The sequence below is a fragment of the Chitinivorax sp. B genome (assembly GCF_005503445.1).
In the GTDB taxonomy this organism is placed as follows: Bacteria; Pseudomonadota; Gammaproteobacteria; order Burkholderiales; family SCOH01; genus Chitinivorax.
This window is the reverse complement of record NZ_SCOH01000010.1, coordinates 1-57,671: the sequence shown is the minus strand read 5'-3', so window position 1 is coordinate 57,671 and position 57,671 is coordinate 1. Positions and strand designations below refer to the sequence as shown.

The following is a 57,671-nucleotide window of genomic DNA, read 5'->3' as shown; positions in this document are numbered from 1 at the left end:
ACCTTGATGGTCGGATTCCAGCGATCAAGCCAGATGGTGCCAAGGCTGGCGAATATTTTGGTAAAGCGGCAACACTAGGTGATGCTGAGGCTCAATACCAATTGAGCAAACTGATCTTGGGTGCTGGTCAGCTGGATTCTGCCTTGAAGCTGTTGAACCGTGCCGCTGAAGGCGGGCATCGTGGTGCCATGTTGGCCCTTGCGCAAATCCATGAGCAAGGGAAAATGGTGAGCAAGGATATGGCACTGGCTGAAAAATGGTATGCCAAAGCAGGGGGTAAGCCGAAGGAGTTGGCCACCAAAGCCCAGTAATGAATCATGGCGATTCATGATGCTGCGACGGGCCAAGTCGGCCCGTTCGTCGTTCTTGCATAGGTACGAATCTGCTAGACTTCTGGTCTTTTCCTTCCTTGTATTTACCGAGGCAGCACATGACCGTCATTCGTCAGCAAGATTTCATCGACAGCATTTACGATAGCCTGCAGTTCATCTCCTACTATCATCCGATAGATTACATCCAGGCTTTGGGCGAGGCTTACGAGCGTGAAGCTTCACCGGCAGCGAAGGATGCCATCGCACAGATTCTGACCAATTCCCGCATGTGTGCGGAGGGCCATCGCCCAATCTGTCAGGATACTGGTATCGTCTGTGCCTTCATCAAGGTAGGCATGGATGTGAAGTGGGAGTCCTGTACCATGTCCATTCAGGAGATGGTCAATGAAGGTGTACGTCGTGCCTATAATGACCCAGATAACAAGCTGCGCGCATCAGTACTGATGGACCCGGCTGGCAGCCGTAAGAATACTCGAGACAATACCCCTGCCGTCGTGCATTTTGATCTGGTTCCTGGCGACAAGATCGAAGTCAAGATCGCCGCCAAGGGTGGTGGTTCCGAGAACAAATCCAAGTTTGCCATGCTCAACCCGTCCGACAGTATTGTGGACTGGGTATTGAAGACTGTGCCACTGATGGGTGCAGGCTGGTGTCCACCGGGAATGCTTGGCATTGGTATCGGTGGCACGGCAGAGAAGGCCATGTTGCTGGCCAAGGAATCATTGATGGATCACATCGATATTCAGGATCTGATCGCACGCGGCCCACAGAACCGGGTGGAAGCGCTGCGCATCGAGTTGTATGAAAAGGTCAATGCGCTGGGTATCGGTGCACAGGGCCTGGGTGGCCTGACCACAGTGCTGGATGTCAAGATTCTGGATTATCCGACTCACGCTGCATCGTTGCCGATTGCGATGATTCCCAACTGCGCAGCGACCCGTCACGTGGATTTCGTATTGGATGGATCGGGTCCTGCTAAGTTGACACCTCCTAAACTGGAAGACTGGCCGGCCGTATCCTGGTCACCTTCTGAACAAGCACGCCGAGTTGATCTGAATAAGGTTACACCGGCTGAGGTGGCAAGCTGGCAGCCAGGCGAAATTCTGTTGTTGAACGGCAAGTTATTGACTGGCCGCGACGCTGCGCACAAGCGTATGGTCGACATGCTGAACCAAGGCGAAAAACTACCTGTCGATTTCACCAACCGGTTCATCTATTACGTTGGCCCAGTTGATCCGGTACGAGAGGAAGTTGTCGGCCCAGCAGGCCCGACGACTGCTACCCGCATGGACAAGTTTACTCGCCAGATGCTGGAACAAACAGGTTTACTGGGGATGGTGGGCAAGGCTGAGCGTGGCCCGGTTGCCATTGATGCAATTCGTGATAACAAGGCGGTTTACCTGATGGCAGTGGGTGGCGCAGCATACTTGGTTTCAAAGGCGATCAAGGGTTCACGTGTAGTTGCATTTGACGACTTGGGGATGGAAGCGATTTATGAGTTTGACGTTGTCGACATGCCCGTTACGGTGGCTGTTGATAGTGCAGGTACGTCGGTACACAAGACTGGCCCGGCGGAATGGCAAGCCAAAATCGGCAAAATCCCGGTCACCACTGTGTGATGATGTAATTTCACTCTAATTCTTCAGCTTGGGGGGATGCCTCAGGCTGAGTAGGTAATAAAAAAGGCAGCCTGATGGTTGCCTTTTTTCTTGGGGGGGTGAAAAGCAATAGGACATTCGGTTTTGAATCATTTCAATTCGAACGTCCGGATGTGGAATTTAATATTTAGTCAGTGATGAACAAGGCTGCGCGGATCAATTCGCAATCTGTGATCGTGGCATGCCAGGGTCTGATCATACAAGTTCAAGGTTCGAAGCAAGCATGAAGGTAATGTACCCCAGAGGTATATGTGGATTTCGCATTTGCGAACAATGTTAACTTTATATAAAACAATAACTTGAGTTTAATTCTTCATGGGGTGATCTGCATGCATGTCGAAGTACGTATTTTTTTTATTGAACGATGTTGACACTAAAGAGTGAAAGCTCTAATCTAGAGTTTGTGCACTAAACGATGATCGCAAATCATAAAAAAATCAATTGCAAAGACCACTGGTGCACCGTTAGAGGGGTAGAAATCCAAGAGCGGTTTAAGCAGTCTCTACTAGTCTGATAAACGAGGAGTGAACTATGAAGAAGTCTCTGATCGCCGCAGCACTTGCGCTGGCTTCCGTGCCTGCATTTGCTGGCATGACAGCCGTTGATGATGAAGTGCTCAGCGCTCAAACCGGTCAGGAAGGTGTTAGCGTCGCCTTGACCATCCGCGCCCATATCGATGAAGTGAGTTGGATCGATGATGGTAACCAGTTGACCTTTGGCGATATCGCCATCGGTAGTGGTGACACTCAGGTGCGTAGCAGCTATGTTGGCCCTTTGGCTGCATTTGCAACCACAGGTGGTGTTGAATACAAGAACCCGGTGATCTTCCTGTCCCCCTTGCGTATTGACGTAAAAGAGCTACAACAAGCAACCTTCCAAGCTACGCCGCTGGGAGGTTCTGCAGCGCAAACCATTACTTACTCGGACTTCCTGGGCGCAGCCGCAGCCGCTAACGGCACCGTCAACGCCGACGTATCTGCTACTACTCAGGCAATCGTGATTGAAATGCCGCGCACCATTGCAAACGTTCGCGTTGGCTCGATCAAGGTTGGCGGTGGTGCATCCATGGGTGGCCTGGAAATGAAGGGCATCGATATGGCGGGTACCAAAGTTGCCATCTGGGGCCATAACTAATCTGAAATCAGTTCAGATCTGTTGATCAAATCCATCGCAGTACGTCTGCGATGGATTTTTTTTGATCGCAGATTGTATGTATCTAAAATAGAATTAAAAAATTATATATTTTATATGTTTTTATGAAAAACATACATTATGTAATGTTTTTATATTTATGCTGTAATTTTAGGTGAAATATGTTGAAAAAAAGCTGAAAATCGGTAATATCTGGCCTGAGATGCAGGCAATTAAAGAGGTGAAAATGTTCATGACATTGGTAATGGCCATGTTTGCTGCAGCTAATATAGGGCTCACCGAAATCAAGGATTCTCCTGCAGGAGTCATTGAAGTCAGAACGCTTACTGGGAAAAACAATACAGAATTGCTTGAAATCAAACCATTGTCAGAATTCAAATATGGTGGCTTGGTGCATCAGGCTTATGACTATAGCTGCGGTTCGGCAGCACTGACTACCGTATTGAATTATTTCCTTAGTGAAAATCTGCAGGAAGTCGATGTCATGGAAGGCATGCTGAAGCATGGTGAAAAGGACAAGATCGTGCAGCGGCGTGGTTTTTCATTGTTGGATATGAAGCGCTATGTTGCATCACTTGGCTATAAAAGTGCTGGTTTCAAGGCTGAACTGACAGATTTGATGGATTTACGTCAACCTGCGATTGTTGGTATTCAATATGCAGGTTTCAAGCATTTTGTCGTATTCCGTGAAGTGAGAGATGGGCATGTTTTCCTTGCCGACCCAGCTATGGGTAAGATCAGCTTTACAGCTAGGGAATTTTCCAATCTGTGGGATGGAAATGTTTTGTTTTTGATTTATTCCAAAGATGGAGCAGAGATAGAAAACCGACTGGAATTAACAGACAACGATTTGCGCTATATGGATGAAGACCGTGTACGTGGCGCAGTGCTGGCGAGATTGCCAGCTTTCAATGTACCCATGGATCAGAAGTTGGATAAGGCAGCGGGTGGCACCACTTATTACAAATCAAAATAAGCTGGATATAAGGTAATATGGAAAAATAATTTGTCATATCGCCAAACTATTTATATTTAATCTTTTTTTAATTGATTGTTATTGAAACATAATTATTTTCAGCCAATGTCGCTGAGAAACCAAAGAAGAGAGGAGTGGGCCATGGCAAGCTGCAATTTGCGGCTTGATCATGACAATCCACATGTTCACGGCGTATGAAGACGACCGGGGTGTGCCGCTATGTGCGGTCACCGAAATGACAAGATGTGGGGCGTTATCAGTGAAAAAGAATGGCATTGCGCTGATTGTGGCGCTGTTGGGGGGAATGCAAGGGGTGGTCATGGCTGCCGATCTGGTTGAATCGGTAACGGTCAAGCGGATGCCACTTGGTGTCAATGCGGTACAGGAACCTGGTGGGAGCAAAAAAGCCAAGCCAGTTCATGAGTTACCGGCAGCTCAAGTGGCAGCTACCGTGGCTAAAGGTGGTGAAGCAGTGTCCGTCGTGGCAGAACCTCTGCCTGCACCGGTATCTGCGCCACAGGCCGTGGTAACCGAGGTGAAACCAGTAGTGCCGACGGTTACCCCCAAAGTTGGTTCGGCGGCACCTGCCAAGGATTCATCGGATGCAGCCAGACAAGCTCTGGCCAAGCAGGAAGGTGATGTCGACAACAAGCAATTGGCCGAAGAGGTTTTGCAGAAAACCGAGAAGAATTACACCCTGCTGAAAAAGGGTGCTTTTGACTTCAGCTATGACGTGAATTACAGCTACATCAGCGCTGATCGTATCGACTACGCCTTGGGTAGCAATGCACAGAATCAGGTTACGTTGACTCGTTTCCAGATCGAACGGGATGCCACGCATACCGTCACCAACACCATCACCATGGATTATGGCCTGCGGAACAATCTGACCGTGGGTACCTCGCTGCCATTGGTATACAAATATGACTCTTCACAAGGCTTGAAGCGTTGGGCATTTGGGCTGGGTGACATGAGCGCCAGTGTGCGTTGGCAGCCGCTGGAGGTGTCCAGGCGCTGGCCATCGTTGACCCTGAATGGCTCACTGCGTATGCCGACCGGGATCAGTCCATATGAAATTGTGGCGGGTAAGGAACTGTCCACCGGTAGTGGCACCTGGGGGGCCTCATTCAGCGGCAATGTGTCGAAAGTTATCGACCCTGTGGTGCTGTATGGTTCGTTTGGTTATGGCATGAGTTTCAAGAAGACTGGGCTGAATCAGGTTCGCGGGAATGAAAACCGTCGTATCACCGCGGTCAAGCCGGGCAATTCAATCTCTTTTGGTGCAGGCTTTGGTTACGCACTGTCTTACGATGTGGCCTTGAATGTGTCTACTTCCTTGTCGTGGAACAAGGAATCCGTGCTGACTTTCAATGATGGCACCTCGATCAAGCTGGATATGGAAACCTCTGGCACGCTTAATTTTGGTTTGTCCTGGCGGCTGGATCCAAAATATACGCTGGGTTTCAACGTAGGGATTGGGATGACCAACGAGTCACCCGATTTCCAGATGGGTCTCAATCTGCCACTCAGCTTCTGATCGGGGCATCAGCTCATGTCTCTGTGCTCGATTGCATCGCGATGGCGACATGCCCGTGCTGGGCTGGAAAAAATGGCTGGCCAGGATTGTGTCAGACAGCGGGCAATACTCGGGCCTGCCTGCCTGTCTTGGGCGGCATCTGCACTGTTGGCCATGCCCAGTCTATCCTGGGCGGCGCTTAGCGAAAATGTTGGTGTCAGCATTCGTGCGATGTCGTTGGGTAATGCGGTGACGGCGGATCCTGGCGGCATTGAGGCGGTGCATTACAACCCGGCAGCGCTCACCAAGCTGAAAGGCAAACACCATGATCTGACCATTCTACTGGCGCGCATCCGTAACTCTGCTGAATTTGAAGCACCGGAAAACTGGGAAGGGATCTTTGGCTTCAAGGAAGACCCGGTATTGGGTACGCGCAGTACGTCAGATCAGCATGCGATTTATATTCCGGGTCGTGGCTTGTCGCGCCCCAATCTACCGCTCATTCCTGCACCACTGAGCGGATATTCCTACAATGATCCGGAATCGCGCTTTACCTATGCTTTCATGCCATACGCGTCTCAATTCATCACCTTTGATCGTTCGCGGCGCGGTGATGATGAACCGGCGAGATTTGGTGGTCGAACTGTTGTACTGCAGCGATTCAATTACTTCGTGCCATCGATGGGTTATAAGGTCAACGATGCTTGGTCGTTTGGTTTGACGACTTCGTTGGCACATCATGCAGTGGCTATTGATACGGATTTTCGTGCGCCCAATCAGCTGATTGCTCTGGTTGGCCAACTGCAAAAAGCCCTATGCCCCGAAGGGGGCAACCCGATCGATACGGTGCTGTTCGGGTTATGTAACAAAGGGCGGATGGACCCATTTCGCAAGATTGCCAATCTGAACTTTCAGGTGACTGTACCGGCAGATCCGACCATTACCATCGGTACGCTTTGGGAACCGACAGACTGGTTCTCACTGGGGATGGTGTATTCGACGGAAAGTCGGATGCGTATGACGGGTACCTATAAGATTACCTATGATCCGAACATTCGAGAATTCATCCGTGGTGTCAGCAATTCGGCGCTTGGACCGATCATCCTGACTTCTTTGGCGCAGCCAACATCAATTCCGGAGAAAGAGGAAGGTAACGTTACGCTGTCATTGACCAACCCGGCCCATTTCCAGATCGGGACCAAGTTCAAGCTTGGACGCATTCAACTGAATGCAGATGCCAGCTGGACTGACTGGGGGAAATGGGACAAGTTGACCTTCGATTTCGATACCGAGCTGGCAGCCTTGCAAATGGCCCGGTTATTTGGTTATCCAGATGCCAGCAAGTTGGAGATGCCTTTCAAGGCCAAAAGTGTCTGGAGTGGTGGATTGGGCTTACAGGTTGATGTGACACGCCGCCTCCAGTTGAGACTGGGTGGAGAATATCGCCGTAGCTCGATCGGGCCGGAAGCCTTCGATACCATTGGCCCGTTGACTGATGCGATGTTGTGGGGAATCGGCGTGGGTTTCATGGTGGATAAAGACACGGTGATCGATGCGACCATGTCGATGATGAAAACCCGTCACACCGCTGAACCGAATACCAGTTGCAAACTCAATTGCACCAATCTGTTGAATGTGGTCTACAACCCTTATGCTGGCGAACGGGTCACTGCAGGGTTGAAGATTGATGCAGCTGGTGTGACCGTGCGAAAACGATTCTGACAAGGCAATCGGCGGTATCCAAATCATGGTTTCCGTTCAATGGCCCGTTGCCCATTGTGGTGGTAGCTGTCGTGGCAAGCGAGCCAGAGTATTTTGCTTATAGAACTGCTGCAACTGGTCATAAACAGCAGGATAGGTATCCGCAATGACGTCTGGTGTTTCAAAGAACACTTCGGTCAGTACTGCGAAAAATTCCGCAGGATTCGTGGCGGCGTAATCGTCGATCGCAGGGGCATCATCGGTGTTCAGGCGGCCGCAGAAATCCAGGTAAGCGCATTTCCAATGTCGTGTCCAGGCTGATTCGCTCATTCCTTTGTGCAGCGGAGGAAAACCGTTTGCGCGACCATTGCGCATATCCAGCTTATGGGCAAATTCATGGATCACGACATTACGGCCGTCCAGTTCCGGTGCTGCCCGACTGTCTGGCCAGGAGAGCAGTACCGGCCCATCATGGCGTGCCTGACCTGCAAGCACCTGGGCATCTTCATGTACCAGCCCGATGGCGTCTGGTACCGGGTCACGGGTAACAAATGCAGTAGGGTAAACCACCACGGTTTTCCAATCGTGATAGCTGTCGATATCCAGATTCATGATGGGTAAGCACGCTTGGGCGGCAATGGTCAATTTCTGATGATCGGACAATTGATAATCGCCGACACCAAATACCGCTTTTTCATGCAAGAACCAGATCACCCTTTCTTTCAAGTGCTGCCGTTCGTCAGGCTGCAGCCCGGTGAACAATGGGCGCATCAACACCGACTGCCACAGGCTTTCCGGTAGCACGGATTCGTTGATGATCTTGTTACGCCGATATTGGCGAATTCGTTCCCACATGACATTGGCCTTACTGACTGGATATCTTCAAGCTGGGGCCACTTAGGCGGAATTCAAGGGTATGCTATTGACATTTTGTACCGGCTTGCGCAAGTATTGTCGTTAATTCTGATTATACGAAATCCAGTTTGCTGCACAATTATTAAGCAATAATGACTTTTACTGTGCAGCATGATTGCGTGAATAGGCCGAAATTTTTGTTATTTTCATTTTTTCTCTAATTGTGCATATCCGCTATTTCGCCATTTGCGACATCCGCTACAGCAAACGCATTGCAGGCAATGAACAGGCGCGAATTGTGAAAAATGGCATATGTCATTTAATGTATATTATTGGTTTACCCACTTAGCGTATTTTTCCGCTTGCGGACTGATGAATGGCCGGCTACCGTGAAGTTCTCGTGACGGCGTTATGTGTTGTTACTAAGTAATGCCCACGGGATTTTTGCAGTGAGAGAGAGCAGTTCATATCAACGCTAAAACTGGAGAAAACCAATGAAGCGATCCTTCAATTGGGCAGTACGTCCCGCAGCAGTTGCCGTGTTGTTCGCATTATCTGCAACAGCCTCGGCAGCTGATCGGGTCGATGTAAGCAAATTGATCGAGGCTAAGAAAACAACAGGTGTTGCTGGTGGGATGCAGCAAATGCTGGGTGCCGCAGGCACCGACCTGAAAGCAGTCAGAACTGCTGTACTGCCGAATGGCAAAGTGGTGACCCGTTATGAGCAACGTTACCAAGGTTTGCCAATTTGGGGCCAATCGGTAGTAGAGCGTAAATCGGCGACTAATTCGCTGGTAGCGGAAGAAATGAGCGGTGAGTTGATCCAGAACATCGAGCTGGATATACCGACCATTAAACCAACTCTGACACCGGAACAAGCGTTGGCTCAGCTCAAGTTGAAGGCAGCGACTGCTGTTGTCAGCAAACTGGAGAATGAGCAATCCGAGCTGATGATTCGCCTAGACAAAAACAACAATGCACGTCTGGTTTATCTGGTCTCGTATTTTGAGGCTTCAAGTAACCCGCGTCGACCTCATGCTTTTGTGGATGCGCTGAATGGCAACATTGTTGAGTTCTGGGAAGGTTTGGCTCACAAGGATGCAACGGGCCCTGGCGGCAATGCGAAGATCGGCAAATATGAGTACGGCGATAAGTATGGCTTTTTGAAGGTGACTGATAATTGCGCAATGGATAGCGGCAACGTGGTGACAGTCAACCTCAATCATGGCTCCAGCACCTCGTCCAAAACGCCGTATCAGTTTGCGTGCCCACGCAATACTGTGAAAGAAATCAACGGTGCTTACTCGCCACTGAATGACGCTCACTATTTCGGTAATGTGGTATTCGATCTGTACAAGGCGTGGTTCAACAAGAGCCCACTGACCAGTAAGCTTTATCTGTGGGTGCATTATGGCAATGGCTATGAGAACGCCTTCTGGAATGGTACCGGTATGGCCTTTGGCGATGGTAAGAATACCTTCCATCCGCTGGTATCGCTGGATGTCGTTGCGCATGAAGTGAGCCATGGCTTCACACAGCAGAACTCGAATCTGCAGTATTCCGGCCAATCAGGTGGTATCAACGAAGCGTTCTCCGATATCGCCGGCGAAGCAGCTGAGTTCTTCTCGCGAGGCAATAACGATTTCCTGGTAGGGGCAGATATCTACAAGGGTAGCGGCGCGTTGCGTTACATGGATGACCCCACCAAGGACGGCAACTCCATCGGCCATGCCAAGGACTACTACGATGGCCTGGATGTGCATTATTCCAGTGGTGTCTACAACAAGGCGTTCTACACCTTGGCCAAGACGACCGGATGGGGCGTGCGCAAAGCTTTTGAAGTCTTCGTGGATGCCAACATGCTGTACTGGAACAGCACTTCTGATTACAGCAATGGCGCATGCGGTGTTCAAAAAGCTGCAACAGGGCGCGGTTACAGCGTGGATGACGTGAAGAACGCATTCAAGGTGGTCGGCGTGTCATGCGAAGGTGTGCCACCGACCGACGACAAAGAGCTGAAGAACGGCGTACCAGTCACGGGCTTGGCTGCCGCTCGCGGCAAGATGGATTATTACAAATTTGACTTCAAGCAAGGCATGACCGCACTGACCTTCAAAATCTCCGGTGGTACCGGCGATGCGGATATCTATGTCCGTTATGGTCAGCGTCCGACAACAACTGCGTATGACTACCGCCCATACCTGAACGGTAACAATGAAACCGTCAAAGTGGCATCACCCAAGGTGGGAACGTACTACGTCATGATTCGTGCCTATACAGCCTACAGCGGTGTATCGCTCGTGGCTCAGGCACAGTAATCAGAACGTAGCGTAAAAACACGGCGGACTGATCCGCCAGGAGAAAGATGGCGCGGCCTGACAGGTCGCGCCATTGTGATTTTATGGAGAACGATAAATGAAACTAAGTTGCATTAGTGCTGCGTTGCTTGGCTTGAGTCTAGTTGGGGTGAGCTATGCTGCCGACCCGGCACCGGCCTCCAAAAAGGTATTCGTTACCGTGGGTAGTGATGGCTATCAACTCTTCCAGCGCTTCGTGGACAGCGACATCAAACTGATCGAGAAAAGTACTGTTCCTACCAGCCTTCAACCGATGGCCGGTATGAAGACGATCCCGCACGAAACCGTACATGTCATCGAAGTGGATGAAGAGAAGCTGGGTGCGATGGGTGGCATGGTGCACATGTTCATGCGCCGTTGTGGTGGCTTCATTACACATAACACACTGGAAGAGGCCCGCGCTTCATTGAGCACGCCAGTGATGGCTTTGACGGCTCGTCCCAGCTACAAGATCGACAATCAAGCCATTGTGACGCCCATGCTGAATCAGATGCAGGATGCGCCGATCTACACCACGATCAGCGACCTGTCAGCCATTGTGAATCGTTACTACCAGACCCAGGGCGGCGTAAAGGGCTCGAACTACATCCTCAACAAATGGAAGCAACTGGCGGGCTCACGTACGGACGTGACGGTGGAAACCTTCAGCCATAGCTGGCTGCAGAAGTCGGTGATCATGACCATCAAGGGTTCCGACCCGCAAATGGCGAGTGAAGTGGTGGTGCTGGGTGGCCACCAGGACTCCATCAACTTGAATGGCACAGGTGAAAATACCCGCGCCCCAGGTGCGGATGACGATGCATCCGGTATCGCCAGCATGACGGAAGTGATTCGTGTGATGATGGCCAATAACTACAAACCGAAACGCACCATCTCTTTCATGGCTTATGCCGCAGAAGAAGTCGGCCTGCGTGGTTCGAAAGACATTGCGGCCAGGTACAAGGCAGATGGTGTGAATGTAGTCGGTGTCATGCAACTTGATATGACCAACTTCAAGGGGTCGGACGCAGACATCTACATCTTCACCGATTATACCGATGCCCAGCAGAACACTTTCCTTGAAAACCTGATCAAGGCCTACCTGCCTACCTTGCGTATCGGTTCCGATCGTTGTGGTTACGGGTGCTCGGATCATGCATCCTGGTACAACCAGGGTTTCCCTGCATCGCTGCCGTTCGAGTCATCGTTCAGTGGTAGTAACAAGAACATCCACACGACTAACGATACGCTGGCCAATATGGGTGATCAGGCGTTGCATGCGCTGAAGTTTGCCAAACTGGGGTTGGCCTATGCGGTTGAATTAGGTAGCGATGGGGATGGCGGTGGTGGCGGTGAAGTTAAAACCATTTCAGACCAGAATGTCAGCCTGACCAAAGGCGCTATCAAATCTTATGGCCCGTTCAAGACACTGGGTGGCAGCACCTTCAAATCCAGTATTACTGGTACAGGTGATGCAGATCTCTACGTCCGGATCGGTGCAGCGCCCACCACCACGCAATACAACTGCCGTCCGTACAAGACAGGTAGTACCGAGACATGCAATGTGAATGTACCGACCACCAGTGATGTTTACCTCATGGTGCGTGGCTACGAAGCATCGGTCTACAATCTGTCTGGTACTTACACCACACCCAAGCCTTGATGTGAATCGCTTGATTCCTTAACGGCACAATATGGCAACCCGGTGATACGGGTTGCTATTTTTTTGTGGATATTGTGCTGTTGTGGCTGTCCCTTATGGCCTGACCAAGAGATGGTTAACCTCTGCCAGATCCGTATCAGACAATTGGCCTGCTTGGAACGCCAGATTCAGCTTGGCCAGCAAATAGCCATATCGAGCTTGCAGCAAATTGGAATAGATTTGGTAATACTGTTGCTGAGCGTTCAACACATCCACGTTGGTCCGCACCCCAATCTGTTGCCCAGTCCTGGTTGCATCCAATTGGCTCTGTGCCGATACCAGGGCTTGCTCCAGTGCTTGAACTTGCGCCGCACCACTGGTGACCCCCAGGAAAGCAGACTTGGTGTCCTGTTCCACACTACGACGCGTGGTCAATACATCCTGCTTGGTCTTTTCATAATTGGCAGCGGCTTCGCGCACTTTTGAATCCAATACACCACCGGCATAGATCGGCACATTCAGCTGCAAACCGACTGACGCTACGCGGGTTTGATCAGTACCACCGTTACGCGCACCGACCTGATCCCAGGTTTTGCCAACCCGGCCAACCAAGTCCAGCGTTGGCAAATGGGCCTGACGATTTTTTTGTACTTCGTACTTTGCCACTTGCTCGTTCAATTGCTGAGCCCGCAATACCAAGTTGCCACTGGTTGCCATGTCCTGCCAAACATTCAGATCCTTTGGTTCAGGCTGGCTTGGCTTCATTTTGCTGTTCAGCGACGCAATCCAATCCTGATTGGTGCCCGTCAGTTGGCGCAGGGCATTGGTCTTCACTTCCAGATCGTTACGGGCAGCAATTTCCTGTGCGTTGGTGGCATCAAAACGGGATTGTGCTTCATAGGTATCGGTAATCGTCGCGACACCAACTTGGAAACGCTTCTTCGCTTGTGCCAACTGCTCGAAGAACGCTTCTTTTTGGGATGCAGCAACAGTGACAGCATCGCGAGCTTGCAATACATCAAAATAAGCTTTGGCAACACGCAGCATCAATTGCTGTTCGGCGATATGGTATTGCAGCTCCGAAGCTTGCGCGCCCAACTTGCCTTGTTCATAGGTCGTCAGGTTTTGTGCACGGAAAATAGGCTGCTGGGCACTGATTGCACCATCATATTTATTGCCGTTACTGTCCTTGGTTTCAAGCTGACCAGGAACATTATTTCCCGGAACATAATGTATCCAACTGCGACTACCCTCAGCTGATGCTTCCACCTGTGGCAACAATTGCGAACGCCCTTGCACAGCTCCTTCTTTGCCAGCTTCCATACTGTAACGGGCGGCAGCCAGCTGTGAATCGTATTTCAGAGCGTCGCGGTAGGCGGACAACAGGTCGCCAGACCAGGCAGTTGTGGTGGCCAGTAAGCAACATAGGCTGCAAAGTGCTTGATTGTGTCGCGTAGCGGTTGTTTTCATCGTTGTTGCCTGTCCCGATGAACGAGTGCGCCATTGGTGTGCCACAACGCGGCACCTGTCCCGCCAATGCCATTGGCCAAATGTGTAAGGTTATGCTCTGGCGCTGTATACGTCGCCAGGCGAGTAGAATGGGATAAACACCGCATGACTTTTTCTTGGTAAGGGATGAATGAGCGTTGCAAGCGATTGAGTAGCCTGCTCGGGTGAATCAGTATTGAGTTGTCATTCCGCATGTGTGAATATGATTTGCCCGTGCCGCGATGCTATGCGAGGCCGATAGGTTGTTGTATGTGGGGTGAATTATTGGCGACCAAGAGTTGCGGCTACATCAGGTGATAACCTGAAATTTCCAAGTGAATGACTTATGAATCCGCACAGACCATCCATGCGTGTATTAATTGTCGAAGATCATGCCTTGCTGATTGAAGGCATCAAAAACCTGTTGCGCCCCTTTTCGCAGTACGAAGTAGTTGGGCAGGTGGAGGATGGCTTGCAAGTCTACAAGGCTTGTCAGGATTATTTGCCAGACTTGATTCTGTTGGATCTTGGTCTGCCAGGAATGGATGGTATCGATATCATCACCCAGTTGAAAAAACGTTGGCCGGCATTGCTGATCGTGGTCATCACGGCCAATTCGGCGGAACATAAAGCACAGGAAGCCTTACAGGCAGGGGCCAATGGGTATGTACTGAAGAAGAGCCCTCAGCAGACCTTACTGGCTGCCTTGCAGACAGTACAGATCGGACGGTCGTTTATCGACCCATCACTGGCTGTTGATCAACTGCAGAAAGAACGGGGCAGTCGCGAAGCGGATACCTTGACCTTGCGTGAGCGACAGGTCTTGAAACTGGTGGCCGAAGGCAATCGCAATAAAGACATTGCCGAGTGCCTGTCAATCAGTCTGAAAACAGTCGAAACCCACCGATTGAACCTAATGCGTAAATTGGATGTACACAATGCGACTGAGCTGGTCGGCTGGGCACAGCGCTTGGGTTTGTTGTGAGGGCGTGCCATCAACGAGCTTGCTGTTCGATCAAGCTACCCAGATCATTGATCCGATGGTCGTTTGGTAAACCAGACTCATCCAGATCATACTCAAGCCGAGCAGTGGTTTGCCAAATTTCATCCAGACCAGCCTGTCCGGCGCATCCTTTAAGTGCATGCAGCGCATCTGCCAATCGGGCTGTATCCTGCGCTTCAAAACACTGAATTACCGATGCGTACAGTATCCGTAGCTCGTCAATGATTCGATGATGTGTCGCTGCATTTGCTACTGAGAGCATGGGCTGATTTAGGCGCTGACTGGCTGAGGGTGTGATCCCTCGGCGCAGCTGCATGGTCGCTGCCTGATCCAGGGCTTGAGCCAGCTGTAGCATGGTAACCGGCTTGGCCAGATATTCGTCCATACCTGCACTGCGTACTCGTTCCCGCTCTCCCGGTTGGGCATTTGCGCTCAGTGCAAAGATTGGGCATTGGCTGTCGAACTGATCGGAAGCCGGGTCGCGCCAGCGTCTAGTGGTTTCCAAGCCATCCATGTCTGGCATCCGCACATCCATCAACACCAGGTCGAATGCTTGTGTTGTACCCGCTGCGAGTGCAGCAAGGCCACTATCGACTGCGATTACCTCATGCCCCAAGTACTGCAACATCTTGCCAACGATATCGCGGTTGGTGGCAACGTCATCCACTAGCAGTATTTTTAGTGCCCAAGGAGAGGGTGGTGCCAGATTGGTATCACCATCGCTGGTGTCATCGACTGACAGACCGATCAATCTATGCCAAAGGCGGCCTGGTAGGAACACCAGCTCCGGTGCAGCCAGCGGGCCTGTTGCGGAAAGGGAGGGGGCGAGCCCCCATTTTTTCAGCTGTGGGTGCAAGTTGGCAGGGGCTGCCACAGGGCCAGCAAAAGGTAATGGGGCCGCTGTCAAATGACGCAACGGCAAACTGAAGGTGAAGCGGGCGCCATGGCCTGGCTGAGAATCCAGGGTAATGGCGCCATCCATCAGTTGGGCCAGGCTGGTGGCAATGGCCAGTCCCAGACCCGATCCATTCTGATGTGGCGCAACCTGTACAAACGGCTCGAAGATCCGAGCATGGTGTGATACAGGGATCCCTGGGCCGGAATCCTCTACAACAATGTAAAGGTTGTCGCTGTCTGCCGATACCCGCAGATAGATATGACCTGCTTCGGTGAATTTGACTGCATTGCCTAGCAGATTGATCAGGATTTGCCGCACTCGAAGCGCATCCAATGGTACATCCAGTGGCACATTAGCATCGACAAGCGTTTTGAGTGTCAATCCTTGATCTCTGGCTCGCAGGTGGATGGTCAACATGGCCTGGTCCAGCAGTGGTAACAGTGGTGTCGGTTCAATTGACAAGGCCATCTGCCCAGCTTCGATTCGAGAAAAATCAAGCAAGTTATTGATGATGCCCAATAAATAACCTGAGCACTTCATAGCCGTATCTACCAGATCGTGCTGGTCGGTAGTCAGTGCAGCATGTTGTAACAGACCCAATGCACCTACGATGCCATTCAGTGGTGTACGGATTTCATGACTGATACTGGTGATGTGTTCGCTCTTGCGTTGGTTGGCAACTTCTGCCCGTTGCTTAGCTTGATCCAACTCCCGGGTACGTTCGTTGACTCTGTTTTCCAGCGTTTCATAGTGAGCGGTAATGGTGGACAGTAAGCCGTTGTAGGCACGTGCAATACGGCCCAACTCGTCGTCGCGCCCCTCTGGCAGACGCGGCTTGAGATTAGTGGGTGCCATGCCATCAATCACCGTGACAAAATGCTTTAGCGGACGTGACAGATAACGACGCAAAATGGCATACATCAAACCCACCAGACCCAGGGTAACAGCCAGTGTGATCGGTAGCCAGCCGGTCATCGGTTGCAGGATTTCCTGGCGAAGTCGATCTACGGAATACACCATCAGCAGTTGGCTTTGCTGACGATGGATGGGAGCGCATACCACAATGTGTTGACCAATCTCTGTCAAGGCGGGTTGGGTACAATCTGGTAAAGCAGGCTTCAGTTGTGTCACCACATCCCGTGGCAAGATTTGCGAAGAATATGGCCACCAAGCACCGGAACTGTTTTGAATCAGCATGGCCTCCGGTTCCACATACATCAGCTTGGTCGCCACCAGGTCATCCATGCGGTAGGTCAGCCCTACTATGGCACCACTTTGGGCATCGACAGCAGCCACCGATCGGTGCCAACCGACTTGTGGGTCGAATTCGGGCGGTCCCCAGCGTAGGCTGTTGCTTTCCGGTATCTGCAATAAGGTCTGTAGCGTTGCCTGCCGTTGGTCCGGATAACGACTACCTGCCGTGGTAGGTGGGTGCAGGATTACACCTTGCCCGGGCAAGATGACGAAACTGTCCAGATACTCGCCAAACCCTCCTAAGCTATATTGTTCCAGTAAGGCGTAAGCAGCACTGACCGACTGATTGGGTGTGTCCACTTGACCGGGGGCGAGCAGCCGTTTGCTTTGCGGATTCGATGGCGCACCCTGTGGTACAGCAAGGATCTGCTGCCACCGGGTCAACAAGGTTTGGACGTTGGATTCAGCTTGTCGATCACGGCGGTTTTCAGCATCAGCAATCGCTTTCGCCTGTTGTATTAGCTTGTCGGTACCGTATTGGTAGGCTTCACGATAGTAATAGTAATAGGCGGCGGTTTCGTTGAGGCTCCATACCAACCCAATGGCACCGCAAAGCAACAGCAACAGCTTGGCAACAAGCGAATGGCGATAGCGTGGTAGCGGCAAACGGGCAGGAAGCATGGGAGTGGCAACCTTTTGCGGAAGCAGTGAACGTAAAACACCATCCCACTGTCCGTAGGATGGTGTGCGCTTGGATGACGAACAGAATCAAGGTTGCCGGTCATCGGGCTCAACAACTCGATACCAAGCCGCGTACATCGCAGGCAGTGACAGCAGTGTCAAGGCCGTGGCGACCAGTAAACCACCCATGATGGCTACCGCCATGGGCCCCCAGAAAGCAGATCGGGTCAAGGGGATCATCCCCAGCATTGCCGCAGCAGCAGTCAGCATGATCGGACGAAAGCGCAACAAGGCAGAATCGATGATGGCTTGCCACGCGTTTTGGCCGCTTGCAATCTGTTTTTCTATTTGATCGATCAGGATCACCGAATTTCGCATGATCATACCGGCCAGTGCGATGACCCCTAACTGTGCAACAAACCCCATTGGTTGATTGAACAGGATCAGGAAGGTATTGACCCCAATCATGCCCAACGGCGCGGTCAGCAATACCAGCATTGTTCTGCCGATACTTTGCAGTTGCAGCATTAGCAGGATCATGATCGCGACCAACATGGCCGGTAGCTGCGCCACCAATTGTTCCGCAGATTTGGCACTTTCTTCCGCATCACCCGCTATTTCAATATGGTAGCTTGCGGGTAATTTGGCACGTAGCCCGGCCAGATTGTCATAGATTGCCAGTGTCACATCGTTACCCTTGGCATTCCCCAACACACTGGCCTGTACCGTAATATTGGGCTGTCGATTGCGGCGCCAGATCAGGCCATGTTCCATGTCCAGGCTGACCTTGGCCACTTGGGCCAATGGGACAAAGCGGCCATTACCCAGATGAATGGGTAGTGCTTCGATGTGTGCCAAGTTGGTTCGGTCCGCATGATCAAGCCGAACGATGACATCAATCAGTTTATCCGCTTCCCGAAACTGGGAAATAGGCAGACCGGTGATTAGTGCCCGGATGCCTGTCGCCAGTTCTTCTGGATCTATACCCAGGGCCCGTGCTTTATCCTGATCCACCTCAAGCCGGAGTGCCTTGCTTTTCTGATGCCAGTCCAAATGAACCTCACCAGCATCCGGGTGGCGACGCATCACCTGTGCGACTTGCTCTGCGATCTTCACCACTTGTTCATGCTGTGGCCCGTGAACCCGCAGCATGACTGGATAGGGTGAGGGTGGCCCATTGGGTAGAATACGTGCGCGAGCGCGGACATTTTCGAACTGTCGTGCAAAGATCTGCTCAACCGATTGCCGTAATGCATCGCGAGCGACGGCATCTTTGGCCAGGATAATAAATTGAGCAAAATTGCTGGCGCCCAGATTCTGATCCATCACCAGTACAAAACGCGGAGAGCTGGCGCCAACGTAACTGACGAAATTGACGATGCGTGGATCACCCTGCAAGGTATGGGAGAAACGGTCGACAACCGCCTGGGTTTGCAGCAACGATGCGCCTTCTGGTAAGGTCAAGTCCACGATCAGCTCAGGCCGGGTGGAGGCAGGGAAAAACTCCTTCTTTACCCATGGGTCTAACGCCAATGCGCCCAGGAAGGCTACTAGTGTGATCGTCAACGTCATCCATTTATGGCGCAAACACCAAGATAGCAATTGGGTAAACAGCCGGTTGAAACGTGATGGTTTGATGGCGTTGTCAGCGACATGGCCAGAATGATTCTGCAGCAAATGAAAACCCAATAGCGGGGTTGCTGTGACCGCAATGACCCACGAAACAAGCAATGCTATCGTGACTACCCAGAAAATGGCGCCGGTGTACTCGGAGGCCCCACCCACAGACAAGCCAACTGGTAGAAACCCGGCAGCAGTGATCAAGGTGCCGGTCAACATGGGAAAGGCCGTGGCGGAATAGGCATAACTGGCTGCTTTCAGTTTGTCCCAGCCTTGGCTAAGTTTCAGCTCCATCATCTCGACTGCAATAATGGCATCGTCCACCAACAATCCTAGGGCAATGATCAACGCACCCAGTGAGATCTTGTGCAGATCAATATGTAGTGCCTGCATTGCCAGGAAAACAGCACATAACACCAGCGGAATCGATAGTGCCACCACAACGCCGGCCCGTCGCCCCAGGCTGACAAAACTGACTGCCAGTACGATCACCACCGCTTCAATCAGCGTTTTCATGAATTCGCCAATCGCCGCCTTGACCACTTTGGGCTGATCGGAAACTTGATTCAAGGCGACACCCATCGGCAGTTCCTGTCGGATTTGTGTGATGGCCTGATTCAGGTTGTCGCCTAGTTTCAAGACATCACCACCTTTTTCCATGGATACCGCCAAGCCGATTGCTGGCCTGCCGTTGTAAAACATACGGGTATCGAAGGGTTCGGCGTAGCCACGTTGTACCGTGGCAATGTCACCTAGGCGAAAGGTGCGGTTACCGGCCTGTATCCCCAGATTGCGGATCTGCTCAAGTTTGTCGAAAGTGCCTGATAGCCGGATCTGGATATTGTCGGTACCTGTTTCCATCATGCCAGCATCCTTTACCGCATTTTGCGATTTCAGCGCTTGCAAGATCAGTTGTGGATCCAAGCCCAGCTGTGCCAGTTTAGTGCTACTGCCTTCCACATAGATGCGTTCGTTTTGCTGACCCACGATTTCCACTTTGGCGACATAACGCAGTCCAAGCAACGTTTGTCGAGCAGCATTCACATACTGCTGCAATTGGGCATAGGATAAGTCATTGGCAGTGAAAGCATAGACCGAGCCAAAGGTATCGTCGAAACGGTCATTGAAGAATGGGCCAACCACACCATCCGGCAGGGTATGACGAATATCACCCACTGAATTGCGTACCTTGACCCAGGTATCGCGTACGGCACTGCCATTGACGGAATCGCGCAGGGTAACAAAAATGACCGATTGCCCAGGCATCGAATAGCTGCGAATCATGTCCAGGCTTGGGGTCTCCTGTAGCTTCTTTTCGACGCGATCGGCAATTTGCTGTTCCATCTCCTGTGCAGTCGCACCGGGCCAATACAACGTGACAACCATATCGCGAATGGTGTAATCGGGATCTTCTGCGCGCCCCAGTCGCTGGTAGGCGAATAAGCCTGCCAGAAGTGTCAGTATCATGAAGAACCAGGCCAGTTGCTGATGTTTCAGCGTCCATTCGGTCAGGTTGAATCCTGTTTTCATGACCGGGCTTCCTCAATGCGGACATCCATGCCTTCCGCCAGCTTTTGTACGCCAGTGGTGACGATGCGCTCCCCAGGCCGCAGGCCCACCAATACCGTAACACGTTGATTGTTCACCGCCCCCAGTACCACAGGTTTGAAATGCACTTTGCCCGCATCCACGCACCAGACGCCCATGACACTTCCACCTTGATACAGGGCACTGGTTGGAATGTTGATATGGGGTGTGACGGCTTGCTGTGACCGGACTTTGGCTGTCATTCCTAATTGGATGGTGTCAGGTGCATCCACCAACGTCAGGCGTGCTTTGTAGGTACGACTGGTTTTATCGGCATTGGGGGCCAATTCACGCAATGTGGCTTGCAGTTGCAGGCCCGGTAAGGCCCAGATTTCCACATCATGTCGCTGGATACTGCGGAACTCGTTCAGGCGTTGCTCAGGAACACTGATTTCGACCTCGCGTTCGCCATCACGCACCAGTACTGCAACAGGCTGGCCGGCTTGTACGATCTGGCCAGGCTCGATCGTCAATTCCGCAATCACACCGGCATGCTGCGCTGTCAGGCTGGCGTAGTTACGTTGATTCTGGCTGACCGCTGCGGCAGCCTGGGTCTGTGAAGCGCGGGCGCGTGCTAGGTCAAATGTGTTTTGGCTGCGATCCAGTTCTGCCTGGCTGATGAACTGTTGCTGGAACAGGTCTCGTGACTGTGCCATGGCTTTTTCGGCCAATCTGACATCGGCCTCCGCCGCTTTCACTGCTGCTTGTTGTTGCTGTGTTGCAAAATCCAGATCACGTGGGTTGATTCGCATTAACAACTGGTTGGTCTGGACGTGACTGCCTACATCCACGTGCCGACTGAGCACTTGTCCACCCACCTGAAACGCCAACGGCGTTTCATGGCGGCCTCGGATTTCGCCGCTGTATTGGTATTCAGCGACGGTGGCTTGCTGTCTGATGGTTTCCACCAGCACCTTCGGGACTGGTTTGGGCACGGGTGGTGGTTCACTACAAGCGGCCAAGGTAAAGGTGGACGCAAAGAGCCAGCTAGCTCTCATATCGATTCCTTGAGTTCAGGTGTCATGGAAAGGTGGTGGGCATATGTCAGCGCATGGCGCCACATGAGATTGATTGGATGGGTGACGACGAGGTATGACGTCAAAGCGACTGGCCCAATGACAACAAGCTGACACCGACCAAGCTCCAGAGTCCGATTCCGACGGTATGCCAGGTAAACAGCGAGCGGGCTGGTAAGCCCAATGCCAATCCAGTCAGCATGGCCAGTGGTGCACCAAAGGCGATCACACCTAGCAAGCCTAATCCGCAGGCGCCATAGCGACGTGCCAGTCGGTATACCAGTTTGTCGGAATGTGTATTAGTCTGTCGTTGCGGTATGACCTGTCTGACAATCAATACTGCCAATACCGCCAGCCATGCCCCCAATGCCGCGGCCGCGCCAATCAGCCAAGGGGGTAAATCCATCGACAGACCCAGAGGAAAGCCTGCCCACAACTCGAATGCGCTGGTACCGACAACAGACAGCAGTTTCCAGATCAGCAAGTCCATCTTCTGTTCCTAAGCGTCGACCACGATGGGGTTCAACATATGGGCCAGCAGTGTTTCCGCCCGATCGAAAATCGGGTGAAGCATTTCACAACGCCGACAATTCTCGAATACAGCGTGCAAGGCATCGCGCGGATGAGCCAGTTTCTCCAGCTCGTTCAGGCATTCGGTAATGCGATAAAGCGGTTGCGCATCGCATTCATCAATACAGAAAGCAATGGCATAAGAGCCTGCTGCATAGGCATGCAAACCGATGCGTTGCATGGAATGCCCAAGCCGCATGTACATCCGATAAGCCCGGTCCGGGCACAATTGAAAAAACGGTTTGGACCCAGAAGCCCGAATCGTCGGATTGGAAAAGGAAATATTGATGGATACTGCGTTTGTCATGGTTGCGGCTCAAATCACCGTACAGATTGGTACGGCCTGTTGTTGCTGAAATTCGGACCGACATTGATCGTATCAACGTCGTTCACATGGCCTGCATCTTCGCTGAAATAATAGGGAGCGCGCCTCAGGTGATCACCTGAAGTCGAATTGGCTAAGCGACCAAGGGGCTGGGATAGATTGAATCCCGGGGGCACTGCAAGGTGGGTATGATTTGCCGCCTCGTTCCAGTCTGACGTACAAACTGGTTTGGATGGCTATTTCCCATGTTTGCATGTTCTGGCCGGATATCGGGTCAAATAAGAGCCATTTTGACGAGGTAGGCTATTGAGGTTTTTTGGTACTTTGATTCAGAGGCGATTTTGGGAAAGGGCCATTTACTGATATCGCAGTGCTTCGATAGGATCAAGTCGTGATGCCTTGAATGCCGGGTAAAAACCGAAGAAGATGCCCGTGCTGGCAGAGATGGCAAATGCGATCACGACGGCATCCCAACTTAGCGCAATTTGTGCGTGCCATATCAGTTCGATCATCCACGCGCCACTTAGCCCAAGCCCCACGCCAATCAACCCACCTGTCAGCGACAACATCAGTGCCTCTGACATGAACTGCATCAGAATATCGCGTTGTCGTGCGCCAATGGCCATGCGAATACCAATTTCACGGGTTCGTTCGGTGACCGACACCAGCATGATGTTCATGATACCGATACCCCCCACAATCAACGATACCGACGCAATAGCGCCCAACAGCAATGACATGGTACGCGCAGTTTCCGCTGCGGAATTGGCAACGGCCGTCAGGTTGTTGACGAAAAAGTCGTCGTCTGCTTCTGGGCCAATACGGTGGCGGTCGCGTAACAATTCGGGCAGGGCCGTTTCCACTCCGGCCATAGCCTGATCTGAGCTGGCTTGTACCAGAATCATCCTTACTGAATCCCGAAAGCGTGAATTTGATAACGCACGTTGCATGGCGGTATATGGGATGATCACAGTATCGTCCTGATCGCGGCCATCCAGGCTTTGTCCTTTGCGGCCCAACACCCCGATGACTGTGAAGGGGGCCTGCCGGATACGCAGTGTTTTACCGACTGGGTCGTCGCTACCAAACAGGTTATCGGCCACGGTGGCACCAATCAGGGCCACACGACGACCGCTTTGCACATCGCTTTCGTCAAAGCCATCGCCATTGGCAATCGCCCAGTCGCGTGCTTTCAGGTAATCAGGTGTGCTGCCAAACACCTGGCTGTTCCAATTGCTGGCTTCGTAAACCAACTGCTGTGAGCTGGGTATGACGGGTGCCGCCGTGCTGACACCCGGCAAATTGCGGATGGCTTTGGCATCACCCACCGTCAAGGTAGAGGAAGCGCCACCTCCCATTCGCACGCCACCGCTGCTGGGGCTGCCTGCCAAGACAATGAACAAGTGGCTGCCCATGGAATCGATCTGTTTGCGTACTGCCGCTTGGGCGCCAGCACCTACCGCCTGCATCAATACCACTGCGCCTACACCGATCATCATGCCAAGCATGGTCAGAAAGGTACGCATACGATTGGCGCCGATTGCGTGCCAGGCTTCTCCCAACATGGGCATCAGCATGGCCAGCTCCGTTGCGTGATGGGGTCATCTTCAACAATGTAACCATCGCGAAAGATCACGCTACGCTTGGCAAAATGGGCGATGTCGGGTTCGTGGGTAACCAGCACGATGCTGATTCCTTCATCGTTCAGGCCGCAAAACAATGACATGACTTCGTTGCTGGTCTGTGTGTCCAGATTGCCGGTGGGCTCATCTGCCAGGATCAACCGTGGTTGATTGATCAATGCACGGGCGATAGCCACCCGCTGTTGTTGTCCGCCGGAGATTTGTGATGGGCGACTGTTGGCATGGCGTGCCAGGCCGACTTTGTCGAGCATGGATAAGGCTCGCTGACGACGGACTGGGCCACTGATGCCCGCGTACACCAAGGGCAGGGCAACGTTGTCGATCAGTGTAGCGCGTGGTAGCAGATTGAACCCCTGAAACACGAACCCCAACGTACTGTTGCGCAAGGCGGCCAAGGCATCGCCATCCTGCTCGGCGACGTTGCGCCCGGTTAACCGGTAATTGCCGCCACTGGCTTGATCCAGGCAGCCCAGAATGTTCATGAAAGTCGACTTGCCAGAGCCGGATGGCCCCATGATGGCGACGAATTCCCCAGCATGCATCTGAAAGTTCACACCGTGCAGTACCGGTATCGGCCCGGCTTCGGTCTGGTAGGTTTTGTCGATGTGTTCGACGTCGATTACCGTGGTGGCCATCAGAACCGCCGCATCATCGGAGTGGCGGGGTTCGGGCGACTGTGCTGATCGCTTCCCCGATTTGTTCCAAGTACCACTTGCTCACCTTCTTGCAACGCGCTCTCCAGGACTTCGGTCTGGCGGCCATCTGTCAGACCTGGCTTGATTGGCACCGCTTGCAGTTCCCCGTGTCGCAGTACATATACTTGCGGTTGGCGCTTGCCTTTGCCCCGGCTACCGTGCCGATTGGCACCGTCATTGCCATTGTTGGCTTGGCGTGGCATATCGGCGACGTCGGGTCGAAAGCGTAAGGCTGCATTGGGTACTCGCAATGCCTGATCTCGTCGGCCCAGTTCAATATCGACATAGGCGGTCATGCCCGGTAACAGCATCTGGTCTGCATTATCCACATTCACAACCACGTCGTATGTCACCACGTTCTGCTCGGTAGTCGGGTTCAAGCGGACTTGCCTGACCACGCCACGGTAGCTTTGATTGGGGAAGGCATCGACCCGGAAAGCAGCCTGCAGCCCTTCACGAATACGGCCAAGGTCTGCCTCGGCAAAGCGCGCGTTGATCTGCATGCGGGTCAGATCCTGTGCAATCTTGATCAGGGTTGGTGTTTGAAAGCTTGCAGCGACAGTCTGGCCTTCGTCGACCACTTTATCGATCACGACGCCATCTATCGGGGAGCGAATCACTGCGTTCTTCAGGTTGTATTGATCGGTATCGACTTGACCGGCCGATTGTGCAAGCGCCGCTTGTGTTGTGGCCAGGTCCGCTTCGGCCTGATCCAACTCCTGCCGCGAGATGTATTCCTGCTTGAACAGGTTGTGCAGGCGGTCGTTTTTCACCTTGGCCAAAGTCAGCTTGGCCTGATTACTGGCCAGTGCTGCCTGACTCTGTCGTAACTTAGCTAGTAATGGCTCGGTGTCCAGTTCCAGCAGTATCTGGCCGGCTTTCACTGGCGTGTTGTAATCCACATACAGTTTGCGCACAGTGCCAGATACCTGGGTACCGACATTCACCACTCGTACTGGGTTCAAGGTGCCAGTGGCACTGGCCAGCTGAATCAATTCGCCACGGCTGATAGGTTGAGTACGGTAACGGGCTTCGACTGATTGATCGGTACGTGGGTATAAGACGAAACCAATGGCAATCAGCAGCGCAGTGCCAAGCAGGCTGGTGATGAGTAGGGAGCGAGTTTTCATGGTGGGGTAGGCGTACCAGAAACGGTCCAGTTGATCGGGTCTGTCGGCAACTTGCCGCCTAGCGCATAAGCCAGAGCACTACGGGCGGTATACCAGTCGAAACGGGCGGTGATGTGTTGCTGTTCGGCATTGGCGCGGGCCGATTGTGCGGTCAGTACATCCAGTAACGAGCTGACACCCGCTTGGTAGCGGGCCAGCGCTGCGTCGTAGGCTTTCCGGGCATGTGTCACCACATCTTCAGCTGCCTGGGCTGTATCCAGCGCAGATCGCAGGTTGTGGTATGCCTGCCAGGCATCACTTTCCGCGTTCAGTCTGGTGCGATCCAATTCCGCTTGGCGTGCGGTCTGCTGGGCTTCTGCTTCTCGGATGCTGGCGGCCGTGGCGCTGCTCAGATCGAATGGGATACTCAGCGTCAGGCCAAATGAACCACCGTCACTGTGCGTGGCAGGCGAGGCCATCCGGTTGGTGCTGACTGTGGCACCAAATGACAAGCTGGGTTTGCGGCTGGCACGTGCTGCCTTGATTGCTGCATCGGCGGCGTGAAGATTGTTGAGCGCTTGGCGGACTTCCGGCCGTTGTTGAATGGCCTGTTGCAACAGCTGGTCCAGTTGAGCGGTGATTATGGCGGGAGCAGTGTCGGATACAGGCAGTAATGTTGGCAGCTGCGTTGGGCTGATGCCCATGGTGACGGCCAGGTTGCCTTTGGCAATCGCCAGCTGACTTTCCGCTTTGGTGCGGTCCAGGGCGGCTTGTGATAATGCTGCCTTGGTCTGTAATACATCCAGTGGGCTGGCCGTGCCCACTGCAAGCTGCCGGTTTGCAGCAGCCAGGTTGGCTTGGGCCGAGGCTTCGGTTGTGCGGGCAGCATCAATCTGTGCAATCACTTTGCCAACCTGAAAATAGGCCGTAGCCGTGTTCAGCCACTGATTGGCAATGGTACTGTCTGATGCCGCTTGGGCTGCAGACAGTAATTCGCTGGCTTGGCTGATGCGGGCATCGCGCTGACCAAAATCAAACAAGGTATAGGCCAATTGTACGGTTGCACGTTGCTGCTGGCTGTTTTTGCCATCAGTTCGATCACCCGTGATGTTCAAGCTGGCAGACAAATCAGGTCGTAATGCTGCTTGTGCTTTATCTAGCATGGCCTGTTGTGCTCTGGCCTGAGCCCAACTGATGCGGGTGGCCGGCGCGTTGCACAGCGCAAAGTCAATGGCTGTACCAAGACTGAGTGGGTTTGGCGGGGCAGGGTCTCCACACGGGGTGATAGCGCTGGCGTGGGCTACCAGCGACAACAAGGTGACGGATAGGCTGAACAGCCAGTAAGACTTCACATGCATCGCACACTCGTCCATTCTACAAACATGAATGCGTGGTACGGACAAAACAGATGGCACATGCTGATTCCTTGGTTGAGATGGTTTGGTATAGCCTGGCAACCATCCGATCTCGCCAAGTATAGGAAAACACCGTAAACCAAGTGTTTGCCCATCCTAACAAGTGTTAACAACTATTGCGGCATGTCAAAGTGTGTGTGCAATGGGGTCGATTACGCGGATCTGTGGTTAGCGCGAATCATGACTGTCAGGGCTGAATTGAGAAGCCTGTTGGAATCGTAGCTTTCTACCCCAAGAGGACACTCAGGCTGTTACTGGTTAGGACTGCTTTTCTTGGATCGGTAGGGAGACGTCGACAATCCATTAGTCGAGAAGACGTAATATGTATTGCTGGAGTCAGACAGCGTTACCAGTGAGTTTGGATTTGCGGAATTGTATGCCCGACGCAAGGCCTTGCTTGAGCCTTGGCTTGAGGACGAGCGCGAAAAGGTTAAGGCATTTGCTAGCTCGCAAATTCGCTCTTTGGAACAACAGATCATTGCTGAGAACAGGACTGCCGAGGCGTCGATTGCTTTGCGAAGGTTGAACTACAGCGAAGAATTGGACGTCGATGAACACGCTCCAAGGGTATGAATGAGCGGCACATCACACTTCAATTATGACTTCTTGTAACACTTATATAACCCACGCCGATCACCATGTCGCGTGTTTGGCTTTCGTAAGTACTACAAAACTTGGCCGCTGATTTTTGACACTGGTCACTGCCAATACGTAGTGTTGATTGCCAGCATTTCGAACGACCATTTGTGGAGGTCGAAAAGCCAGCCAATTTCTCGTCACCGTTTGTCCGTGTTTGACCAAGGCCAACCATCCAATCGGGTTGACCCCACCGCCAGCTTAAGTCGATTCCTGACAGACTTTAGCCATCCATTGGTTTTGCCGATCGTTCACTGCAGGGGGCGAGCTGCTTCGCTTCTTCATGAAATGAATTCCAGATCAATTGATTGCACCTGGTTTGTGCCACGGATTTGATTCGCCATAACCGTTCAGATATCCGCCCACATTCGCAGCAGGTTGTGATAGTGCGAGGTCAGGCTGATCAGCGCATCTGCATCTCCTAGCTGGTTACGCAGGTTGATGATGGCCATATCCAGGTCAAACAGCATGCTGCGTTGCTGATCGCTGCGTACCATGCTTTGTAGCCAGAAGAACGAAGCCAGTCGGGCACCTTGTGTGACAGGTTCGACCCGGTGCAGGCTGGTCGATGGATAAAGGATCAGGTCGCCCGCGGGTAGCTTGACTGAGTGCAAGCCATAGGTGTCTTCAATAACCAGTTCGCCACCTTCGTACTCGTTCGGTTCCGCCAGAAACAGCGTGCAGGACAGATCGGTCCGGATGCGTTCACCGGTGCTGGCAATGGTACGGACGGCATTGTCGACATGGTTTCCGAAATCCATACCACCCTGATAACGATTGAATAGTGGTGGGAAGATACGTTTGGGTAGTGCTGCCGAAAAGAACAAGGCATTGTTTTCCAGTGCGGTCAGTATGATCTTGCCTACCTCAAGTGCTGCTGCGTCGTTATCGGGCAACTGCTGATTGCGTTTTACCTGGGCTGATTGGCTACCAGCCGTGATGCGGCCATCACGCCAATCACCTTGAGTGAGTCGCTGGCGGCAGTGTGTAACGGTGTCGGTATCCAGAACGTTGGGGACATGCAACAACATGGGGGAGTCCTGTCATTAGGGGCGATGGGGCTGAAAAGGTGTCGCAAGAATGCTGATATATTGTAAAACCAAAGCCAACGCAGGTACGTTGGCTTTGGTTGGCACATTCAACCCGCTTGCAGTCGGGTCGATTGTATTAGTTGAAGCGGTAGGTACCGGTCAACTGTACACCACGGCCTGGGCCTGTGGTGGTATGACCGCCATACAGGCCTTCATAGTACTTTTTGTCAGTCAGGTTGGTGGCGTTGACCTGCACGGTGTAATCGCGTTGGTCGTAAGCCAGCATGGCATCCCAGCGAATGTAAGCTGGCAGCGATGTCGTGTTGTTGGTACCGGTGTAGCGTTTGCCTTTGGCATCGAAGCCACCACCGACTTTCCAGCCAGCGCCCAGGGCGTAAGTGGTCCAGCCGCCAACGGTGTAACGCGGGGTGTTGGCTGCTTCACGGCCTTGGATGGCCGGGTCAATATGGTTGTCGATCTTCGACTTCATCAGGGTGACGTTACCAAATGCTTCCCACTTTTCGGTCAATCGGCCGGCAACACCCAGCTCGATACCATCGGTATGGCGTTTACCGGAAAGCAGATAGACATCGGTTTTCAACGGGTCGGTGTTGCGTTCGTGGGTCTTCACGATACGGAACAATGCGGCACGCAGACTCAGGTCACCATCCAGCAGGTCGAACTTGCTGCCGATCTCAATGTTGCGGTTCTTTTCAGGCGGGGTGTTGGCGCCTCGTGGGTCCAGTGCATAGGCTTCGCCGGATGGATTGAATGAAGTGCCAAAAGTGGCGTAATAGCTTTGCTGTGCATTCGGTTGGTAGATCACACCGGTACGGTAGCTGGCGATGCGGTCGGTACGGGCAGTCTGGACGCTGCTCCAGCTGCTGGAGCCGACATCAAATGTTTTGGTGGTGTAATCACCCTTGAAACGATCCCAACGTAAGCCTGCCAGTACTTTCCATTGGTAGGTCAGCTCAATCATGTCTTGAGCGTAGATACCGATGACATTCGAATCGAAGTTCACATCGGTACCCGGTACCTTTTCCGGGGCATCGATGGTTGGCAGAGGGTCTGGGTTACCTACCGTGGTTGGTGCGGCACCGCCTTTCTGGCTCCAGCGATAGGTGGTGGATTTTTCGCTGGTGTAATCCAGGCCGGCCAGTACCTGGTGCTTGATGTCGCCAGTGCGAAACTCTGCAGTCACGTCAAACTGGTTCGACAGAATTTTCTCGGTACCTTCACGGCCAGGGCGATTGCGGTTGATTACAGTGTTGTCAGTCAGTACACCGCCTGTGCTGGCCAAATTGAGGCGAGGTGCGGTCGGCCAGACATCGCGATGGTATTTGCCATAGCGCAGGGTATTGCGCAAGGTAACGGCTGATGTGAGCTTGTGCTGGACGATGGCTGTGCCAATGTCAGCCTTGTTCTTTTCGTAGTCCCAGTTGGCCAGGCCATAGAAACGGCTGAGCGGGACATCGATCGGCTGCCCTTGGTAATAAGGCACGCCGTAATCGGGCACGTTGTCTTCGGTCAGATGGTAATAGGAAAGAATCAGCTCGGTGGGCTCACCAATACCTAGACGCAGTGAAGGCGCAATACCCCAACGGTTCTGCTCGGTGCCGTCACGGTCGCCATCGGCTTTTTGAACCATGGCATTCACACGCAAGGCGGATGCATTACCCACCATTTTGTTGGCATCAATGGTTGCGCGTTGGTAGCGGTTGGTGCCGACAGTTCCGGAAACCTCGGTGCGATTACCGGCAAACGGGTGCTTGCTTACCTGATTGACCAAGCCACCTGTCGAGCCTTTGCCGAACAGCATCGAGGAGGGGCCGAATAGTGCTTCGACACGATCTACATCGAACAGGTCACGATTGTATTGGCCAATGTCGCGAACACCATCCAGGTAAATGTCGGTTGCTGCCGAAAAGCCGCGTAGTGTGATGTTGTCGCCAGTACGGCCACCTTCGCCTGCATTGAAAGTCAAACCAGGCACGTTACGCATTGCTTCCTTCAGCGTGGCATCACCCTGATCGGCAATCAGTCTCTGGGTAATGGTGGTTTCACTTTGCGGTATGTCGCGTTTGGCCGTTGGCATTTTGCCCACGGTTGTGGTGGCTTTGTTGTAGGATTTGTCCGAAGGTGCTGCCGGATCCGCCAGCTTGGCATCGACATTGACAGGTGCCAATACCGTGTCTTTAGGCTGAGAGGTTTCTGCGAATGCAGGTGCCGTGACGATCAGGCCGGCCAAGGTGGCACCTAATGGCAACTTGGCCATATGGCGGACAGCAGAATGCTTTTTGTGTATTTCTCTCATGCGTATCTCATTATGTTATGTGGTCAATCTGCTTATTTCGACTGGTTGATTGGATGAACAGGCGGATCAACCAGTGATATGTTCAACTTCGACAGTAAGACAGGAAAGCAATCTGCCGGCAGAGTCACCGGCAGGTATTCAATGGCGTATCAGACTTAATTGACCGGTGCTTCGGTAACAAAACCGATCTTGCCGACACCATGCTGTTGGGCTGCTGCCATGGCTTTGGCAACGGCATCGTAACGGGCGTTTTCGTCGGCCCGCATGTGCAGCTCAATCTTCGGATTGCTGGCAACTGCAGCGGCAAAGCGCGGGGCCAGTTGAGCTGCTTCAACCGGTTGATCATTCCAGAAGTATTTGCCATTGGCGTCCACTGCCAACCGGATCGCCTCAGGTGTGTCCTTGTGATCGGCAGCGCTGGCCTTGGGAAGCTGGACATTGATGGCGTTGGTCAGCATCGGGGCGGTGATGATGAAGACCACCAGCAGCACGAGCATCACATCCACCAAAGGGGTGGTATTGATCTCCGCCATTGGGGCCGCATCGCCCCGGTCGAAACTACCGAACGCCATCATGGGTCTCCGTCAGCAGGTGAGCATGCAGATCATGTGCAAAGCCATCCATCTCTTGTGCCAATACCCGGTTCAAACGAACAAACGTGTTGTAAGCCACCACTGCGGGGATTGCTGCAGCCAGACCGGCTGCTGTCGCGACCAGTGCTTCGCCAATGGGGCCTGCCACGGTGCCAATCGAAGCTTGACCCGCAGAAGCAATACCTACCAGTGCGTGATAGATTCCCCAAACCGTACCGAACAGGCCGATGAATGGTGCGGTGGAACCCACTGTGGCCAACCAGGTCAAGCCACGTTCGAGCCGACCATTTTGTTGCGCCAGTTGATTGCGCAAGGTGCGTACCAGATAGTCATCCAGCGTGACCGCTTTGCCAAGCGACTGGCCGGCATGTTTGCGGTGATGAGCCAACCCATCATGTGCGGCCCGGGCCAATGCAGCCAATGGGGAAGACGACTGTTCAATCAACTGATTGGCAGCCTGCCAGCTATCTGCCTGCCAGAATCGCTGCTGTACTTCACGATTGGCCCGACGGATACGCCACAACAATGCACCCCTTGCCAGAATCAGGCACCAACTGATGACCGACATGACCAGCAACATCAAAAATACTGTGATGAGAACACCATCACCCTGTTTGAAAACCAGGGACAAATCCATGTGAAACAGCCTTTATGCTTGTAACAGATTGAAATTGAGCGGAATGATGACACTGCCGACAATTGGATCATCACCGCGTTTGGCGGGTACAAATCGCCAGCGCTTGACGGCTTCGAGTGCGGCTCGATCCAATCTCGGGAAACCGGAGCTACTACTGACTTCAACGACGATTGGCAATCCTTTTTCACTAACCTGTGCGCGTACCATCACGGTGCCTTGCTCCTGCAGCTCCATCGATAGCGGCGGGTAGACTGGCTTGGGGTTGGACAGATATGCAGCAGAGAATACAGGTTGTGTTTCAATCGGGGGGGCAGGGCGCTCGATTTGAGCTGGTGGCGCACTGCTGGCAACTTGAACCGGTGCTGACGAAGTATCGCGAACTGGTTCTGCAGGGCTATGGATTGTTGGTGCATCGGGCTGGGCTGACACCGTGGGCGCGACCGGCCGATGTTGAGCCACCTGCTTTACTGGTTGTGGTTTGACGGGCGTTGGCTCAACCTTGGGCGCCGGTGGTCGCGGCGCTGGCGGTTGGTCTGGTGCCAGGACCGCTGTGTTGATCATTTCCACATAATCCAACCGGGGCGGGCGATCTGCCGCCGGACGGGCTATTACAAGTGCGCCGATCACCGCCACATGCAGGGCGATGGCCATGCTGCCAGGAACGAGATTTGGATTGCGATTCATTCTTATAATATAACAAGAACCGTTCTCAATAACAATATATGCGATCACCGATCAATAAAATAACCAAGTGTCCTGAAACGAGAATTTGCAGTCAGCACGGTGTGTACCAAGCGTTATGGGCTTGATGTAGCGGTATCAGGATGAATGAGAGATGTTGCCAGCAGTCTGGCGGGGCGCAGGCCAAGGCGGGAAGACCAATCAAGGCAACGGTATATTGCCTTCCCCTCAATTAGCCTTCGGCTATTGAGAATATAACTTCAAGTATTTCGACACTAGGCGCTCTGACTCTGCCTGGCGGATTTCTGCCAAGGCTTGCCATATTTTGGGAACGAGTTGTGGATGCTTGGCATGAAATTGGTGACTGATTTGCAGGTAATAGTCCCGTGTAATGATGGGCGGGGTAATCTTCATAATGTTATCGAACTCGCCGTTCATTCTCAGTGAATAGTCGCCAAAGTCGGTCAGGTGTGCAAAACCATCTGCTCTACCTGCCAGCAGCATTCTGAAGGCATCCTCTGCATTGTTGACCTCATTGACAGTAATACCCATTTTTTTCAAATCGTCGACAATCGCATAACCGCGTAGGGCGATCAACCCTTGGGATAGATTGGCAAAGTTGTTGCCATCCCAGTGCAGTGGCGAGTTGACAAGCTTGTACAGACTGTAGGTCTTGGTGTCGATACGGAAGCGAGGATCGTCCTTGCCATCTCGCATTGGGTAAACACCGATTTTCATACGGTCAAGCTTGAAACTGCTGGAGAAAATACCGTCAACGGCCCCCACCTCCAGCTCTGCCAGGCATCGTGCCCAGGGCTTTCTGGAAAAGACGACGCGGAGATTCGTGAGCTTGCTGGGCAACATGCGAACCAGTTCGACCATGACACCAGGGTGTTCGGGCACTACCGCACCTGTACCCGTGTGATCGTAATTATCCTTGTCTTCATATCCGACATGGAGTTCGACAAACTGGCCCCAGGCAGAGGGCACTACCATGGCCAATAGCAGAATGGCAATTCGAAGGAGGGTAATCATCATATCCTCACAAAATCCATGGCTTGAAACGTCGGGTTGTAGATGGCATTGGCCATGGTCCGTCAACCCTGAGCATCGATTTCAGCTTGCGTAGACCGGTAGTTGGCCTGAGTGGCATGTTTCCTGTCGGGCAACGGCTGTTCTGTTATCAGTATAGTTGTGCTGTGTCTGGAAATATTGATTTGGTAATGCGTGATTGCCAGGCAAGGCAACCTTTGTGCTCTGGCCACCTCAGTCTTGCTATGGCCGTTGACTACTACGATGTTTGACTGATTAAAAGGGTTATTTCTCCGGAAACAAGCTGATCCGGGAATGGATTGATATGCCAGCGCAAACGGCAATTGCATATCAACCGGTTCCCGGTACGGTGTGCATGTCAACAGGCTTGTTACCTCTCCGTGCGATCTTGCGCTTTCGGTGGTTGGCTGACCCAATGACACAATGCAGATAACACCCCGCATACGGCAATGGTAAAAGCCATAGTTCGTGCTGTGCCGTCATGGAACAAGCCGACTGCGCCACCCGCTACCGTTGCGATGCCAAACTGAACAGTTCCCAGCAATGCGGATGCTGCACCGGCACGATGGGCTTGATGCTTGAGTGCGATTGCGGTGGCGTTCGGTCCAATGAAGCCCAGGCTGGCAACATAACCGAACAAGGGTAGCAAAATGCCGATCAGCCCGCCCAGCTGTAGTGCTGCTGCTGCGCCCAGTGCCACGCCAAGCACGGCAGTACTGTTGCAGGCAAAGGACAATAACTGTTCAGTACTGAAACGACCAAGCAAGCGAGCGTTGAGCTGTGAGGCAATGATCAATCCTAGTGCATTGGTACCAAATACCCAGCCGTAGGATTCCGCAGGAATGTGGTAAAGCTCGATGAATACAAAAGGCGAACCCGTGATATAGGCAAACATTCCGCTTTGCGCCAGGCTGCTCGCCAGTGCTGGTCCGATGAAGCTACGGTCGTTCAGCAATGTGGTGTATCCACGTATCACAGGGCCTAACGCCAAGCGGGCGTTCGGGTCCGCAATGCGGCTATCGGGTAGCCATCGAGATGCGATCAGGCAGGCCAAACCAAACGTGGTCAGGCACCAGAAGATACCGCGCCATCCCACCCAGCCCAGTATCTGGGCGCCGATCAAGGGGGCGAGAATGGGGGCGACACCCATCACCAACATTAATTTTGAGAACACGCGTGCCGCAGTTTGATGGTCAAACAGATCTCGTACCATGGCTCGCGAAATAACCAAACCTGCACAACCACCCAAGGCCTGTAGCAAGCGCATGGCAATCAAGACCTCAATGTTGGGCGCCAGTGCGCAGCCGATCGACGCGATGCAATACAGAGCAAGGCCTGCGTACAGCGGCGGCTTACGACCGAAACGATCTGCCAGAGGCCCATAAATTGCTTGGCCGACGGCGAGACCGATGAAGAAGGTTGCCAAGGTCAGTTGCACATTGGCTGTGGTTGTCTGTAGATCACGTGCCAGCATTGGAAAGCTGGGCAGATACATATCAACGGACATGGGGGCGAAGGCGATCAACGAACCTAGGATGACGATGAGCCAAGTATGAGAAGGGTGCACAATCCAGCTTTCTGCGAAATCAGGTACAAAGGCACTATCCTACCGCACGTATGTTGCGGTGCGGCATAGGATGACACTCTTTAGGCGGTGGCGTGTGGGATTCTATGATGGCGTGTTGCAGCGTGCTGTCTCCATACTAGGGAAAACGGACGTTCTACAACCCAAAACAGTAAAGCAGATGCGAATCATGAAAGCAAGAACATGACGGATAACAGCAAGGCACAGAATAGGGTTCCGCAGGGATTGGGCGGAACCGGTTGGATGGCACCATGAATCCGGCTTTCAATATCAGCCCATGAAACAGATAGTACGAATAACTTATGTTGCCAAGCCACCGTAGCGGGGCCCAGCTGAAGGTTTGACCCAGCTTGGAATGTGGCTGGGAAAAGCAGGTAAGGCATAACAGACGAAACATGACCAGCAATGCCAACTGCATTCCACGATGTAATAAAACATTTCATAACTCAGCAACCAGGTTACTGTAATGATGGGTGGATCGGAAACAGTCCTGGTAAAAGTAGAAGGTTTTCCGCCAGATAGATGACTGTCGCCATGGTGGCTGTATGCAACCGTAGCTTCTGCTGCTTTTATATTCGGATTATCAGCCAAACCATCCTGGATCAATTGGTTCAGTTGCGAATCCTGAAAGCTTCGCCACCAGTCTGTAGTCAGTCACTTAATTGGAGATGTATCTACCGGTCCGTCAATTGGAGGGGCATGATTCAATATCCAGGCTTTATCCAGGCTTCGGCCCGTAGACCTCGTTCGCAGGTGTAGCCAGCCGGTAGCGTCAACGACAATGGGGGAGAGGGATATGTACCCGGATTTTCATCTTGATGTACCCATAAGCAGGAGATTGCTGTTATTGATATTTCGTTGATTAATATTGCATTTGGAATTATTTGTGTGAGCGAAACACCCACTCGCTGAGTGCGGATGCCCTTGTTCAACACCTCAATGGATACATGGTGAGCGTGTCGCGGCATCTTGGTCGGCAAGATCTGCTGCTCAAGCAGCTTGAGATCTTCGGCCATGATCGCGCTCAATTTTTGTATCTTATGAAATTGTAACGGATGAAATTATATTGCCAATCAGCTGAAGAAAACTGATCACAAAAATCGCGTTGAATTGAGTGGCGTGTGTACTGCCACATCTTATTGGAAAAGATTTGTGGGGGAGCTTTATGTCTGAAAAGCAAGAAAAAAGCCTGGACATTGTGCCCAGGCTTTTTTCATGTAGCTTGTACCAATACAGGTGCTGATCAGCGATCTGTTCTGGAGCGGCCGCCACCTGATGGGCGGCGACCACCTTGCGGGGCGTCGCCTTGCGGGCGCTTGCGTTGAGCTGGGGTGCTTTCATTGCCGAACATCTGGTCGTAACGCGCACCACTAGCATAATCGCTTGGGAAGTACGGTGCTGGTTGGCTCTGCGTGCGTGGACGATTTTGGCCGGTGGTATTTTGACCGAACCGGCTGCTGGGTTGTGCGTCATTACGCCAGCCACCGGCATTTTGGCGCGGTGCACGACGTTGTTGTTCGCCACCCCATGATTTTCCAGCGCCATCACGCGCAGCAAAGCCTTCGCGTGGCGCGAAGCCCTCACGGTTTCCGTTAAAGCCCTCACGACGACTTTCACCGCCATTGCTGCGACGCTGACCGTCACCACGGTTACCGCCGCCAAAACCACGGCCCTGGCCACCCGGGCGGCCATTTCCGCCACCACGGCGTTCGCCACCACGAGCACCTTGTGGGCGAGGCTGGAAGCGTGCTTCCATGCCTTCTACTGCAAATGGAGCAATGGCTTGGCCCGTAAAGCGCTCGATACGGCGCAGAATCAATACATCATTCTTGCCCGCAAACGAAATCGCAATACCACTTGCACCAGCACGGCCAGTACGGCCAATACGGTGGACGTAGTCTTCGGCAAATTTGGGCAGGTCAAAGTTGATCACGTGGCTGATGCCAGATACGTCAATACCACGAGCGGCAACGTCAGTAGCAACCAGTACACGTACGTCGCCACGACGAACCTTCAGCAGTGTACGCTGACGATCACGTTGTTGCATGTCGCCATGCAGCGCTGCGGTCTGGAAGCCTTCTGCCGCCAGTTCGTCAGCCAATTGGTCTGCATCGCGTTTGGTAGCGGTGAAGACAATGGCTTGTTTAACGTCTGCATCACGGATGAAGTGGCTCAGCAAACGCTGCTTGTGTGCCAGATCATCAACATAGTGCAGCTTTTGCTCAATGTTTTCGTGACGTGCTGTTTGCGAAGCGATTTGAATGCGCTTCGGATCGGTCAGCAACTGATCGGCCAGTTTGCCAACCACGCCTTCCAGCGTTGCGGAGAACAGCGCAGTTTGACGTGTTTTCGGGGTGCGCTCGGCAATGCTCAATACATCTTCGGAGAAGCCCATGTCCAACATACGGTCAGCTTCGTCCAGAATCAGCATTTCCAGGCGGGAGAAGTCGATACGGCCACTTTGCAGGTGGTCGATCAGGCGACCGGGCGTGGCAACCAGAATTTCAAAAGGGCGATCCAGCAGCTGGTTTTGTGTTCGGTAAGATACGCCACCGACGATGCTCACTACTTTGGCGCGGCGCAAGTGTTTACCGTAAGTGGCAGCTGCGTTGGCAACCTGTTGTGCCAACTCGCGTGTTGGGGTCAGTACCAGAATGCGTGGACCGCGGCCTGCTGCCTTGGGCTCTTCAGTCAGTTTTTGCAGTGCAGGCAGCATGAAGCCTGCGGTTTTGCCAGTACCCGTCTGGGCTGAGGCCATCAAATCATGACCCGCGATAATTTCAGGCACGGCCTCGGCCTGAATTGGGGTGGGTGCCGTATAGCCGGCGTCGTTCAAAGCTTTGAGGATGGCGGGATGTAAGCCAAGATCGGCGAAAGTCAATTGGGACAAGACAAATCCTTCAGAACAAATATCAAAAGCCGGCTCGGTCTGTGTGAAATAACAGACGGCAACACCAAAACAGGACAGCCAAATGGCGTGAAATGAGGCGGTTCTACCGGCAACGTAACATCGACGCTAACCGGGTAAAGAGACGCGCAATCACAAAGCGGGTGCGCGAAGAGGTCAGATTCGATGAGCTTTTATTGTGCATGTTTGACAACTGTTTGATGCACAATCAAAAAGAGGCCGCATTATGTTGTAAATGCAAGAAAATTGCAAGCATTTTGTGTTAGACTCCAATGCTTTTACTGAATCTTGAAAGCTGGAATCGATACATGACGCGCGCCATTCGCAATATCGCCATCATTGCCCACGTTGACCATGGTAAAACTACGCTGGTTGACAAATTGCTCCATCAGGCCGGTACCTTCCGCGAAAACCAACATATCGCTGAACGGGTAATGGATAGCAACGATATCGAAAAGGAGCGCGGCATCACCATTCTGGCCAAGAATACCGCTGTTAACTACGAAGGCACCCACATCAACATCGTTGACACCCCTGGGCACGCGGATTTCGGTGGCGAAGTCGAGCGCGTATTGGGCATGGTGGATGGTGTCTTGTTGTTGGTGGACGCAGTAGAAGGTCCGATGCCGCAAACCCGCTTCGTAACCCGTAAAGCACTGGCTCTAGGGTTGAAGCCTATCGTTGTGATCAACAAGGTTGACCGTCCGGGCGCACGTCCGAACTGGGTAATCGACCAGACTTTCGACTTGTTTGATAAGTTGGGTGCGACCGAAGAGCAGCTAGATTTTCCTGTGGTATTCGCATCGGCCCTGAACGGTTTTGCTACGCTAGATCTGGCGCAGCCTTCTGAAAATATGCGCCCGTTGTTCGATACCGTATTGAAGCATGTTGCGCCGCCGTCTGGCAGCCCGGATGAGCCGTTGCAACTGCAGATTTCTGCACTGGACTATTCGACCTACACTGGTCGTATTGGTGTTGGTCGTATTGCGCGTGGCCGCATCAAGCCTGGCCAACAAGTCATGGTCATGGGCCGTGATGGGCAAAAGCAGGCGAAAATCAACCAGGTTCTGGGTTTCCAAGGCTTGGAGCGCGTATTGGTCGATCAGGCTGAAGCGGGCGACATTATTTTAATCAACGGTATCGAAGAGATTGGTATCGGTGTGACCATTGCAGATGTGAATCAGCCAGAAGCATTGCCAATGCTGTCGGTGGATGAGCCGACCCTGACCATGAACTTCCAGGTCAATACCAGCCCGTTTGCCGGTACTGAAGGTAAGTTTGTTACTTCACGCCAATTGCGTGATCGTCTGCAGAAAGAATTGCTCACCAACGTGGCATTGCGTGTTGAAGATACCCAGGATGCTGACATATTCCTGGTATCGGGCCGTGGTGAATTGCATTTGACCATTCTGCTGGAAAACATGCGCCGAGAAGGCTACGAACTGTCTGTTTCCAAACCGCGTGTGGTGATGAAGGAAATCGACGGTGTAAAGTGTGAGCCGTACGAAATGTTGACCGTTGATGTGGAAGAAGCACATCAGGGTGCGGTGATGGAAGAGTTGGGGCGCCGCCGTGGTGAAATGGCTGACATGTCCAGCGATGGCAATGGCCGTACTCGCCTGGAATACAAGATTCCTGCACGTGGTTTGATTGGTTTCCAAGGCGAATTCCTGACCCTGACGCGTGGTACTGGCATCATGGCGCACGTATTCGATGAATATGGCCCAATCAAGGCCGATATCCCAGGCCGTCGTAACGGTGTACTGATCAGCCAGGAGCAAGGTGAAGCGGTTGCGTACGCACTGTGGAACCTGGAAGACCGTGGCCGTATGTTCATCGGTGCGGGTGAAAAAGTTTATGAAGGCATGATCATCGGAATTCACAGTCGTGATAACGATCTGATCGTCAACCCGTTGAAGGGTAAGAAGCTGACCAATGTACGTGCATCCGGTAAGGACGAAGCCGTTGTGTTGACTCCGCCGATCAAGATCACGCTGGAATATGCAGTGGAATTCATTGACGATGACGAACTGGTGGAAATTACACCGCAATCGATCCGTCTGCGTAAGCGCTATCTGTCAGAAAACGAACGTAAGAAGATGGCTAAAGCTGAAGGCTAAGCTATACGGACCGGGGGTGCGGGCTTGGTACTGCACCTCATCAATAAAAAGCCCGTTGGGTAAACAACGGGCTTTTTGTTGGCCTTCAGATCAACATGGGTCAGGGAATAGAGCTGGCCTGTGCTGTTGAGATCATTAGCCGATATGTTCGATGCCGCCCATGTAGGGGCGCAGCACAGTCGGGATCGTTACACTACCATCAGCATTCTGATAGTTTTCCAGAACCGCAACCAAGGTGCGGCCTACCGCCAGGCCGGAGCCATTCAGTGTATGTACCAGCTCATTCTTACCAGCTTCGTTCTTGAAGCGGGCTTGCATACGTCGAGCCTGGAAGGCCTCACAGTTCGAACAGCTTGAAATCTCACGATAGGTATTCTGCGCTGGCAACCACACTTCCAGATCGTAAGTCTTTGTGGCGGAAAAACCCATATCCCCCGTACACAAGGTAATGACCCGGTAAGGCAGTTCCAGTTTCTGAAGAATGGCTTCAGCGTGGCCAACCATTTCTTCCAATGCGTCATAAGACTTTTCTGGGTGGACGATTTGTACCATTTCGACTTTGTCGAATTGATGTTGGCGGATCATGCCACGGGTATCGCGACCATACGAGCCGGCTTCCGAACGGAAGCAAGGTGAGTGGGCTGTCAGCTTGATCGGCAATTCATCCGTTTTCAGAATGCTATCGCGGACAGTATTGGTCAGCGAAATTTCTGATGTTGAGATCAGGTACTGTGTAACCGGGTTATCTTCCCCACCTTTTTCAACACGGAACATGTCTTCGGCAAATTTAGGTAACTGACCGGTGCCGTACAAAACTTCGGGATTCACGATGTACGGAGTGTAAACCTCGGTATATCCATGTTGATTGGTATGGGTGTCGATCATGAACTGGGCCAATGCACGGTGCAAACGGGCAATTTGGCCGCGCATCAGGGTAAAACGGGCGCCTGATAGCTTGGCACCGGTTTCAAAATCCAATCCGAGAGGAACGCCAATATCTGTATGGTCACGTACTTCAAAATCAAATGCACGTGGTGTGCCCCAGCGACGTACTTCCACGTTGTCCTGTTCATCCTTGCCTGTAGGGACGGACGTAGTGGGCAGGTTGGGCATGCGCAACAGCATGTCATTAAGCTTGTCTTGCAGTACACTCAGGTTGGCTTCGCAGGCTTCTAGCTCATCCTTTAAGTTTGCGACTTCAGCCATGATGGCCGATGCATCTTCACCTTTGGACTTGGCGATACCAATTTGCTTAGACGCGGTATTGCGTTTGGCCTGCAGCTCCTGCGTACGGGTTTGCAGGTATTTGCGTTCATTTTCGAGTGCGGTGAACGCCTCGATATCCAATTGGAAGCCACGAGCAGCAAGGCGGGTGGCGACGTTATCCAGATCATTGCGAAGCTGTTGAATATCCAGCATGTGATTAGTCCATTCAATTCTTGTTGCGAGCTTGATGATCCAATTCTCGCAGAAACGCCAGTTTCTCGGCAATTTTGGCTTCCAACCCACGTGGAGTGGGCTCGTACCAATGTAGGTCTTGCAGTCCATCCGGCAGATATTGCTCGCCTGCGGCGTAGGCATGCGGTTCGTCATGGGCATATCGGTATTGATGGCCCATGCCCATTTCCTTCATTAATTTGGTTGGGGCATTTCTTAAATGCATTGGCACCGGGCGGGACTTGTCCTTTTCTACGAATGCCTTGGCTGCCTTATAGGCCATATAGCCTGCATTGCTTTTAGGGGCGACCGCCAGATAGATCACGGCTTGCGCTAAGGCCAACTCACCCTCCGGGCTGCCGAGGCGTTCAAAAGTTTCGCAAGCATCCAGAGCTACTCTCCAGGCACGAGGGTCAGCCAGCCCGATATCTTCGACGGCCATACGCACCAGTCGCCGTGCAACATAAAGTGGACCGGCACCGCCATCCAGCATGCGTGTCAGCCAATACAAGCTTGCATCAGGATTGGAACCACGAACAGACTTATGTAATGCTGATATCTGGTCATAAAACGCATCACCACCTTTGTCGAAGTGTCGTGCGTTGATTGAAAGTGTTTCGCCAATAAAGGTCTGATCCAGTTCAGTCAGCTGTCTGGCTTCGGCGGCGGTTTGGCATTGTTCAATCAGATTCAGCAAACGTCTCGCGTCACCATCGGCATATCCGATCAAGGCATCTCTTGCGGCATCGTCAAAATGGCGATCAGGCATGGCACTCTGAGTGGCTCGGGCAAACAATTGCCGCATATCGTCATCGCTAATCGGCTGCAGTACATAGACCTGTGCACGTGACAGCAAGGCGGAATTGACCTCGAAGCTTGGATTTTCAGTGGTGGCGCCAATAAACGTCACCAAGCCTTGTTCTACGTAGGGCAGAAAAGCATCTTGTTGCGATTTGTTAAAACGATGGACTTCATCGACAAACAAAATGGTATGGCGAGCATGTTGTTGCAAGGCCAACTCGGCTTGCTGCATGGTCTCGCGAATGTCTTTTACGCCAGAAAACACAGCAGACAAAGGGCTGAATTCCGCATCGAAGCCGGCTGCCATCAAGCGAGCCAACGTGGTTTTGCCGACGCCAGGTGGCCCCCATAGGATCATTGAATGGGGCTTGCCTGATTCAAATGCCAAACGCAATGGTTTGCCAGGTCCGATCAGGTGACGTTGACCGATGACGTCATCTAGTGTCCGCGGCCGCAACCTCTCCGCCAGCGGCTCCCGTGGCCGTTCGTGAAACAGGTCACTCACTGATGACATCCACGCCCTTGGGCGGTATAAACTTAAACTGATCTGCCGGTAGCTTGGGATTGCGCTCCAAGCGTGAGAAGCGAATCACTGTAGTCTGACCAAAGTTGTCTTTGAGCTCCATTACAGTCAAATCATTCTTGATAAAGCCCATCTTGACAGTCTGGAAAGTTGACTCGCTGGACTTGGGTTTGGCTTCCAGCCACTCCATTCCATCTTTGGTGCCTGCATCCTTGAGCGCATAGGCTTTTTCAATGTCATTGCTGCCTGCTAACAAGGCAGCTGGGCTGGAGCCGAGTGCCTGATCCAGTCTCTTGACGGTAACCTGCTCAATATCTTTGTCATACAGCCAAAGTTTCTGGCCATCACCCACAATTAATTGATCATAGGGTTTGATATAAGACCAGCGGAATTTGCCAGGTCGCTGAATGGTCACATGGCCGCTTGCTACTTGGCCGGCACCAGATCGTTGTCCGAACACCTGCTGTGAGAATTCCGCTTGCAGTGAGTCTGTACTGGCGACAAAGGCTTTGAGTTGATCAATACCACCCGCCAAGCTAGGGAGGCAGGTTAGCATGAGTATGGGGATTAGGGGCAGTGTATAGTGCTTCATGGTCAGACATTATGAGGGAAATTTGGCTTCCGTGGTTTTCAGAAAGCAAAAAGCCCCGGAAGACCGGGGCTTTCGTGACAACCTGCAGCTAATTAGTTAGCTGACTTGGTGCCCTTCAGATCAATTTCCACGCGGCGGTCAGGCTGCAGGCAAGAGATCAGCTTCTTGGTCTTCTTGTTGCCTTTGCAATCTTCAGGCTTGGTAACGGGCTGAGACTTGCCAACGCCAGTGGCGGTAACCTTGTCTGCCGGCAGGCCCTTGCTGACAACGTAGGACTTAACAGACTGAGCGCGACGCTCGGACAACTTCTGGTTGTACTTGTCGGAACCGATACGGTCGGTGTGACCGATGATTTCGATGCTGCCGTCAATGCTCTTCACGTGTGAAGCCAATGCGTCTTCAATGATCTTGTCCAGTGCTGCTTTACCGTCATTGGACAGCTTGTCACCATTGAATGCAAACAAGACGTCAGCCTGCAGAGTGAACTTCTCGGTCTTCGGCGCGGGGCGAGGAGCCGGTGTAACCGGGGTGGCCGGTGCTTCAACTGCAGGTGCGGTTGCAGGCGCAGGAGCCGGTTTCGGCGGCATCAAGCTTGCATCGCAGTCTTCAAATGCACTGTCTTTGGTCCAATAACCAGTGCGCCAGCATTCGCTGTAGTTGTTTTTGACGACAGTGCCTGTGGAGCCGTCGGTTGTATAGCCGTCGCGAGCCTGAGCGGTGAAGCCGGCTACGGCCAACGAAGCTGCCAACACGGACTTGATCAGTTTGTTGGTCATATTGTTTTCTCCTGACTGAAAAGGGTCAAACCGGAATTTCTTATTATCCAGCGGGCTTTTGGAGCCCGGCAACGTGGTAAGGATAGCCGCAAAGCCCGAATCATACCAAACGAAATGTGGCTGAAATGTGAAAGTGGAGGTGCACTGTTGTTTTTTTGCAAACAGCAGTAAAAATACCGGTGCGGCATCAATTGGTCGGGTGTGTGCGGCGTGTTAGAATCTTGTCTATTTTTCGCATCGAAAAGCCCAAGGATACATGGAACAGTTCGCAAAAGAGACCATACCCGTCAGCCTTGAAGAAGAAATGCGCAAGAGCTACCTCGACTATGCAATGAGCGTAATCGTGGGGCGTGCGCTGCCGGATGTGCGGGATGGTTTGAAGCCCGTGCATCGCCGTGTGTTGTTTGCAATGCATGAGGCCAATAATGTCTGGAACCGTCCGTATGTAAAGTGCGCGCGTATCGTCGGTGACGTCATGGGTAAGTACCACCCGCATGGTGACGCCTCGATCTACGATACGCTGGTGCGTATGGCGCAGGATTTCAGCATGCGCTACATGCTAGTCGACGGCCAGGGTAACTTTGGCTCGATCGATGGTGACAATGCTGCGGCCATGCGCTATACCGAGTGCCGTCTTGAACGTATTTCAGGCGAGTTGATGGCGGATATCGACAAGGAAACGGTCGATTTCGTACCCAACTATGACGGTAAAGAGCAAGAGCCGTCGGTCTTGCCCACGCGATTGCCCAACCTGCTGATCAATGGTCAGACTGGCATTGCCGTTGGTATGGCCACTAACATCCCGCCACACAATCTCTCCGAGGTCATTGACGGTGCGTTGGCGTTGTTGCGCAATGCTGATTTGACGGTCGACGATTTGATGGAGTACATCCCGGCACCGGATTTCCCGACAGCAGGCATCGTTTATGGTATCAGCGGTGTGCGCGAGGGCTACCGTACCGGTCGGGGGCGTGTGGTGATGCGCGCTCGCACTCACATTGAGGATGTGGGCAAGGATAAGCAGGCTATCATCGTTGATGAGTTGCCTTATCAGGTCAACAAGAAGAACCTGATCGAAAAGATTGCCCAACTGGTCCGTGACAAAGAGATCGATGGCATTGCCGATCTACGTGATGAATCAGACAAATCGGGCTTGCGCGTTTATATCGAGCTGAAGCGCAATGAAATGCCCGATGTGGTGCTCAACAACCTGTATAAGCAGACCGAGCTGCAATGTACCTTTGGTATGAACATGGTGGCACTGGTCGACGGCCAACCACGATTGTTGAACCTGAAGCAGATTCTGGAATGTTTCCTGCGCCATCGTCGTGAGGTCGTTACCCGCCGTACTGTCTATGAACTGAAAAAGGCACGGGAACGGGCGCATGTACTGGAGGGCTTGGCCGTTGCGTTGTCCAATGTGGATGAAGTGATTGCGCTGATCAAGGCCTCACCAACTCCACCTGAAGCCAAGCTGGCGTTGATGTCTCGCGAATGGCGCTCTGGTTTGGTTGAAGAAATGTTGTCCCGTGTGGCCAGTGAATCTGCCCGGCCAGAATGGTTGTCACCTGAATTCGGTTTGAAATCCCAGGGCTACAAATTGTCCGACACGCAGGCGCAGGCGATTCTGGATATGCGCCTGCAGCGACTGACTGGCCTGGAGCAGGACAAACTGCAAGCCGAATACCGAGAAGTCATGGACAAGATCCTTGATTTGTTGGATATCCTGGCCAAACCGGAACGGGTCACCCAGATCATTGGCAATGAGTTGGCCGATACCAAGCAAATGTTTGGCGATGCCCGTCGTTCCGAGATCATTCCGTTTGGCGAAGACATCAGCCTGGAAGACCTGATTACACCGCAGGACATGGTCGTGACTTTGTCACATGGCGGTTATATGAAGGCGCAACCACTGGACGATTATCGTTCGCAGCGCCGTGGTGGTCGGGGCAAGCAGGCAACGGCGACCAAAGAAGATGATTTCATCGACAACCTGTTCATTGCAAATACCCATGACTATGTACTGTGCTTCTCCAGCCTAGGGCGGGTGTACTGGATCAAGGTCTATGAGGTGCCGCAAGGTGGTCGTACCGCTCGTGGTAAGCCGATCGTCAATCTGTTGCCGTTGCAGGATGGTGAAAAGATCAATGCGATCCTACCGGTGAAGACATTCGACGAAAATCACTATGTGTTCATGGCTACCAGCTTGGGCACGGTGAAGAAAACACCGCTGTCGGATTTCTCGCGCCCGTTGCGGAAGGGCATCATTGCGGTGGATTTGGACGAGGGCGATTACTTGATTGGTGTCGCGATTACGTCTGGTAAGCATCAGGTCATGATGTTCTCGGATGCCGGTAAGGCGGTTCGTTTCGATGAGCAAGATGTGCGTGCCATGGGCCGACAGGCTCGTGGTGTGCGCGGCATGCTGTTGCAGTCGGGGCAGGCAGTGATTTCCATGTTGGTGGCGGACTCTGAAGACTGGCAAGTGTTGACTGCGACTGAAAATGGTTACGGTAAACGCACCTCAATCGGTGAATTCCGCTTTACCAGTCGTGGTACGCAAGGTGTGATTGCTGTTGATTTGACGGAGAAAACGGGCCAGAAGTTGGTTGCAGCCACATTGGTGCAACCTACTGATGAAGTGATGCTGATTACGACAGGAGGGGTGCTGATTCGTACCAAAGTCAGCGAAATTCGTGAAACTGGCCGTGCTGCCCAAGGCGTTCGACTGATCAATCTGGATGAAGGTGAGAAGCTTTCCGGTCTGGAAAAGGTTCAGGAAACCGAGGGGGATGAAAATGAAGAAGGTGACCTTGAGGTTGAGGGGGAGCTGGAAGAGGGAAGCGACAGTGCGGATGAATGATTGGCATATCGCTGATTTTTGAGTGATGGTGAGTGCCAATCAATATTGACGAGCATTGTCTACACAGCGAATTTAGTTGACTGGCGTGAGCGTTGATTCAAAACAGGCCATCGGTAAATACCGATGGCCTGTTTTTTTCTGGCTTGAAAAAGAAGGTATGTTTCACTAGGCTGATTTTCGGTAGTCCCATTCGATTTGGAGTTTGACTAAAAGGAGCGTGGTGATGAGAAAGCTGCTACTGACGTTGCTGACGTTGTTTACCTTGATGGGAAGTGCGTTCGCTGCTGTAGACCTGAATTCTGCCACGCAGCAACAATTGGAAGGTTTACCTGGCATTGGCCCAGCGAAAGCAAAGGCGATTCTGGACTATCGTCAGAAGAATGGTTCGTTTAAGGCCGCGGAAGAGATCATGAAAGTGCCAGGTATCAAGCAGGCGACTTACGACAAGATCAAAGGCGAATTGACCGTGGGCGGCAAGGGGCCGGCGAAGCCAGCTGACGCAAAGGCGACAAAGCCGTCGGAAGCCAAAAAAGACGAGAAAAAGAAGTAAACAAGTCATTCTTCCTTCGGATCAAAAAACGGCGTCAAATGGCGCCGTTTTGTTTTTGGCCTACGCAATAATATGAATTAAATGGCCAATTCGGGACAAAAAATGGTGCGGTGCCACGATACCGAAATTAGCCTTCTGCCGGTGGTCCGCAACTATGGGGGATATTTGAAAATAGTCATGTAAAGAAGATTTTTGCGTTGCAAAACAAGTCATTCTGATTAATTTTGTTGAATGTGCTAGCGTTAGAAAACTGTGTGATCATGAATAGTGTGTGGGTCTTTCACGACCGATTGTTGCAATTCATGATGCTGAGCGAGGAAGTTTGGGTGATGACATCAATTCAAGCGGACACCCACGCGGAATCGTTTTCTCACTACTGAATTCTGGAGGTTTCCAGCCGAGAAATGGTTGTATGCTCGTGACCGAAGCGGGGAGGCGCTTTGGCATGCAATGTGACAGGAGACAGAACCATGCAAACCGTTGTCGTTGAGGATGACGTTACCTCGCTTGTGCTCCGTGAGCGCCATGAAGGCATTGTTCAACTAACGTTGAATCGTCCCAAGCAACAGAATGCGATGTCCAGCCAGCTGATTTCGAGACTGCAGATCGAGTTGGATGCGATTGCGCTGGATGAATCGATACGTGTGGTGGTTCTGGCTGCACGTGGCCCTGCTTTTTGTTCCGGGCATGATCTGAAGGAAATCCAGGGGCGTTACACCCGAGAACATTGTGTCGCATTGTTCCGGCAATCCAGCCGGTTGATGATGACCATGACCCGCATGCCACAACCGATCATTGCCAAAGTCCATGGCATGGCGACCGCTGCGGGATGCCAGCTGGTGGCAAATTGTGACTTGGCGGTAGCTTCCACATCGGCAAAGTTTGCAACCTCTGGTATCAATATCGGCTTGTTCTGCGCCACGCCTGCAGTTGCAATCAGTCGGAGCTTGCCTCGAAAGGTCGCGGTGGAGATGCTATTGACTGGTGATTCTATCGATGCGCATACAGCATTTGTGCGGGGGATGGTCAACCGAGTGGTGTCACCGGAACATCTGGATGAGGAAACCATGCGTTTGGCCAAATCGATTTGTGATAAGCCTGCCTCCTCAATCATGGCCGGCAAGCAGATGTTCTATCGCCAACTGGATATGGGATTGGAACAGGCTTATCAGTACGCCGCTGAAGTGATGGCACTGAATGTCATGTCTGACGATGCGCGAGAAGGTATAACGGCCTTTCTGGAGAAACGAGAGCCTATCTGGCACACCGATTGATCCGGTGAACCGGCATTACAGCATATTGTTGAATTTGTCGCCCGGCTTGCCGGGCGTTTCTATTGGGCCGATGATTTTTTCAGTTGAAATGCAACAGTCCAAGCTTCTACATGAGCGGGGAATGGAGGAGATGGCTCATGGTAACCCAGCGAACCTAGCACCATGGATGACGGAATCTTATTCCTGCCTTGGACAAACAGGCCGCGCAATACTGCTGAGGCGCAGAGCTTCCCATCTGCCTCGAAATCCTGCTGGATGTACCAGTATTTGTCATCCCAGCAAAGCAAGCGGGTGACCAGTTCAAATTGTTGAAACGGTCCAATTTCTCGAATGAAGGTCATGTCTACAGCTTGCGCGACTGGGCCCCACTTGTGTTTGAGCAGTGTTCCAAGCAGTCCGGATGTGCCAAGCAGATAGGTGCGGCCCAGATCCATGAACGACAGATAGCGTGAATTGGTCATGTGCAGGTTGATATCGCAATCCCATGGCATGCAGCGAAAACGCTGGCGGGCTGGTGCCATGACCTCGCCACGTTTGGCAAGCAAGGTACGTAACAGGGTGATCAGGAAACGGAAATAGAGATTCATGGCGTATCGATCAAATGCTCGATTGAAAACAACCTGCGATCTTGCCTGATTCAACAATCTGTTGCCCGGTTTTTTATATGCTTGGCGGTAAGTAGGCCAGCAAATGGCTGGGCCATTCTGATGACATTGCCTTGATTACTGTCTGAATTGGCGTGTTAGCCTGAAAACCGAATGTATGCTTGCCATGCCGATTCGGTTAGCTTGGGATTGCCGGCCACATTTGCGAGACGCTCGGAACCCGTGCAACGTTGGTATCCCCTATAATGGGCGCTATTTTGACTGCTTACATCCGCCCCTGGAACCAATTCATGACCCAACTTGCGCTGACCATCGCTCGCCGTGCCCGTTTGGCAGGACAGATGAAACATGGTGTCGCTGTCATTCCGACTTCAACGGAAGTGATTCGTAACGCTGATTCCACCTATCCATTCCGGTTTGATAGTTCGTTTTTCTATCTGACCGCTTTTCCTGAGCCAGATGCTATTTTGGTGATCGTGGCGGGCAATGCCTCGAAAAGTATTTTGTTCTGTCGTGACAAGGATCTGGAGCGCGAGATTTGGGATGGTTTCCGCTATGGCCCTGCAGCTGCCAAAGAAAAGTTTGGTTTCGACGAGGCTTGGTCGTTGAACGACATTGATGCCCGTCTTCCAGAGTTGTTGTACGAGCAGTCCCGCTTTTATTCGGCCATTGGGGCGGATGCCGTTTGGGATGCACGTGTCATGGGATGGCTGAATGCAACCCGCAGAAAGTCGCGTCATGCCAACGTTGCACCCATTGAATTGGCAGATTGGCGGCCTCTTGTGAATGAAATGCGTCTGATCAAGGATGAGCAGGAGCTGGGTGTGATGCGTCGTGCTGCGCAGATTTCGCGGGATGCGCACATTCGTGCGATGCAGTTTGCCGCGCCCGGTTGCTTTGAGTATGAAGTTGAAGCCGAGCTAATGCATGAGTTCTATCGCAGGGGTAGTCGTGCACCAGCCTATGGCAGCATTGTGGCGACGGGGGCGAATGCATGTGTGCTGCACTATGGTGAAAACACCGCGCAACTGAAAGATGGCGATCTGCTGCTGATTGATGCGGGTTGTGAGCTGGAAGGCTATGCCAGCGATATCACCCGCACCTTTCCGGTCAACGGCAAGTTCTCCGGCCCACAGCGGGATGTCTATGAGATCGTGCTGGCAGCACAACAAGCAGCGATTGATGTCTTGCGACCTGGCTGTGGTTGGCACGATTCACACCAGGCTGCAGTGCGGATACTGGCTCAAGGCATGATTGACCTGAAATGGCTGACAGGCACTGTGGACGAAGCCATCGAGTCTGAGGCCTATCGTCAGTTTTACATGCATCAAACAGGTCACTGGCTTGGGCTGGACGTGCATGATGTGGGTGAATACAAGCAACAGGGCACCTGGCGTGCATTGCAGCCTGGTATGGTGCTGACGGTGGAGCCTGGCTTGTATGTCCGTCCAACCGACAAGGTGCCGGCGGCATTTTGGAATATAGGCGTCCGTATTGAAGACGACGTAGTCATCACGACAACAGGTTACGAGGTGTTGACTGATGGCACACCCAAAACAGTGGTGGACATAGAAGCTGCCATGGCAGCAAGGTAAACCGAGGGGCAAATATGGCAAACCGAATTGCAAGCTTGCCAGAGCATTTGGATGTGGCAATCGTTGGCGGCGGGCCGGTTGGGGCGGCATTGGCCTTATCGTTGCAAGGGCAGGGGCTGATTGTGGGTGTATTCGAAGCCCGTGCCAGTTTACCAAGCCAGGACCCACGTGCACTTGCACTGTCCTGGGGGAGTGTACAGACCCTGCAGGGATTGGATGTATGGCACCCAATTCCGCAAGCGACTGCCATCGAAACGGTGCATGTGTCGCAGCGCCAGGGTTTCGGTCATGCCACTTTGTCTCATACTGAGTTGGATGTGCCAGCCTTGGGCTACGTGGTGAATTATGGAGATTTGGCCGGAGCCTTGAATGCGGCACTGGCGGCAGCCCCAATCCACTTCCACACGGGTGTGCAATTGGATATGGTCAAGCCGTTGGCCGGGTATGTGGCCCTGCGATTGAATCAGGGACATGTTCAAAAGCTGGTGACCGCCAGCCTGCTGGTCGTAGCGGATGGCGGCAAGGGTTTGACTGAGCTGCCGGGCATTGAGCGCCGGCATCAGGACTATGGCCAGCATGCGGTGGTATGTGATGTCCGCACTGATCAGCCGCAGCAGCATATTGCATATGAGCGTTTCTCGGATGATGGGCCGATGGCGTTGTTGCCGCGTGGTGAAGGATATGCACTGGTCTGGACTTGCCGGAGTGAGGCCGTGGAGGCTTGTCTGGCGTTATCTGATACGGCGTTTCTGACGCAGTTGCAAGCGCGCTTCGGTAACCGTGCCGGTCAATTTGTTTCAGTAGGCGCTCGAGCGGCTTTTCCGCTGGCGTTACGTCGTTTGGTCAGTCCAATCAGCGTACGAACCGTTCTGATCGGCAATGCTGCTCAGGTATTGCACCCAGTTGCTGGCCAAGGTTTCAATCTGGGACTGAGAGATGCGATGGCCCTGGCCAAAGTGGTGAAGGAAAGCAAGCGTGACGAGCTGGGTAGCCGCAACATGCTGAATCGCTATGCCAAGCGTCGTGCGTTGGATGCCACCAGTACGACGGCGTTCACCGATGGACTGATCAAATTGTTTGCCATGCCCGGCAGTGCTGCCAGTACGGCACGGGGCAGTGGTTTGGCTTTGCTGGATATGGTGCCAGCAGCCCGCAAGCGACTGACTCAACATATGGTGTTTGGGGCGGGGATATGATGCAGCATGACTTTGACGTAGCCATTGTAGGTGGCGGCCTGGTGGGCACCAGTCTGGCGTTGGCATTGGCCAATAGTCGGCTTCGTGTGGTGTTGGTTGAAGGACGCAAACCTACCGCATTGCCAGCAAGCGATAGCTGGGACTCTCGAATTTATGCGATCAGCCCTGGCAGCCAGCAGTTTCTGGAAGAGCTGGGTGCCTGGCAGCACATGGCCAAGGATAGGCTTGGCCCCGTTAGTCAGATGCTGGTGCGTGGCGATGCGCATGATGCCAGACTCGCGTTTTCCGCTGACGATGTGCGTGTACCGCAACTGGCGTGCATTCTGGAAAACAGGTTGCTGCAAGATGCATTGTGGCAAGCTGTGCAGGCCGCCGAAAATGTTTCAATCATTTGCCCGGCAGAACCCGCCCAGGTCGAGTTGGGTGGACGGATGGCCAATTTGACATTGGCTGGTGGGCAGACATTGACCACGCAACTGGTGGTCGGGGCAGATGGGGCCAACTCGTGGGTGCGTAGTCAAGCGGGCATCAGTGCAGCACCGCGTCTCTATCAGCAAAAAGGTGTCGTGGCGAATTTCCTGTGTGAGAAGCCACATGGGCAAATTGCGCGCCAATGGTTCTTTCCCGATGGCATTTTGGCCTGGTTGCCGCTACCGGGGAACCGGATGTCAATGGTATGGTCTACCTGGGACGCCAAGGCCGATGAATTGGCTGGACTTGATCCTACTGCATTGTGTGAACGGGTGGCCGCCGCTGGCGGACATGAACTGGGGACGCTGACATTGATCACTCCGGCGGCAGTATTTCCGTTGCGATTATTGCATCTGGATCGTATTGTGGCCCCCCGGCTGGCCCTGATTGGTGATGCTGCCCACAATGTACATCCGTTGGCGGGACAGGGGGTCAATCTTGGTTTCCAGGATGCACGTACCCTGGCCCGGGTACTGAAAAGCGCCGTGCCGGGAGAGGACCTGGGTGAACATTTGCTGTTGCGCCGTTATGAGCGTGCACGCAAAGAAGATGTATTGGCAATGCAGGTCGTGACTGATGGCCTGCAACGCCTGTTCAACAACGACAACAGCCTGCTTGGCTGGTTGCGTAACACCGGTTTGGCAATGACCGACCGGTTGGGCCCGATCAAGCATCGGCTGATTCGTCATGCATTAGGTTAACTGGAGACATTCTTTGAGTACATTCATGTTGAAATTCGGGCGTGCAAGCGCATCTATTGCTGTTACGCTGGCGCTGGCGGCATGCTTGCCCAATTCCACGGTGGCAGCCGATAAAACTGTTGCCGAAAAAGGCCCGATCAAACCCGCCCTGGCGGAAGAAATCAAGAAAAAACTGGCGGAACGTGTACCCAATGCACGTATCGACAGCGTCAATACCACACCGATTCCCGGCCTGTACGAAGTGGTCGTGAACAAACGTAATGTGGTGTATGTCGATCGTGATGCCAAATACCTGCTGGATGGCGAACTGGTAGACCTGACCACCCGCAAGAGCCTGACTGAGAGCCGTGTGGCTGATCTGCGCAAGGTCGATTTTGCGTCGTTGCCTTTCGATGATGCAATCAAGGTTGTCAAAGGCAAGGGGGAGCGCAAGCTGGCCGTATTCTCAGATCCGGATTGCCCATTCTGCAAGCGCTTGGAAACGTCGCTGAAGGATATGGATAACGTCACCATCTATACTTTCCTGTACCCGTTGGCGCAATTGCACCCTGATGCTCATCGCAAATCTGCACTGGTATGGTGTTCGGCTGATCGTGCCGCAGCATGGACAGCATTGATGCTGGAAAACAAGGTACCGGAAGGCGAAGCGAAGTGTGATACCCCAATGACCAAGATCGCTGCATTGGCTGAGCAATTTGGTATTAGCGGTACACCGGGCATCGTTTTCCCGAATGGCAAGCTGGTGCCGGGCGCCATCCCGCGCGAACAGATCGAGCAAGAACTGGGCGCAGCCAAGTAATACCAACAGCGGGGCGTTTTGCAGGTGGAGCAATCGACAAAACCATGGCGTCCCGCCGTTTTCTTCAGTACAGCATTGTCATCATCAGTGCTGCTGCATTACCTGTTGATCTTTGGTATCACGGTCTATAGTGACCAGCCAAGCCCTCAACGCAGACAATCAATCGAGTTACGCCTGTCACCACGGCAACCGGTTGTTTCATCTGCAACGTCGCAACTCAGCACTACACCAACAACCGTCGAAAAATCTCCACTTAAACTGCCAATGCCCAAGCAGGCCAAACCGCCTGCGGTACCGGCGTTGCCTGCCATCATCAGTGAAACGGACAGCCTGGCCATTGCAGCGGGTGAACCCGTTGCACCGATCGCTGCTTTGCCTTTGCCTGCACCATGGTTGCCCAGCCTGGGGGTCATTGAAGCACCGGACCTGACTTACTACGAAACCAGCGAACTGGATACCCCTGCCGAGCCGGAACAACCCATTACACCATTTCTGCCATTGTGGGCGTTGCAGGATGAAACCAAGAAAGTCATTGGCCGAGCAGTGTTGCGCCTGTGGATCAATGAACAAGGTGGCGTGGACGAGTTGGAGGTCGTGGAATCCAACCCGCTGGATTTGATGGATGAGAACGCACTCTATGTGTGGCGTCATGCCAAATTCATCCCCGCGATGAAAAATGGCAAGCAGGTGCGTAATCAGAAACTGATCGAGGTCACGTTTGGCGACCAGACCAAACTTTCCCCCGATCAGGTGATTGTGATCGAACCGGCTATTGAACCGGGTTCGGATGTCGTTGGTGGATTGCCTCGATTCCGCTCAAAACGTGATCACTAAGCTGCAAACTGGCGCTGTCGATGTTTTCTTCAAGTTGTTGCAGGGTTGTCGCACCAATGATATTGCTGGCGACAAACCAGCGGCTGTTGACAAACGCCAGCGCCATTTGAGCCGGAGATAACCCATGTTCCTTCGCCAATGCCACATAGGCTGCGGTCGCGTCGCTGACATAGGGTTTGTGATAACGGCCACCAAACTGTGGAAAGCGTGTCAAACGGCCATCGGCCTGAGGGTTCGCCAGATACTTGCCTGACAGCAGCCCAAACGCCATCGGGCTGTATGCCAGCAAACCAACCTGTTCGTGGTGACAAGTCTCGGCCACCCCCATTTCAAAAGTGCGGTTGAGCAGGCTATAGGCGTTCTGGATGCTGATTATCCGTGGTAATCCACGAAGCTCAGCCTGCTTGGTGAATTGGCACACCCCCCAGGCGGTTTCATTGCTGACACCAATGTGCCGAATCTTGCCCTCACGGATGAGCCCGGCCAATGCATCCAACTGCGCTTCGATGGCAGGTGCGGGCCGCGCCTGGTTTGGGTCATAGCCGACTTGGCCAAACATCGGCACATAACGGGCTGGCCAATGCAATTGATACAGATCGATATATTCTGTTTGCAACCGCTTCAGGCTGGCTTCCACCGCCATCCGAATCTGTCGCGCATCCAGCTGTGGTGCTTCGCCGTTGCGTAGCCAATCCAGCCCACGAGATGGGCCGGCCACTTTGGTGGCAACGATCACCCTGCTGCGATCCTGTTTTTTCAGCCAGCTACCCAAATAACGCTCTGTCAGTCCCTGAGTCTCCGGCTTTGCGGGTACCGGGTACATTTCTGCCGCATCAATGAAATTGACACCGCGTGAAAAAGCGTAATCAAGCTGGCTATGTGCTTCAGCTTCGGTGTTTTGTTCCCCCCAGGTCATGGTACCCAGGCAGATTCGAGACACGATCAGGTTGGAATGAGGAAGCTGAATGGTTTGCATGGTTTGTTCTCAAAGCGGTCGGGCAAAGGATGATAGCGTATCTGACGAGAAAATATTGATGTTTGCCTTATATGTGGATGTTGTTAATTAAAATGGGTCAATGTGATCGATATATTGATCATCAAATTTTATTTGAAGTGCAAGGTTTTTATATTTGACTTTATCAAAATAGAGACATGAATCAAAACAGAGTTGATGGTCGCAATGTCAATGCTGGTGGCAAGGTGATCGGATAACATTCAACATTTTCAATATATTGATCGCTGATGTGGCCCGGAGATGTACTGCTGCTGATCATCAAGGCGGTTGGCAAGGAAGGTGATATTTAGAATTTCATAATTATTCAATGTAGGATGTTTTTGTGTTTCTTGCAGTAACTGCATATAGTTTACACCGAAGCCGATTGCCAGCTATTTTTCAATTTTTTACGATTGATGAAAAGAATCAGCCACATCATGCGTGGCATGGGCAACGCCAACCCGGCACCTGTCGAAAAATCGTTATTGCATTAGTCAAAACAATCTGGACATTCATTCAATGAATATTAAAAAGATCTGCATGCTACTGGTGGGCGGCCTCGCTCTGTGCTCAACATTGCCTGCTTTTGCCACACCAATCTGGTGTGTCGGCAAACTGACCCGGACTTACATCAACGAGAGCGGTGAATTGTTCATCCTGCCGGACTGGCGGCAGGACTGGGTGCAG

General features: G+C 52.6%; 44 protein-coding genes (1 of these 44 running past the window's edge). 18 read left to right on the top strand and 26 right to left on the bottom strand.

The genetic code is table 11. From position 1 onward, the window contains the following. From FFS57_RS08300 to FFS57_RS08275, 6 genes are all read left to right on the top strand, one after another. Positions 1-311: the 3' portion of a tetratricopeptide repeat protein gene (locus FFS57_RS08300; protein WP_137937315.1), read on the top strand. It extends 295 nt beyond the left edge of the window; only the last 311 of its 606 coding nucleotides appear in the window; its start codon lies off the left edge, out of view; its stop codon occupies positions 309-311. Positions 312-430: 119 nt separating this feature from the next. Further along, positions 431-1,951, top strand: coding sequence for a fumarate hydratase (locus FFS57_RS08295; RefSeq protein WP_137937314.1), 1,521 nt, complete (start codon positions 431-433; stop codon positions 1,949-1,951). A gap of 570 nt (positions 1,952-2,521) precedes the next feature. Beyond that, positions 2,522-3,124 carry a DUF6160 family protein gene (locus FFS57_RS08290; RefSeq protein WP_137937313.1) on the top strand — a complete coding sequence of 201 codons (603 nt, stop codon included), beginning with the start codon at positions 2,522-2,524 and terminating at the stop codon, positions 3,122-3,124. Between the two features lie 172 nt (positions 3,125-3,296). Then, positions 3,297-4,118: a C39 family peptidase gene (locus FFS57_RS08285; protein ID WP_249383943.1), complete on the top strand. Its 822-nt coding sequence runs from the start codon at positions 3,297-3,299 to the stop codon at positions 4,116-4,118. Between the two features lie 181 nt (positions 4,119-4,299). Next, positions 4,300-5,655, top strand: coding sequence for a transporter (locus tag FFS57_RS08280; RefSeq protein ID WP_137937312.1), 1,356 nt, complete (start codon positions 4,300-4,302; stop codon positions 5,653-5,655). Between the two features lie 15 nt (positions 5,656-5,670). Continuing rightward, entirely contained in the window at positions 5,671-7,356 is a 1,686-nt protein-coding gene (locus tag FFS57_RS08275; protein WP_137937311.1) for an OmpP1/FadL family transporter, read from the top strand. Positions 7,357-7,392: 36 nt separating this feature from the next. On the opposite strand, the gene FFS57_RS08270 is transcribed toward FFS57_RS08275, so the two are convergent. Continuing rightward, a complete protein-coding gene (locus FFS57_RS08270) occupies positions 7,393-8,190 on the bottom strand; it encodes a M90 family metallopeptidase (protein ID WP_137937310.1) in 798 nt (265 codons plus the stop codon). 494 nt (positions 8,191-8,684) lie between these two features. Between FFS57_RS08270 and FFS57_RS08265 the strand changes: the two genes are divergently transcribed. After that, complete coding sequence (locus tag FFS57_RS08265; RefSeq protein WP_137937309.1) at positions 8,685-10,508, top strand: M4 family metallopeptidase; 1,824 nt, start codon at positions 8,685-8,687, stop codon at positions 10,506-10,508. 97 nt (positions 10,509-10,605) lie between these two features. Continuing rightward, positions 10,606-12,189, top strand: coding sequence for a M20/M25/M40 family metallo-hydrolase (locus FFS57_RS08260; RefSeq protein ID WP_137937308.1), 1,584 nt, complete (start codon positions 10,606-10,608; stop codon positions 12,187-12,189). 93 nt (positions 12,190-12,282) lie between these two features. Here FFS57_RS08260 and FFS57_RS08255 read toward each other — a convergent pair whose 3' ends face one another. Beyond that, positions 12,283-13,638 carry a TolC family outer membrane protein gene (locus FFS57_RS08255; RefSeq protein WP_137937307.1) on the bottom strand — a complete coding sequence of 452 codons (1,356 nt, stop codon included), beginning with the start codon at positions 13,636-13,638 and terminating at the stop codon, positions 12,283-12,285. Positions 13,639-14,002: 364 nt separating this feature from the next. On the opposite strand from FFS57_RS08255, the gene FFS57_RS08250 reads away from it, so the two are divergent. Then, positions 14,003-14,641 carry a two component system response regulator gene (locus tag FFS57_RS08250; RefSeq protein ID WP_137937306.1) on the top strand — a complete coding sequence of 213 codons (639 nt, stop codon included), beginning with the start codon at positions 14,003-14,005 and terminating at the stop codon, positions 14,639-14,641. A 10-nt stretch (positions 14,642-14,651) separates the two neighbouring features. Here the strand turns inward: FFS57_RS08250 and FFS57_RS08245 are convergent, their stop codons facing one another. The 18 genes from FFS57_RS08245 to FFS57_RS08160 all read right to left on the bottom strand — a co-directional run bounded on the left by FFS57_RS08245 (position 14,652) and on the right by FFS57_RS08160 (position 38,826). Beyond that, the gene (locus FFS57_RS08245; RefSeq protein WP_137937305.1) at positions 14,652-17,432 is read right to left on the bottom strand and encodes a two component system sensor kinase; all 2,781 of its coding nucleotides are present in this window, start codon (positions 17,430-17,432) and stop codon (positions 14,652-14,654) included. A gap of 87 nt (positions 17,433-17,519) precedes the next feature. Beyond that, positions 17,520-20,582 carry an efflux RND transporter permease subunit gene (locus FFS57_RS08240; RefSeq protein ID WP_137937304.1) on the bottom strand — a complete coding sequence of 1,021 codons (3,063 nt, stop codon included), beginning with the start codon at positions 20,580-20,582 and terminating at the stop codon, positions 17,520-17,522. Next, positions 20,579-21,637: an efflux RND transporter periplasmic adaptor subunit gene (locus tag FFS57_RS08235; protein WP_137937303.1), complete on the bottom strand. Its 1,059-nt coding sequence runs from the start codon at positions 21,635-21,637 to the stop codon at positions 20,579-20,581. The genes FFS57_RS08240 and FFS57_RS08235 overlap by 4 nt, the downstream gene beginning before the upstream one ends. 100 nt (positions 21,638-21,737) lie before the next feature. Further along, on the bottom strand, positions 21,738-22,145 hold the full coding sequence (locus FFS57_RS08230) for a hypothetical protein (protein WP_137937302.1): 408 nt from the start codon (positions 22,143-22,145) through the stop codon (positions 21,738-21,740). Between the two features lie 9 nt (positions 22,146-22,154). Next, positions 22,155-22,532 carry a hypothetical protein gene (locus tag FFS57_RS08225; protein WP_137937301.1) on the bottom strand — a complete coding sequence of 126 codons (378 nt, stop codon included), beginning with the start codon at positions 22,530-22,532 and terminating at the stop codon, positions 22,155-22,157. Between the two features lie 374 nt (positions 22,533-22,906). Continuing rightward, positions 22,907-24,127, bottom strand: a complete 1,221-nt coding sequence (locus FFS57_RS08220) for an ABC transporter permease (RefSeq protein WP_137937300.1) — start codon at positions 24,125-24,127, stop codon at positions 22,907-22,909. Beyond that, positions 24,121-24,828: an ABC transporter ATP-binding protein gene (locus FFS57_RS08215; protein WP_137937299.1), complete on the bottom strand. Its 708-nt coding sequence runs from the start codon at positions 24,826-24,828 to the stop codon at positions 24,121-24,123. Before FFS57_RS08215 ends, FFS57_RS08220 begins: the two co-directional genes overlap by 7 nt. Further along, a complete protein-coding gene (locus FFS57_RS08210; RefSeq protein WP_137937298.1) occupies positions 24,828-26,018 on the bottom strand; it encodes an efflux RND transporter periplasmic adaptor subunit in 1,191 nt (396 codons plus the stop codon). Before FFS57_RS08210 ends, FFS57_RS08215 begins: the two co-directional genes overlap by 1 nt. Then, positions 26,015-27,355: a TolC family protein gene (locus FFS57_RS08205; protein WP_171013750.1), complete on the bottom strand. Its 1,341-nt coding sequence runs from the start codon at positions 27,353-27,355 to the stop codon at positions 26,015-26,017. Before FFS57_RS08205 ends, FFS57_RS08210 begins: the two co-directional genes overlap by 4 nt. 1,043 nt (positions 27,356-28,398) lie before the next feature. After that, positions 28,399-29,079: a Fe2+-dependent dioxygenase gene (locus tag FFS57_RS08200; protein ID WP_137937296.1), complete on the bottom strand. Its 681-nt coding sequence runs from the start codon at positions 29,077-29,079 to the stop codon at positions 28,399-28,401. 136 nt (positions 29,080-29,215) lie between these two features. Beyond that, positions 29,216-31,396 (bottom strand): TonB-dependent receptor, encoded by a 2,181-nt coding sequence (locus FFS57_RS08195; protein WP_137937295.1) that lies wholly within the window; start codon positions 31,394-31,396, stop codon positions 29,216-29,218. Between the two features lie 155 nt (positions 31,397-31,551). Then, complete coding sequence (locus tag FFS57_RS08190; RefSeq protein ID WP_349306723.1) at positions 31,552-31,971, bottom strand: ExbD/TolR family protein; 420 nt, start codon at positions 31,969-31,971, stop codon at positions 31,552-31,554. Beyond that, on the bottom strand, positions 31,955-32,626 hold the full coding sequence (locus FFS57_RS08185; protein WP_137937294.1) for a MotA/TolQ/ExbB proton channel family protein: 672 nt from the start codon (positions 32,624-32,626) through the stop codon (positions 31,955-31,957). Before FFS57_RS08185 ends, FFS57_RS08190 begins: the two co-directional genes overlap by 17 nt. Before the next feature lie 12 nt (positions 32,627-32,638). Next, positions 32,639-33,310 carry an energy transducer TonB gene (locus FFS57_RS08180; RefSeq protein WP_249383942.1) on the bottom strand — a complete coding sequence of 224 codons (672 nt, stop codon included), beginning with the start codon at positions 33,308-33,310 and terminating at the stop codon, positions 32,639-32,641. A gap of 240 nt (positions 33,311-33,550) precedes the next feature. Beyond that, a complete protein-coding gene (locus FFS57_RS08175; protein ID WP_137937293.1) occupies positions 33,551-34,345 on the bottom strand; it encodes a substrate-binding periplasmic protein in 795 nt (264 codons plus the stop codon). A gap of 385 nt (positions 34,346-34,730) precedes the next feature. Then, a complete protein-coding gene (locus FFS57_RS08170) occupies positions 34,731-35,927 on the bottom strand; it encodes a Bcr/CflA family multidrug efflux MFS transporter (protein ID WP_137937292.1) in 1,197 nt (398 codons plus the stop codon). 722 nt (positions 35,928-36,649) lie between these two features. Next, a complete protein-coding gene (locus FFS57_RS08165; RefSeq protein WP_137937291.1) occupies positions 36,650-36,961 on the bottom strand; it encodes a hypothetical protein in 312 nt (103 codons plus the stop codon). Between the two features lie 227 nt (positions 36,962-37,188). Continuing rightward, positions 37,189-38,826, bottom strand: a complete 1,638-nt coding sequence (locus FFS57_RS08160; RefSeq protein WP_137937383.1) for a DEAD/DEAH box helicase — start codon at positions 38,824-38,826, stop codon at positions 37,189-37,191. Positions 38,827-39,161: 335 nt separating this feature from the next. Here FFS57_RS08160 and typA point away from each other — a divergent pair, with 335 nt between their 5' ends. Then, on the top strand, positions 39,162-40,973 hold the full coding sequence (typA, locus tag FFS57_RS08155; RefSeq protein WP_137937290.1) for a translational GTPase TypA: 1,812 nt from the start codon (positions 39,162-39,164) through the stop codon (positions 40,971-40,973). A gap of 135 nt (positions 40,974-41,108) precedes the next feature. Here typA and serS read toward each other — a convergent pair whose 3' ends face one another. The 4 genes from serS to FFS57_RS08135 form a co-directional block, all read right to left on the bottom strand. Continuing rightward, on the bottom strand, positions 41,109-42,392 hold the full coding sequence (serS, locus tag FFS57_RS08150) for a serine--tRNA ligase (RefSeq protein ID WP_137937289.1): 1,284 nt from the start codon (positions 42,390-42,392) through the stop codon (positions 41,109-41,111). Positions 42,393-42,405: 13 nt separating this feature from the next. Continuing rightward, entirely contained in the window at positions 42,406-43,716 is a 1,311-nt protein-coding gene (locus tag FFS57_RS08145) for a replication-associated recombination protein A (RefSeq protein ID WP_137937288.1), read from the bottom strand. After that, positions 43,709-44,290: an outer membrane lipoprotein chaperone LolA gene (lolA, locus tag FFS57_RS08140; protein WP_249383940.1), complete on the bottom strand. Its 582-nt coding sequence runs from the start codon at positions 44,288-44,290 to the stop codon at positions 43,709-43,711. The genes FFS57_RS08145 and lolA overlap by 8 nt, the downstream gene beginning before the upstream one ends. Positions 44,291-44,418: 128 nt before the next feature. Then, the gene (locus FFS57_RS08135; RefSeq protein WP_137937286.1) at positions 44,419-45,102 is read right to left on the bottom strand and encodes an OmpA family protein; all 684 of its coding nucleotides are present in this window, start codon (positions 45,100-45,102) and stop codon (positions 44,419-44,421) included. A gap of 256 nt (positions 45,103-45,358) precedes the next feature. On the opposite strand from FFS57_RS08135, the gene gyrA reads away from it, so the two are divergent. The 3 genes from gyrA (at position 45,359) to FFS57_RS08120 (ending at position 49,789) form a co-directional block, all read left to right on the top strand. Beyond that, positions 45,359-47,965 carry a DNA gyrase subunit A gene (gyrA, locus tag FFS57_RS08130; RefSeq protein WP_137937285.1) on the top strand — a complete coding sequence of 869 codons (2,607 nt, stop codon included), beginning with the start codon at positions 45,359-45,361 and terminating at the stop codon, positions 47,963-47,965. Positions 47,966-48,188: 223 nt separating this feature from the next. After that, positions 48,189-48,515 carry a ComEA family DNA-binding protein gene (locus FFS57_RS08125; RefSeq protein ID WP_137937284.1) on the top strand — a complete coding sequence of 109 codons (327 nt, stop codon included), beginning with the start codon at positions 48,189-48,191 and terminating at the stop codon, positions 48,513-48,515. 470 nt (positions 48,516-48,985) lie between these two features. After that, the gene (locus FFS57_RS08120) at positions 48,986-49,789 is read left to right on the top strand and encodes an enoyl-CoA hydratase (RefSeq protein WP_137937283.1); all 804 of its coding nucleotides are present in this window, start codon (positions 48,986-48,988) and stop codon (positions 49,787-49,789) included. Between the two features lie 59 nt (positions 49,790-49,848). Here the strand turns inward: FFS57_RS08120 and FFS57_RS08115 are convergent, their stop codons facing one another. After that, positions 49,849-50,376 (bottom strand): thioesterase family protein, encoded by a 528-nt coding sequence (locus FFS57_RS08115; RefSeq protein WP_137937282.1) that lies wholly within the window; start codon positions 50,374-50,376, stop codon positions 49,849-49,851. Between the two features lie 308 nt (positions 50,377-50,684). Here FFS57_RS08115 and pepP point away from each other — a divergent pair, with 308 nt between their 5' ends. From pepP to FFS57_RS08090, 5 genes are read left to right on the top strand one after another with little or no spacing between them, the layout of a single operon-like run. After that, positions 50,685-51,989, top strand: a complete 1,305-nt coding sequence (gene pepP, locus FFS57_RS08110) for a Xaa-Pro aminopeptidase (protein WP_137937281.1) — start codon at positions 50,685-50,687, stop codon at positions 51,987-51,989. A gap of 14 nt (positions 51,990-52,003) precedes the next feature. Beyond that, on the top strand, positions 52,004-53,185 hold the full coding sequence (locus FFS57_RS08105; protein WP_137937280.1) for an FAD-dependent monooxygenase: 1,182 nt from the start codon (positions 52,004-52,006) through the stop codon (positions 53,183-53,185). Then, entirely contained in the window at positions 53,182-54,357 is a 1,176-nt protein-coding gene (locus FFS57_RS08100; protein WP_349306722.1) for a UbiH/UbiF family hydroxylase, read from the top strand. Before FFS57_RS08105 ends, FFS57_RS08100 begins: the two co-directional genes overlap by 4 nt. Positions 54,358-54,382: 25 nt before the next feature. After that, positions 54,383-55,156, top strand: a complete 774-nt coding sequence (locus FFS57_RS08095; protein ID WP_137937279.1) for a DsbC family protein — start codon at positions 54,383-54,385, stop codon at positions 55,154-55,156. A 24-nt stretch (positions 55,157-55,180) separates the two neighbouring features. Continuing rightward, entirely contained in the window at positions 55,181-55,990 is an 810-nt protein-coding gene (locus FFS57_RS08090) for an energy transducer TonB (RefSeq protein WP_137937278.1), read from the top strand. On the opposite strand, the gene FFS57_RS08085 is transcribed toward FFS57_RS08090, so the two are convergent. Next, positions 55,926-56,966, bottom strand: a complete 1,041-nt coding sequence (locus FFS57_RS08085; protein WP_137937277.1) for an NADP(H)-dependent aldo-keto reductase — start codon at positions 56,964-56,966, stop codon at positions 55,926-55,928. The genes FFS57_RS08090 and FFS57_RS08085 overlap by 65 nt on opposite strands. Positions 56,967-57,671 lie beyond the last annotated feature (705 nt).

Coding starts and splice junctions, on each gene's coding strand:
- FFS57_RS08290 (WP_137937313.1), top strand. CDS start 2,522: ATGAAGAAGTCTCTGATCGCCGCAGCACTTGCGCTGGCTTCCGTGCCT.
- gyrA (WP_137937285.1), top strand. CDS start 45,359: ATGGAACAGTTCGCAAAAGAGACCATACCCGTCAGCCTTGAAGAAGAA.
- lolA (WP_249383940.1), bottom strand. CDS start 44,290: ATGCTAACCTGCCTCCCTAGCTTGGCGGGTGGTATTGATCAACTCAAA.
- FFS57_RS08175 (WP_137937293.1), bottom strand. CDS start 34,345: ATGATGATTACCCTCCTTCGAATTGCCATTCTGCTATTGGCCATGGTA.
- FFS57_RS08270 (WP_137937310.1), bottom strand. CDS start 8,190: ATGTGGGAACGAATTCGCCAATATCGGCGTAACAAGATCATCAACGAA.
- FFS57_RS08275 (WP_137937311.1), top strand. CDS start 5,671: ATGTCTCTGTGCTCGATTGCATCGCGATGGCGACATGCCCGTGCTGGG.
- FFS57_RS08135 (WP_137937286.1), bottom strand. CDS start 45,102: ATGACCAACAAACTGATCAAGTCCGTGTTGGCAGCTTCGTTGGCCGTA.
- FFS57_RS08255 (WP_137937307.1), bottom strand. CDS start 13,638: ATGAAAACAACCGCTACGCGACACAATCAAGCACTTTGCAGCCTATGT.
- FFS57_RS08205 (WP_171013750.1), bottom strand. CDS start 27,355: ATGCATGTGAAGTCTTACTGGCTGTTCAGCCTATCCGTCACCTTGTTG.
- FFS57_RS08190 (WP_349306723.1), bottom strand. CDS start 31,971: ATGATGGCGTTCGGTAGTTTCGACCGGGGCGATGCGGCCCCAATGGCG.
- FFS57_RS08095 (WP_137937279.1), top strand. CDS start 54,383: ATGTTGAAATTCGGGCGTGCAAGCGCATCTATTGCTGTTACGCTGGCG.
- FFS57_RS08105 (WP_137937280.1), top strand. CDS start 52,004: ATGGCAAACCGAATTGCAAGCTTGCCAGAGCATTTGGATGTGGCAATC.
- FFS57_RS08085 (WP_137937277.1), bottom strand. CDS start 56,966: ATGCAAACCATTCAGCTTCCTCATTCCAACCTGATCGTGTCTCGAATC.
- FFS57_RS08200 (WP_137937296.1), bottom strand. CDS start 29,079: ATGTTGTTGCATGTCCCCAACGTTCTGGATACCGACACCGTTACACAC.
- FFS57_RS08265 (WP_137937309.1), top strand. CDS start 8,685: ATGAAGCGATCCTTCAATTGGGCAGTACGTCCCGCAGCAGTTGCCGTG.
- FFS57_RS08295 (WP_137937314.1), top strand. CDS start 431: ATGACCGTCATTCGTCAGCAAGATTTCATCGACAGCATTTACGATAGC.
- FFS57_RS08125 (WP_137937284.1), top strand. CDS start 48,189: ATGAGAAAGCTGCTACTGACGTTGCTGACGTTGTTTACCTTGATGGGA.
- FFS57_RS08195 (WP_137937295.1), bottom strand. CDS start 31,396: ATGAGAGAAATACACAAAAAGCATTCTGCTGTCCGCCATATGGCCAAG.
- serS (WP_137937289.1), bottom strand. CDS start 42,392: ATGCTGGATATTCAACAGCTTCGCAATGATCTGGATAACGTCGCCACC.
- FFS57_RS08260 (WP_137937308.1), top strand. CDS start 10,606: ATGAAACTAAGTTGCATTAGTGCTGCGTTGCTTGGCTTGAGTCTAGTT.
- FFS57_RS08100 (WP_349306722.1), top strand. CDS start 53,182: ATGATGCAGCATGACTTTGACGTAGCCATTGTAGGTGGCGGCCTGGTG.
- FFS57_RS08230 (WP_137937302.1), bottom strand. CDS start 22,145: ATGGACTTGCTGATCTGGAAACTGCTGTCTGTTGTCGGTACCAGCGCA.
- FFS57_RS08215 (WP_137937299.1), bottom strand. CDS start 24,828: ATGGCCACCACGGTAATCGACGTCGAACACATCGACAAAACCTACCAG.
- FFS57_RS08185 (WP_137937294.1), bottom strand. CDS start 32,626: ATGGATTTGTCCCTGGTTTTCAAACAGGGTGATGGTGTTCTCATCACA.
- FFS57_RS08165 (WP_137937291.1), bottom strand. CDS start 36,961: ATGGCCGAAGATCTCAAGCTGCTTGAGCAGCAGATCTTGCCGACCAAG.
- FFS57_RS08245 (WP_137937305.1), bottom strand. CDS start 17,432: ATGCTTCCTGCCCGTTTGCCGCTACCACGCTATCGCCATTCGCTTGTT.
- FFS57_RS08115 (WP_137937282.1), bottom strand. CDS start 50,376: ATGAATCTCTATTTCCGTTTCCTGATCACCCTGTTACGTACCTTGCTT.
- FFS57_RS08220 (WP_137937300.1), bottom strand. CDS start 24,127: ATGCTGATGCCCATGTTGGGAGAAGCCTGGCACGCAATCGGCGCCAAT.
- FFS57_RS08250 (WP_137937306.1), top strand. CDS start 14,003: ATGAATCCGCACAGACCATCCATGCGTGTATTAATTGTCGAAGATCAT.
- FFS57_RS08240 (WP_137937304.1), bottom strand. CDS start 20,582: ATGAAAACAGGATTCAACCTGACCGAATGGACGCTGAAACATCAGCAA.
- FFS57_RS08210 (WP_137937298.1), bottom strand. CDS start 26,018: ATGAAAACTCGCTCCCTACTCATCACCAGCCTGCTTGGCACTGCGCTG.
- FFS57_RS08180 (WP_249383942.1), bottom strand. CDS start 33,310: ATGAATCGCAATCCAAATCTCGTTCCTGGCAGCATGGCCATCGCCCTG.
- pepP (WP_137937281.1), top strand. CDS start 50,685: ATGACCCAACTTGCGCTGACCATCGCTCGCCGTGCCCGTTTGGCAGGA.
- FFS57_RS08280 (WP_137937312.1), top strand. CDS start 4,300: ATGTTCACGGCGTATGAAGACGACCGGGGTGTGCCGCTATGTGCGGTC.
- typA (WP_137937290.1), top strand. CDS start 39,162: ATGACGCGCGCCATTCGCAATATCGCCATCATTGCCCACGTTGACCAT.
- FFS57_RS08225 (WP_137937301.1), bottom strand. CDS start 22,532: ATGACAAACGCAGTATCCATCAATATTTCCTTTTCCAATCCGACGATT.
- FFS57_RS08120 (WP_137937283.1), top strand. CDS start 48,986: ATGCAAACCGTTGTCGTTGAGGATGACGTTACCTCGCTTGTGCTCCGT.
- FFS57_RS08235 (WP_137937303.1), bottom strand. CDS start 21,637: ATGAGAGCTAGCTGGCTCTTTGCGTCCACCTTTACCTTGGCCGCTTGT.